Consider the following 49,445-nt stretch of genomic DNA (forward strand, 5'->3'; position numbering starts at 1 on the left):
CTACACGTTTCTGTCGCAGGCCGGTGACCATGCCAGCGGGTTCCAGATCTACTACTCCAAGGCGTACGACAAGTGGGTCTTCAACCGTCACGCCGCCGACACGGACGACACCAAAATCGTCCGCGCCATGAGCAATACCGCAGCCAGGGCCGGCGAATGGACACACCTGACAGGTACGTACGACGCTTCCCAGCAGACGGTTTCGCTGGCTGTGAACGGCCAGCTTCAGCAGACAGCGAAGTTCACGACCCCGTGGCAGGCCAAGGGCGGTCTGCAGATCGGCCGGCTCTTCTACAAGAGCTCCTGGCAGGAGTACGCCGCCGGCACCATCGATGACATCAGTATCTCGGCAGAAGGCCCCACAGCCCACTGCTCTCCGACACAAACGGTCGGGCACCGCGGCGCTCCCCAGCTCGCGCCGGAGAACACCGTTGCCTCCCTGGATGCGGCGATCGATCACGGCGCGGACTGGGTGGAAACCGATGTGCAGTTCACCAAGGACGGCCAGCCCGTCATCATGCACGACGACACCGTGGAGAGAATGACCGACGGCACGGGGCGCGTCGATCACCTCACGTCTGCGGAAATCGCCAAGTTGAACGTGAAGGGCGGCGGACGTGTTCCCACGCTCGAACAGGTACTGGCCTCGCCCAAGGTCAAGTCCGCACGACTCCTCCTGGAATTCAAGGGGCCCCAGCCCTCGGCGGACATTGACCGGGCACTCGGTCTCGTAGCCGAAGCCGGCATGGCCGGGCGCACCATGGTGCAGTCGTTCGACGAGGGCATCGTGCGCCACGCAGCCGCCTCTCCCCACCAATTCAAGGTCGCACTGCTGCGCTCCAAGCTCGACGCGGATCCCGTGGCGACCGCCCGCGCGTTCAACCTCAGCGCGTACGCGGTGGGCTTCAAGGGACTCTCGGCCCGGCCGGGCGTGGTGAACCAGCTCAGGGCGGCCGGTGTCGAGACATTCGTCTGGACGGTCGACCGTGAAAACGACTGGAAGACGGCCACGTCGTGGGGGATCGACGGAATGATCACCAACCGTCCGGACGAGTTCCTCAAGTGGCGGCAGGGCTACTGCGCCGCCAAGTGATCCCTCGGCACATTCTCCGGCAGGCAGGAATCCTTGGTCGGCCTGCCGGGACCAGAAGGCATTTCAGCCCTCCCATGGGATGAAGGAGAAGACATTGGCAACCAGATACAGACGCGCGTCCAGATGGCGTGGCGTCGTGGCCGCGGTCATGGGCCTGACCCTGGCCGCCGGAGTGGACGCACCGGCCGCCGCAGCCGAGGACACACCGGTGTACGGCCGGTCGGACGTCCTGGAGGCATGGAGAGTCGGCGGGCCCGGCGTGCGCCAGGCCGCCGAAACCGCATTGCAGGGCTCGGACGAAGACATCCGTACCTTCATGACCAAGGACCTCCCGGCCCTTGAGGAACAGGATCTGCGCGTCCAGGTCGCACAGATCATGGTCATCGGCGGCCCGGGCGTGAGCGAAGCGGCCAACGTCGCACTGGACGGCGGGGTAAAGGAGCTCCAGGATTTCCTGGACGACGGACTCGTCAAGCCGTACGACGATGATCTGCGCGTCCGCGTCTCGCAGATCATGGCCGCCGGCGGGCCGGGCGTGCAGGAGGCGGCGGGCAAGTCGCTGGACGGCACCCCCGACGACTGGCTCAAGTTCATCAACCAGGGGCAGCTCAAGCCGGCCGAGGATGACAACCGCGTCCAGGTCTCCCAGCTGATGGTCGCGGGCGGCCCGAATGTGCAGAAGCTCGCCCAGCAGGCCCTGGACGGCTCTGCCGAAGACATCCAGGAGTTCCTGGATCACGGATGGCAGGTGGCTGCCGCACGTGACCAGGAGAAGCTGTCCGTATCCCAGCTGGCGCAGCTTGCCGACAAGGCCCAGAAGCGGGCCAAGCAGCTGACCGAGAAGGCCAAGGAGGAAGCGGCCAAGGCCGAGAAGGCCACGGCCCGGGCCAAGGCGGCAGCGGAAGAAGCAGCCCGTCAGGCCAAGGAGGCCCAGTCCTCGGCCCAGGAGGCCGCCGCCGCTGCCCGCAGAGCGGCCGCCGCGGCCGACCGGGCGGCGCAGTCGGCTCGTACCGCGGTGTCTGCGGCCGCGGGTGCCAACCAGGCAGCACGGGTGGCTTCCAGCGCAGCGGCCCAGGCGGCCTATGCCGCCAGCCGGGCCGGCAACGCAGCGGCTTCGGCCAGATCGGCCGCTGCGGCGGCCGCCGGCGATGCCAACCGCGCCAAGGAGGCTCGTAAAGCCGCGGAGGTCTCCCGAGAAGCAGCGGCGGGAGCCAAGAAGGCAGCCGTTGCCGCAGATAATGCCGGCGAAGCGGCGGAGCACGCCGCGGTTGCGGCGGGGGCCGCGGCCCGGTCGGGCGTCAATGCCGCTGCGGCCGCTGCTGCCGCGGCCGAGGCAGGCCAGTGGGCCGGCCAGGCCGGCGGCAAGGCTGAGGAGGCAAGGGCCGCGGCAGCCAGGGCCAAGCGGCTGGCCGACAAAGCCACGCGTGCGGCCAACGCCGCGCAGGCCAACGCCCGTGACGCCGCGAAGGCCGCACGGCAGTCACGGGACGCCGCCAACGACGCCGCGCAGCATGCCGAGGCCGCGGCCAAGGCAGCGGAGAAAGCCGCGGACGAGGCCGGCAAAGCGGTGAACGCGGCCAAGCAGTCCAAGGAAGCAGCCGACGCCGCGACGACGGCGGCCAACAACGCGCAGATTGCCGCGAAGCAGGCGAAGACCGTGGCCGCGCTGGCGCGCAAGGCCGACGCCGAGCGGCTGGCCGAACAAGAGGACGAGAACGTCCTCGCGGCCGAAGAAGCCAAGAAGGCCCATGACGCCGAGGTCGCCGCTGCCGAATGGGAGGCCGGGCGGATCCACCGGCTCAATGCCGAGACGCAAGAGCTGCGCAAGGAGGCCGAAGCCGCCACCGACCCGAAGGCTGCCGCGGCCAAGGGACGGCACCTCGCGGTCAACCTCCTCAACTCCGGCGGGAACTGGGTCCGCAGCAATGCCGAGATGGCGCTGGAGGGCACCGACGCGGATGTGTCCGAGTTCGTACGCACCGGGTTGACGATCGCCCTGGATCAGGACGACCGCGCCAGCGTGGCGCACATCGCGGCCACCGCCGAGAAGCCCGAGCAACGGCAGGCTGCCGTGGCCGTGGTGGACAAGCCGATCGACCAGGTGCGGGAGTTCCTGCGCACCCGGGCCTACCCGGGCAAGGAACACGACGACCGCATCGCGGTCTCACAGATCATGACCACGGGTGGCCCGGGCGTGAAGGACGCCGCCAACAAGGCCTTGGACGGCACTGCCGGCGACCTGCACCAGTTCCTGGTGGCCGGGCAGTACCAGGCCCGCGAAGCGGACGACCGCGTCGCCGCCGCGCAGGCCGCGGCCAACGGCGGGCCCGAGGTCAAGTCGGCGGCCCAAGCGGCCTTGTCGGGGCCTGCGTCGGGACTGCGGTCCTTCCTGCAGGTCGGCCTGTACAAGGCGCAGCAGCGGGATGCCAACGCGGCCGCTCACATCGCCGAGATCGACACGCTGCTGGCGGCTGCCGACCGGTCAGCGGCCCTCGCGCACAAGGACGCGGCCGAGGCTCAGCGGGTGGCCGCACATGCCCGCAATGAGGCCGCCGAGGCCGTCAAGTGGAAGAACGCCGCGAAGAAGTCCTCCGACGACGCGGCCATGTACGCACAGCAGGCCGACAAGTCGGCCGACCAGGCGGAGGAATCGTCCGAGCGGGCGGCCGCGTCCGCCAAGACGGCCCGCAACGCCGCCGCGGCCGCACAGAAGGACGCACGGGCTGCGGACCTCTCCGCACAGCAGGCCCAGCATTCCGCGGTGCGCGCCTCGCATTACTCATCGCAAGCACACACCTCCGCCTATCAGGCACGCAATTCCGCTGCGGCCGCCGACCAGGACGCTCTCGCGGCTGCCAAGGCGTCCACCGAGGCACTGAAAATCGCGGCTGACAAATTGGTCGAGGAGCTCAAGGCCCAGATACGGGAAGAGGCACTCAAGCCCAGTAAGCCGATCTCGGACAAGGAACTTCGCGCTTCCCTGGAAAAGCGGCTGTTCACATGGCGCCGCGAAGCCTGGGGGGACGGTGAACTGAAGCCGGGTGAGACGGTCTTGGTCTGCGGTGGTGACGGGGCCGGTGGCATGGGCTGCATCACGACCACCTATCTGGACCGTTTGATCGCCTGGTACATAGGTGCCGACGAAATCGAGCACTGCCTCCAGACGAAGTCCGCCAAGTGCCTTCCCGGCCTCGCGATGAGCGCTCTCAAGGTGAAGGCGCTGAAGGGGCTCAAGAAGAGATGCCGGCCCAACAGCTTTGTCCCGGGCACCCGCGTCCTGATGGCCGATCACCGGACCAAGCCGATTGAAGACGTCCGCATCGGCGACCAGGTGATCGCGACAGACCCGCAGACCGGCCGCACCGAAGCGAAAGCCGTCCGGGACACCATCACCGGCGGCGGCAAGAAGAACCTCGTCAGCATCACTGTCCCCCGTTCCGGCGCGCAGTCCGGCGGCACCGTCGTCGCCACCGACAAGCACCGCTTCTGGGAGACCGGCAGCAACGGCGCATGGCTCGACGCCGCAGCGCTCAAGCCCGGAATGAAACTGCTCAGCAGCTCCGGTGCACCGGTGCCGATCAACGCCACCAAGACGTGGACTGTGCCCGGCCAGCGGGTCCACAACCTGACAGTCGCCGATCTGCACACCTACTACGTGGTCGCCGGCGACCAGCCTGTTCTCGTCCACAACGACAACAACTGGTGCGACGAAGACCTCAAGGCGATGGGAGAGTGGGACAAGGGGCGAAGCGGTAGCGTGGAAGAGAGCGCCAAGTACCACATTGACAAGCACGGCAAGGGGCGGACCTTCGCCGAATACACGAAGGAAGCCAAGGCTCTCTGGGACAAGACACCGGCCAAGGACCGTATTCGCGTCACGGTGGGCCATGGCAAGCCGGGCTGGAAGATCAAGGGCGACTGGAGAAGTGGTGAAGGAATCTACACCGACGACGGGAAGATCGTGACATGGTGGGACTGACAGGCAGCTCCGACTTCCGGAACGCCTACAATGACTTCCGTGCGATGCCCTACCCTGACCGCCCTAATCCCGGGAAGCTGCAGGACCTGGGGTCCGATCTGCTCGACATCGACTACCAAATCGCAGGATATGCGGGCCAGGTCGTCAACGGTGACCTGAACGCTTCGGACATCCCGGATTTGGACGAGCACGCCCGCGAAGTCAAGTACCTCCTGAGCGCATTCGCTTCGGTGAGCACCGCAACGGATCAAGAATTGCAACTCAAGGAGAAGTTTCATGCCTACGTCGCTACGCTGGATCGAATGATGGTCGAACTCCAGCGGCTGGCCGCCGGCTGACGGGTTATAACCTCGAGGGCAGCGTAGGCCGACGGGCTTATGCATCGCCAGGCCAGCACTTTTCCAGTGAGGTTCTTGGTAAGGGCTGGACGTTCTCAGCGGGTGGTCACAGGTGATCCTGTGGCCACCCGCTGTCGTGGTTTCCAGCGCAAATGGGCTGAGGTCTTGCTCTCGAAGTGGCCCCCGGAACCGTCGCCGAGTAGTAGTCGCAGCGGCGAGTGCTGAGTGGCAGCGCCTGCAGAAGGGCGGTCGCCGTGCGTCAAACGAAGCACATGCGCGTGCGCGATCGCGAGCTGCGCCGCGATCATGGCGGTGTCCAGGCGCTGCCGCAGGTGCTCGGTGTCGGCTGGGAAGGCCGCAGAGCGAGTGGCGCTGCCTCACCAAGGGCCCGGTCGAACCGCTCGCACAGGTATTCTGGATCACCTCGTCATCGCGGCCCGCCGGGCTTCCGCTCCATCTCGATGGAGACTCACGGACACGCCCCCACCCGCACGAGTGTCTTCGTGCTGCCTGGGAGCTTGCCTTGTTGTTCCGTGCGTCCGCCGAAACAGTCGCCGCTATGGCGCTCGACGATTCGCTCTTCGTCCATCTGCACGAGCAATTTGCCCACCGGCACGGCCATCGCCCTGGCCCGTCCGAGGCGCGTTCCTGGGAGCGGAGTCTTCCCATGCTCGCAGCCGCACTCAACGAGGCGGGGCTGGGGGCTGTCGAAGTCATGATCGAGTACGAGCTGCCTTTGAACAGCAAACGCGCCGACGTTGTCCTCGCCGGATCGCATCCGGCCACTGGCGCGCCGTCCTACGTCGTCGTGGAGCTCAAGCAGTGGAGTCAGGCTGCCCCTGACGAGGACGACCCGGAATGGCCGTATGCAGCTGCACATCGTCGAAAGTCCGGAGGAACAGGAGAGTCATCTCGAGGGGCGCCGAGCCCAGGGCTACGGCGCCCGGATGTCGGCAGGCTACTGCTGGCCCTGGTCGAAGGAGCCGAAACCGGGTGAGCCGCTCGCCGCGGCACCCTCAAATGATCAACGCACCACCCACGGATGATCATGTGATCGTGGAGGCACAGGTGCGTGACTACGGGTTTTCGCCAGCTCAGCAGGATGAAATCTGGAGGCGCTGGCGTGAGGGACAGTCGTTCAGCTTGATCGGGCGGGCGCTCGGGGATCCGATGCAGCACGCCCGTCGGTTCCTGTACCAGAGCGGCGGCGTCCGCCTCGTGCCGCAGGCGCGTTCGGAGCGGCATCTGAGTGGCAGCGAGCGTGAGGAGATATCCCGCGGTATCGCTGCGGGGGAATCGGCCCGGCAGCTCGCCAAGAGGCTGGGCCGATCTCCTTCGACCGTCTCCCGCGAGATCGCCCGCAACGGCGGCCGGGACCGCTACCGAGCTGCCTCGGCCGATACATCCGCCTACCAGCGCGGGCGCCGCCCCAAGCAGGCCAAGCTCGCCCAACGGCATGCTCTCCGGGCTCTGGTGGAAGCCAAGTTGGCTCTGTGCTGGCCGCCCGAGCAGATCGCAGGATGGCTGCGACGGCAGTTCCCTGGTGACGCCACCATGCAGATCTCGCACGAAGCGATCTACCTCTCGCTCTACGACCCCCGCCGACGCCAGGCCATCGACCGTAGCCTCACCCAGCGGCTGCGGTCAGGCAGGCCCATGCGCCGCCCGAAGCTCGCTCGCCGGCCCACCGGGCGGGGCATCATCCGAGGCATGGTGTCCATCACCGCCCGCCCCGCCGAGGTCGAGGACCGTAAGGTCCCCGGCCACTGGGAGGGCGACCTTGTGATGGGCACCCGGCCCTCCGCAGTGGCCACGCTGGTCGAGCGCACCAGCCGCTACACGGCCGTCGTCGCGCTGCCCGACGGCATCAAGGCGAGCAGGTCACTCCCCACCTCATCAGCAGTCTCCTCAGCATCCCGCCCCAGCTACGACGGACGCTCACCTGGGACCGGGGTCGGGAGATCGCTGAGCACCAGGCCATCACCGCCGAGACCGGGATGCCGATCTACCTCTGCAAGCCACGGAGCCCATGGCAGCGCGGCATCAACGAGAACACCAACCGGCTGCTACGGCAGTACCTCCCCAAGGGAGCGGACCTCCGCACGTTCAGCCAAGCCGACCTGGGCGCCATCGCCCACGAACTCAACCACCGGCCTCGCAAGACCCACGGGTACCGCACTCCGGCAGAGGTCTACGCTGACCTCCTGAACAGCAGTGATGCGCTGACCGCTTGAGGTCGCCGAGTGGCGGCTGCGGCGCAAGCTCAGTCAGCTTGAGCTGGCTCTGCGCGCGGACACCTCGTCGCGGCACCTGTCCTGCGTGGAGACCGGGCGCGCCCGGCCCAGCCAGAAAATGGTGCTGCGCCTGGCCTGCCATCTGGACGTACCGCTGCGCGAACGCAACAGCCTGCTGATGGCCGCGGGCTACGCGCCCGTCTACCGCGAACGCCCGCTGGACAGTGAGGACATGCGCGCGGTGCGGTCGGCGGTGGACATGCTGCTGGAGGGGCACGATCCGTACCCGGCGGTCGTCGTCGACCGGCTGTGGAACGTGGTGCGCGCCAACCGGGCGATGGGCGTCATGCTCGACGTCGCCCCGCCGGAACTGCTGGCGCCCGCGCCGAACGTGATGCGGCTGGCCCTGCACCCCGAGGGCCTTCCGGCCCACGCGGTCGACTATGGGGAGGTGCGCGCGTACCTGCTCGGCGGGCTGGCACAGCAGGCGCACACCACCGGCGATCCCGCCCTGAGGGCTCTGTACGACGAGGTCAGCGCCTACGAGGTGCCTGTGCACGAGGCCCCGGCGCCGCCCCAGGAGCGCGGGCCACGCGAAGCGGTGGTGCCGATGCGGTTCCGGACCCCGTACGGGGAACTGGCGATGTTCAGCAGCATCGCCACCTTCGGCGCGCCGGCCGACGTCACGCTCTCGGAGCTGGCGATCGAGCTGTTCTTTCCCATGGATCAGCACACTGAGCGGGTGCTGCGGGGGCGTGCTGGTGGTCCGGGGCTGTCCGGTACGCCGGCTGCTTCGGTTGCGCTCGGGGCCGGGGAGCTGCTGGCGGATGCGGCGGCGAGAGGGGCCGGGCGATGAGGGGCGTACGTGCGGGGTTCTCGCGCGCACGGCCTCGCGGCGGATCTGCGATCCCTCGCCGGGCGGGTGAGAGGCGAAACCTTCCGCCCCGAGGGTGACGGGTATGACGGGCACGACAGGTACGACGAGGAGCGCACCGGGTTCCAGCGCGCCGCCCGCCACCGGCCCGCCATCATTGTCGGCGCGCGCTGCCCCGGGGGCGTACGCCTGGCCGTGGAGTTCGCCGCCGTCCACGGTCTGCCGGTGACGGTCAAGGCCACCGGTCACGGGCCGGCCGTCCTCGCCGACGGCGGCGTGCTGGTCACCACTTGCCGCATGGACGGCGTGCGGATCGACGCGGCCACGGCCACCACCCACCCGGAGGCGGGCGCGCGGTGGGAGCAGGTCGTACCCGAGGCGAGTCGGAGCGGCCTGGCGCCGTTGAACGGCTCCGCGCCGCATGTCGCCGCCGTCCCCTACACCCTCGGCGGCGGCCTCAGGCTGCTGTCCTCTGCCTACGGCTACGCCGCCGACCACGTACGGGCGATGGACGTCGTCACCGCCGACACTCGCCTGCGCCACGTCACCCCGGACAGCGACCCGGACCTCTTCTGGGCCCTGCTGGGCGGGCCGCGACAACTTCGGCATCGCCGCCGGGCTGGAGATCGGCCTGCTGCCGGTCGAGCGGATCTACGGCAGCGGTCTCGGGTTGAGGAACATCGGAACGAAAACCGGCGCCAAGCTCTCGTCGGGCCCTGGTGGGCGGCTGACGGCCCATCGGTTGCCGGTCCCGCCTGAAGTCGTCCCATGGATAACGCCCTGTTACCTGCGGGAGCTTGATTCGTCACCTGCGGTGACGCTCTCCCGGCCGTACATGAAGCAGCCCTGTTATCCGTGGCAGGGGAAGCGATGCCCGCCGTCGTGCAACTGCCGGCCGGGAAGGTGTTGACCGTCCGCGCGGCGGCCGACGCCTTCCTCGACTCGCTCCGCAACCCGGACACCGTCCGCAGCTACTCGACCGGGGTCGGCAAGACCGCCGAGCGGATCAGGGGGCCCGTCCGCCGGCGTCGGTCGCGGACGACGGGATCGGCGAGGCCCTGGAGTTGCTGTGGGGGGCGGAGGCCGTCAGCACTTGGAATGCCCGCCGGGCGGGGGGCTGTCGTGGCTGGGCTGGTGCGCGCGGTACGGCTACGACGGCCCGGCGGTCCCGGATTGGACGAAGCGGCCGGCGGCGCCGGACTCCGAGACCCCGGCCCGCTCGAAGACGGCCGTGGACCGGCTCATCACCCGGCGCGAGGTCCACTTGAGGGAGAAGACCCGTGGCGGATGCTGTACGGGACCGCCAGGCGGTCGGAGGAGAGCCTCGGCGTGAACAATCGAGGACCTGGACCTCGCCGCGCGCCGCTGCCCCGTGAAGGCCAAGGACGCCCGTAGCAAGCCCCGCCACCGGGGACAGGCACGCTAGGACTTCGTCCCGGAGACGGTTTATCGGGGCGCTGGAACCGCCCGGCTCCTGCCCCGCCTGCTGCGCGGCCGTACTCGCTCCGGTGTTCGTCAGCCGTCGCCGTCCCGGTCCGGGGAAGGTGGCCAGCCCGCGGGGTGTGTGCCCGGGCACCGGGCCGGCCCCCTCTCCTGCGGCCGGGCCCGCGCCCTGCTCGATCTCGATGAGCACACCGCCGTACGCGGACCGGGGGCCGGCTGGGACTTGCACGAGTACCGCCGTTCTGCCCTCACCCACCTCGGAGAGCAGGGTGCCTCCCTGCTGATGCCGATGGCCAAGTCCCGGCACGAGAAGCCGGAGAACGTACGCCGCTACTTCAAGCCGTCCCCGCGGCGATCTCTGAGCTGACCAGCCTCCTCGCGCCCGGCGAGGCTCGGCGCCGCGTCACCTGTTCGGGCCGGACGCGTGCCCCGGCCCCCGGCAGCCGCTTCGTCCCGTGAACGGCGGCGATGATCCGGACAGAGAGCTCTGCCGTCGTGGCGCCGGACCTGCCGGTGATGGGAGGGCTTCACCGTTCGCCGGGGGCACCCGTGTCCCGGTCGCCGTCCGCGTGCGTCAGTACAGCGCTGGTGACGAGGTCGAAGAGGTGGTTGGCGCGGGGTGCGAGTGCGGGTTGATCGCCGAGCCACGCGAGCATGGCTATCAGGGCGAAGAGGTCGTCGCCGTCGATGTCGTTCCGGGCCGCGCCTGTGGCCTGAGCCCGGGCGAGGAGCCGGGCACCGGCTGCGCGCAGGGTGACGCACGAGGCATGCAGGGCGGATTCGGGGTCCTCGATGGCCGCCGCCATCAGTACGGTCACCCCTCGGTACTCGGTTGTCCAGGCGACGCAGTCGCGCACCCATGAGACGAGAGCGTCCTCGGCCGTGTGCGCTGTCTCCAGCTCGCTCGCTCTGGCCGTCAGGTCGCCGAAGCTCGCGTGGAGCAGGCCCTCCAGGAGCGCCTCGCGCGTCGGGAAGTGCCGCAGCAGCGTCGCGAGGCCGACATCGGCTCTGCGCGCGATGTCGCGCATCGACACGTCGATGCCCTGCTCGGCTATGACGGGGCCCGCCACGGTGAGCAGGTGGTCGCGGTTTCTCTGCGCGTCGACTCGCATCGGTCTCCTCACTTGACCAAGTGGTTCACTGATCCATATATTCGGACCACTGAACCGCTTATGTGGTCCACTGAACCGAATAAGCGTATACCGTGCCGTAGCCAGGAGGAACACGATGCCGACCCGCATGATGAAAGCGATCCGGCTGCACGAGTTCGGCGGTCCCGAGGTGCTCCGGCACGAGGAGGTCGCAGTTCCCGAACCGGCCTCGGGCGAGGTGCTCGTCCGCGTGAGGGCGGTCGGTCTCAACCCGCCCGACTGGTACGTACGCGAGGGCATGCCCGGCATCCCTCCCGAGTTCCGGCCCCCGTTCGACCTGCCCCTGATCCCGGGGACCGACATCTCGGGTGTCGTGGAAGCCGTCGCCGCCGATGTCCCCGGCTTCACGGTCGGGGACGAGGTGGTGGGGCTGCTGCGCTTTCCCGTCGTGATGCAGAGCGGCGCGTACGCCGAGTACGTCACCGCACCCGCTTCCGACCTCGCGCCCAAGCCGGCCACCGTGGACCACACGCACGCTGCCGCGCTGTCCATGTCGGGGCTGACAGCGTGGCAATACCTGATCGACGTCGGGCACGGTCACCCCTCCCCGTTCCAGGAGGCAAGGCACCGCCCCATGGAGCTGGGCAGCGACACCACGGTGCTCGTCAACGGAGCCGGCGGCGGCGTCGGCCACCTCGCTCTGCAACTGGCCAAGTGGAAGGGGGCCCGCGTCATCGCCGTGGCCTCCGGAGCCCACGAGACCTTCCTTCGCGGCCTCGGTGCCGACGAATACATCGACTACACCAAGCAGCGCCCCGAGGGCATCGTCCGCGACGTCGACCTCGTCCTGGACACCGTCGGGGGTCCCGACAGCCGGCGCTTCCTGTCCACTCTCAAGCGCGGCGGCGCACTGTACCCGGTGTACTTCGGAGAGTTCGACGACGAGGAGAACGCGAGGCTGGGCATCACCGTGTCCGGCACGCAGGTACGGGCGAACGGTGCTCAGCTCGCGGAATTGGGACGCCTGGTGGACGCGGGCGCGGTCCGCGTCGCCATCGACAGCACGTTCGCGCTCGCAGACGCCCGGGCGGCACACAAGCGCGCCGCCCAGGGGCACATCCAAGGCAAGATCGTGCTCACGGTCCCTTAAGGCTGGCCGGTGGGCCGGGGGTGAGGAATATCCGGTGCGGCTCTCTCGCCCCCCCCGGCTGCCCGAGGTTCACCCGTCGTCGGTGGCGTGTCTGTCGCGCAGGGGCCGCCGACCGCCGGGCAGGTCGGGGAGCTGGAAGGAGTACCGGCCCAGCGCGTTGATGTGATGGCACACGAGCGGGGAGAGCCGGGCGGCGTCCTCGTCGCGGGCAGCGAAGCCGTCGGCGCGGAGCTGGGTGAGGGCGGTGTCCATGTGGCGGGTGTTGAACGGCGCGAGGGCGTTGAGGACCGGGCTCAGCGCCCCGATCTGGCCTCCATGTCCTCCAGGTGGCGCTGGCGGAGCTGCCCGTGCCTGCCGTGGCAGATCTTCCGGGCGAGAGAACGGCGGTCCTCCTGGAGGTTGGCCTGGTCCTTGATCTGCCGTCGGCAGCCGGGAGCGGGGTGGGGCGACCGTCGCGGGAGAGTATCCGGATGACGTCGTAGGCGCGGACGGCTCCGGTGGCGATGGAGTCGATGAGGCGAAGAGTGTCCTCGCCCATGGCGTTCGGTACGGGCGAGGTCGGCCCGGCCGCGGGTGGCGCCTTCGGGGCGAGGGTCTGACGGGCACACAGGGTGAGGGAAGTGTGGTGGGTGCGCAGGGGACGGGAGGTGTGGTGGTCCGGTGTGTGCCGTAGACCGTAGTGGGGAAAGTGCCGGTTTTGCCGGTAGTTCTGGCGCTTTGCCCGCGACTCTCCCTTTATGGTGTTGCCGCTGGTCAGTGACGTGCCGCGGGGTGGCGGTCCGATGAGGCGGCCGTGCGGCGTCCGGTCTGCTCCACTCGTGCCCGTGCGGCTGCTCCCGGTTCCATCGGCGAAGCACCGTTATGAGGAATTAGTTATCTTAATTCTCATTCGCCCGTATGCCGCAGTCACCCGCTGTGAGGCGCATTCGTTGACGACGTATGACTGACACGATCGTTTCCCCCACGCGCCAGCTCGGCTCCTGGCAGCTGAGCTCGACCGTGCCCCGCAGCGCGCCCGACGTCCGTCCCGACGTCCATCTGCTGCGCCCCGGGCAGCGCGTGCGGCTGGAGTACACCGGCGACCTGCTGGAACAACTGCTGGCCGCCCTCGACGGCATCAAGGACGGCCGGTAGCGGCTCCCCCGGCGCCCGCCGCCCCCGCCGGGCGGCGCGTCGGCCGGCCCCTTCCCCACCGGCCACCACCGATTCCTGTGAGAGCTGTTGTGAACGACACCCCGCGGGCCCCCGTGCCTCCCGGTACCGGCCGGCACCGGCTGCCGCGCCAGAGCACGGAGGTGCCCGACGCCTTCCCCGGCTTCCCCGGCGGCATCCCGTACCCGCACCACCCGCACGACGGTTACCTGAGGCAGGAGGTGGGCGACGACGGGTGGGACGCCGCTGTCGTGGAGGAACTGGGCCACGAGCTGGCGGAGCTGTGGGACACCGCCGAACAGCCCCCCGTGGCAGGTGGTCCGGCGGCCGTTTTCCCGGTCGGCGAGACCGTGTTCCCCGCCGGCGGCGCGGTGTTCCCGGCCGCTGATCCCGTCTTCCCGGTTGCCGAGGGCATCTTCCCGGTAAGCGACTCCGTGTTCCCGGCCGCCGAGGGCGTCTTCCCGGTGGGCGACTCCGTGTTCCCGGCCGCCGAGGGCGTCTTCCACCCCGGAACCTCTTTCCAGTACCCCGAAGAGTCGTTCCGCCCTCCCGGGACCGGCTTCCGCACCGACGACTTCGCGTATCAGGCGGATCACTCGGACGACGACATCGGGTACCGCTCGGACGACGACTTCGCGTATCGCCCGGACGACGGCGTCGGGTACCGCTCGGACGGCCGCGTCGCGCACCACCTCGACGGCGTCGTGTACCACCCCGGAAAGGCCGTCTTCCACGCCTCCGCGGCCGAATTCCCCGCGGACGAGGCCGGGTTCTGCCCGACGGGTACCGCCGGTCGCGCCGCACCGGTCTCCGGCCTCCTCGCGGACAGCGACGCGGAACCCGCCGGCTGGTCCTGGAGGCGCCTGCTGAGCGCCTCGTCCGTCCTGATGACGGCGGTGATCGCGATCGCCGTCGCCGCGCTGGGGGCGGTGGCCTCGTACCCGTCGCTGCGCGGGATCGCGGACGGCGTCGCTCCGGCGGACATCGCGGGGCTGTGGCCACTGCTGATCTACGGCCCCTGGGTCGTGGCCACCCTGTCCATCCTGCGCGCCCGCGCCTACCGGCGCCGTACGCTGCACTCCTGGGCCGTCGTGATCTTCTTCGCCGCCGTGGCCACGCTGCTCTGCGTCGCCCGGGTGCACCCGTCCCCGGCGGGCATCGCCGTGGCGGGCCTCCCGCCGCTGACCGTCCTGCTCTGCTTCCACCAGTTCGTACGCCAGCTCGACCTCGCCACCGCACCGCCGCCCGCCGCCCGGCACGCGCAGAACAACCGGGGCCAGCACCGCCATCGTTCCGCGGGGTGAAGTGAGGCGAGGTGGGCGGGCATGAGGCTGGGGGCTTGAGCCGGACAAGTGGGGCTGGGGCCAGAGGCGGGGGACTCGCCGTGCGGCGTCAGGCCGTCGCCGTGTCCACGAGGTCGGTGACGAACTTGCGTACCCGGCCGCGGAGCACCGGTGTGACGCCGTGGATGACCTGCGCGCCGTACGCGACGGCCACCCCCGGCCCGGCGTCGGTCAGCCACCGGCTCTTGCGCGGTGTGCTCAGCCACTGCGGTGTGTCCTCGTGGACGGCGGGGCCGTGCGGCAGGCTGCGGCTCAGCGGGGTGCCCGGTTCGTACCCGTCGGCCGCGCCCAGCAGCGTGTCGGTCCAGGGAGCGGAGTCCGACGTCGTCTCGATGTAGAACCGGCCGCCTTCCGCCGCGTCCGCGATCGTCACGCCGATCCGGCCGATGCGCCGGGGCGGCGTCCGCGGGCTGCTGATCCCGTCGAGGTGGGTGGGCACGCTCTCACCCACGGCGAGTTCGGTGTAACCCCAGGAGCCGGACCCGGCGATGGACGGCATACTGCGCCGGATCGCGGGCAGCGCCCGCTGGGTGGCGTCGGCCAGCACCTCCTGGGCGGTGGCCGGGGCCTTGAGGACCTCTGCCTGGTGGCGGGGCTGCCAGCCGGCCGCCTCGCTGTCCATGATCTTGACCAGCCGGGAGATCTCCTCCGCGGTGAGGAACTCCTCGACCGTCTGCAGCATGAGCGTCTCGCTGATGTGGATCACTTCGCTCTCCTCGTCGGAGTCCGGGGTACCGGTTCTGTACTCCACGGTGCCGTCGGGGTGAGGGGGCGGGCAGGCGCAGACGGGGGCGCACATGCGCGCAGCGGCTCGTACGCGTGTGCGCCCTTGGGGTGGCTGTCCCGCAGAGATCACTTCCCGGTGAGCGAGGCACCCTTCTCCATGTTCAGCGGTCGCGCGGCCGTCTCGGCGAGGCCCAGGACCGCCGCGACGTTGGACTCGCTCAGCGGAATGCGCAGCAGCCCGACGACCTCGGACTCGGTGAGGGAGGAGATCGTCGGGCTCGACGCCGAGTTCGCGGCGGCGGACTGCGGGGCGAGGGCGGCCGCGCCGGCCGCGGCGAGCACTGTGACGACTGCGGAACGGATACGCATCAGGGTGAGGGCTTCCATAGGAGTCGGGGGAAGTGGTGCGGGTCGGTGGCGCTACGCCGAAAAGCGCGCATCCAGTCAAGGCGGGCACGGACGGTTACGAAGCGCCGCGGTCCGTGCGACCACCCCTACGGGTGCCCGGGATCACCCGTGCGGCAGACGGAACGGCAGGGGTGTTCGAAGGCGGCGCGGTGGCCCGGCGGCATCCGGACTCCGGCCGCTGCTCCGGCTCCGGCTCCGGCCGCTGTTCCGGCACCCCGCGATACTCCGGCTCCGGCCGCTGTTCCGGCTCCGTAACGGTCCGTACGTCCGCGCCGGCCTGCGCCGGGTGGCCGCGGGTGGGCGCCGTCGCGACTAGCCCGGACGATCATGGGTACCCAGCGCGCCGGGCCACCGATGACCACGGCGGACCGGACCCGCACGGGAAAGTGAGCCGGGAGGCGGAGTTGGCGGAGGCTAGGGGTACGGCCGGGTGGCGGTGGGTGTGGTGGGAAGTGGCCGCGGTCGGCCGCACGGTGCGGGGCGCGGTGCGGGGGTCCGGGCCGGAGCGGGACACCGTCGTCCAGTCCTTGAAAGCGGCCGGTGCCGCGGTCACGGCCTGGGCGCTGACCGGCTGGTGGCTGAACGCGCCGCTGGCCCTGATGGCCCCCTGGACCGCGCTGGCGCTGGTCGACGCCACCGTCTACCGCTCGCTGCGGTCCGGACTCCAGCAGCTCGTGGTGATCGTGCTCGGCGCCCTGCTGGCCTCCGCGGCGATGGCCGTGACCGACGGCAGCACGCTGGGCGCCATGCTCATCGTGCTGCCGGTGATGACGCTGGTCGGCACCCACCGCAGACTGGGCGCCCAGGGCATCTACGGGGCGACCACCGCCTTGTTCGTCATCACCTACGGCGCCTACTCGCTGACCGAGGTCGGGCACCGGCTCATGGAGACCGCGATCGGGGCGGTCATCGGCATCACGGTCAACGCGCTGATCCTCCCGCCGGTGCACCTGCGCAATGTCCACGACCAACTGCGGCGGCTGCCCCGGGAGAGCGCCGAACTGTTGCAGATCATGGCCCAGGGGCTGCGGGACGAGGAGTGGAGCGCCACGGACGCGGCGGGCTGGCACGACCGCGCGCGCCGCCTCGGCCAGGTGCTGCGGGCGCTGGCCAGCGCCCGTGAGTGGACCGCCGAGAGCTCCCGCTTCAACCCCGGCTTCCGGCTGCGCCGTACCGGACCGCCTCCGCCACCGCCGGAGAAGGCCGACGCGGTGTGGGAGCGGGCGGTCGCCCACCTCTCGGCCATCGCCCGCACGCTGGCCGGCACGGCAGGGGAGAAGGCCCGGCTGACCGCGCCCGGCGCCGCGTTCCTGCGGCGCTACGCCGACCTCGCGGACGAGGCCGCGACGCTGTGCCGGGCCGAGGAGGACCTGATCGCGGACAGTGACCGGGCGGAGGCGGGGGAGCGCTACCGCCGGGCGCGTGCGCGGGCGCAGGAGCTGTACGACGGGCTCGCGGACGACTTCCGTGAGCAGCGCGACCCGCCGGCCGCCGCGGCGAGCGGTGAGCTGCTGGTGGAGATGAAGCAGTTGCTGCACGAGCTGACCCACTTCGCGGAACCGGACACACCGAAGAACACCGGGGGCACGGGAAACACGGGACAGACGGGAAATGCGCGCAACGCGGGGGACACGGGGAAGCCGTACGGCCGGAGGAAACCGTGGAAGCAGGGGAAGCCGGGGCGGGAGGTGCAGTCGGGCGGGAGGTGAAGCCCGGCGGCCGAAACCAGGAGAGCCGCGGGGTCCAGTCCGTATCGCAGGCGCCGCCGAAGCCGGGAGAGCGGCGGGGTCCAGTCCGTATCGCAGGCGCCGCCGAAGCCGGGAGAGCGGCGGGGTCCAGTCCGTACCGCAGGCGTTGCCGACGCCCCCCGCCCGTCCGTCGGGCCCCGGCCGACGGGCGCCCGCCCGGATCCCGCGGCCCCCCGCCCGTCCGTCGGGCCCCGGCCGACGGGCGCCCGCCCGGATCCCGCCCGGCCCCCACCCGACCCCGTACCGGCAGGCCACGACGTTTCCCCTGGGGTGTCGTGGGCACTCGTGAGCCACACGGCACACCGTCCCCCGGACGGGTGAGACGGGTGAAGGGAAGGACCGCGACGTGAAACGCCCCCCGGCTCGCGGAGACCTGTCGGCGGCGGTCGTCTCCGCACTGGAGCAGCCGCCCGGCACCGTGCGCCTGCCGGACAGCCGTACGGCGGCGGCGTCGGACCCGTACGGTGACGACCTGCAACTCGCCCTCGCCCTCTGTTACGAGCTGCACTACCGCGGCTTCGACGCCGTACCCGACACCTGGGAGTGGGACCCGGAACTGCTGCGTTTCCGTGCCGCCCTGGAGCACGCCTTCCTCGGCGCGCTGCGTGCCGAGGTCCCCGAGCGTGAGGACGTGGACGCGCTGCTCGACGACTTGCTGGTGGAACCGGCGGACGGCGACGGCGTCTCGCACTTCCTGCGTGACAAGGGCGAGTACTGGCACCTGCGGGAGTACGCGGCCCAGCGGTCCCTCTACCACCTCAAGGAGGCCGACCCCCACCTGTGGGTGGTGCCGCGCCTGTGGGGCCAGGCCAAGGCCGGGATGATGGCGGTGGAGTACGACGAGTTCGGGGCGGGCCGCGCCGAGCGGGTGCACTCGCGGCTCTTCGCCGACCTGATGGACGACCTCGGCCTGGACCGTACGTACGGCCGTTACCTGGGTGTCTGCGCACGGCAGATGCTCGCCGTCAACAACCTGATGTCGCTCTTCGGGCTGCACCGCGCGCACCGGGGCGCCCTCGTCGGCCACTTCGCCTGGGTCGAGATCACCTCGTCACCCGGTTCCCGCCGCCTCGCGCAGGCGCTGGAGCGGCTGGAGGCCGGACCGGCGGCCGTGCACTTCTACGCCGAGCACGTCGAGGCGGACGCCGTGCACGAACAGGTGGTGCGCCACCAGGTCGTGAAGGGACTGCTGCGGGAGGAGCCCGCGCTCGCCCCGGACGTCGCGTTCGGCATCGGGGCCACCGAACTGCTGGAGGACCGGCTGGGCGAGCACCTGCTCAGCGCCTGGCAGGCGGACGAGTCCTCACTGTTCGCCGCGCTCTGACGCGCCGTCGGCCGTACGCGCGGCCGGGGGGCGCCTGCGTCCGCGGTGACTGGTGTCGCACCACGGGTAGGCCCGGCTGCGGCGGCACATGCACAGCGCCACGAACGGACGGTCCGAACGGACCGTGGTCCCGTCGTCCGACTCCACTTCGACCGGGCCTTCGACGAGCACCGGGCCACCGGGGTCCTGGACGACCCGGCGCGCCTCCTTGTGCGCCCGCTCCGGTACGGATTCACGTTTCTGCTCACTCGGCTCGCTGCGCACGGACCACCACCAGCTCTTCCTTCTCCTGGCCCGGGGCGATCAGCCCCTGGGCCTCCAGCCACGGGGCGCGCTGCTGCATCACGGGCCCGAACGGGATGAACCTCCGGTCGGTGACCGAGGTCTCCAGCCCGGCGTCCGTCAGCAGGTCCACGGTCCGGTCGGGATCGCAGAGCTGCGAGTGCACGAGCAGCAGCACACCGCCCGGGGCGAGCAGCCCCGGTACCTGCGCGCACAGCCGGTCCAGCAGGGCCCGGCCGTCCGGCCCGGCGTCCCACGCCCGCGCCCGGCCGCCGCGCGGCAGTACGGGGGCCGGACAGGGCACGTACGGCGGGTTCGCCATGACCAGGTCGAAGCGGCGCCCGGCCACGGGGCGCAGCAGATCGCCCCGGTGTGCGCGCACCCGGCTCGCGTGCCCGGCGAACCAGGCGTTCAACCGGGTGGTGAGCACGGCGGCGAACGCCGCGTCCGTCGCGGTGACCCGTCCTGCTCCGTGCCGGGCCGCGGCGACCGCCAGGGCACCGCTGCCCGCGCCCACGTCCAGTACCTCGGCACCCGGCCTCAGGGTCTCGCGCCGGAGGGCCGCGGCCAGCATTCCGGTGTCTTCCTGGGGCGCGTACACGCCGGGGGGTCTGATGAAGAACACCTGCCACGGGTACCCCGGAAGCCCCGTTCATCTCACGCCGGACGAAAGACGCTGTGACAGGACACCGAACGGCCCACCGGATGTCACCGCACGGCGGTGAGCGTGGTGACCAGCACGTCGCGGTACGCCGGCCGCGACCGGTCCATCGGCCGGATCGGCGAGACACAGTGCAGCGAGTCCCGGTCGTCCGACAGCAGCAGACTGCCCGGCCGGTACAGGGTGGTGGACAGTAGCTCCCGCCCGTCGTGGGTGTAGACGCTGCTCTGGCCGCCGGTGGCGTTGTCGCGGCAGACGAGCAGGGACGACACCAGCGTGACGCCGTCCTTGTGGCGGCCCTCCGGGGTGGGGTCGCCCGCGTCGTCGGCCGTCGCGACGACCCGGAAGGGGTGCACCTTGACGATCCACCGCCCGGCGTCGTCCAGGGCGGCCGCCGCCTGCCCCAGCAGGGTGAACAGCGGCCGCAGCAGCGGGTCGGCGACGAACGCGTCGGTCAGCGGCTCGAAGTGCCGGTCCACCGTCTCGTACAGCGGATTGGTGTCCTTCGGCTGCACGAACGGCGTATGGGAGAGCTGGACGAGTTCCCCGGTGGCCGGGGTGAGGGAGAACTGGCCGTACCGGCGCAGCCTGCGGGTGCCCTGCTCGGCCGCGTACCGGTCCTCGCCCAGCTCGTCCCAGTGCGCCGCGAAGCGCGCCCACGCCGTGTCGTCCGCGCCCATCAGGGCCCGGACCGAGTCCGGGGACATCAGGCAGACGGCGGAGTGGGTCAGGCACGAGCGTGCGGCCTCGACCGGGGAGCCGGCCCCGGCCGCGCCGCCGGTGCCGGAGGGTGCCGAGCGGTCCTCGATGTGCTCCACGTCGGTTGTCCGCCTTTCTGCCGGGCGTGCGCCGCAGCGCCTGCGTGGTCCCATCGTGTGGCGGCCGACCGCTGATCGCATCTTGCGCGCACCCGGTGCCCGGCAGCGGGAGCGCCGCGGCGGATCATGGGCCGGGCACTGCCCGCTCGGCGGCCTGTTCATGCCGGTTGACTCAATGTCGTCGTAAGTCGTCACCTTTCTTTGACACCTCTTTTCGGCGCTTCTTACGGTGATCGCACCGCCTCCGCCAGAGAACGCCCAGAGAAGAGGAACCCATGCGCGTCCTGTGCACCGCGACCGGCTCTCCGTCGCACGGCAGAGCCCTGCTCCCGCTGGCCCGCGCGCTGGCCGGGGCCGGCCACGACGTCACGGTGGTCACGACGCCCGAAGTGGCCCCCGTCTTCGCCGCCGACCCGGTCACGGTGGAACCCTCCCTGCCGCGGATCGACTTCGGGTCCGACTGGCAGGAGGAGGCCGAGGAGCCGGCAGACGCGGACGGCGTCTCCGACGAGGACCGGCACCTGCGCATGCTGCTCGACCGGCTCGTCGGCGACATGGCCGTCGAGAGCCACGACGTGCTGGCCGAACTGGCCCGCACCGTACGCCCGGACGTCATCATCCGGGACGGCATGGACTTCGGCGCGTGCCTGCTCGCCGAGCGGCTGGGCATCCCGCAGCTGCCCATCCCCGCGGGCACGGTCAACATACTCGACCCGGAACTCCTGCTGCCGGGGATCAACAAGCTGCGCGAGCGACTGGAACTGCCCCTACAGGAGAAGGCCGGATCGCTCTACCCGTACGGCCGCTTCGACTACCTGCCCGCCGCGTTCTCCTTCGCCCGCTTCCCCGCGACGGTTCTGGCCTACCGCCAGAGCACCGTCGTGGACCGCACCGCCGGACTGCCCGGCTGGGTGGCCGAACTGCCCACCGACCGGCCCCTGGTGTTCGCCGCGGTGGGCACGGCGCTGCCGATGTTCCGCGAGGTGCTGCCGGAGGGCGCACCGCTGCCGGTGGGAATGACCGACCCGTCCGAGCAACTGGGCACCATCGTCGCGGCCCTGTCCCAACTGGACTGCACGGCCGTGGTGGCGACGGGCGGCATCACTCCGGCCGGAGCGGAGCCCGCGTCGCACGTGCACCTGACGGACCGTCTCGCGCAGCCGCTGCTGCTGGAGTGCGCCGATCTGTTCGTCACCCACGGCGGTTACAACAGCGTCAGGGAAGCGGTGCGCACGGGCACGCCCATGGCGGTGCTGCCGAACTTCGGCGACCAGTTGCCCAACGCCCAGCGGGTACAGGAACTGGGCCTCGGCCGGCACCTGACCGACACCGCGCCGGAGGCCGTCGCCGCCGTGTGCCGAGAGATCCTGGACAACCGCGGCATCGCCGCCCGGATCCGGCAGGCGCAGCTCGCCAGCCTCGCGCTGCCGGACGTCGGGCAGGTCGTGGACGACCTGGAGAAGCTCATCGCCTGAGGCGGCGCGGGTCGTCCGGGGCACCGGTCGCCTGGAACCGCACAGGCCGGGAGCGCGGCGGGCCCGTCGTGGGACGGGGCGCCGCACTTCTGCGTTGCGTTCCCGGGAGCATTTCCGGGGCGCTCCCGGGGGCGTTCCTGGTGGTGGGGGCGGGGCTTTCAGGCGCGCACGGACGGCGCCGCCGCGCGGGCCGTCGGGACGACCACCGGTGAGCCGTCGGACGGGGCGGCGAGGATCTCCGCGTCGACGCCGTACAGCTCCTTCACCAGCGGCGCGTCGATGATCTCGCGCGGCGGGCCGGCGGCGACCACCCGGCCCGCCCGCATGGCGACGACCGTGTCGGCGTAGCGGGCCGCCGCCGCGAGGTCGTGGACGACCATGACGATGGTCCGCCCGGCCGCCGCGACCTCGCGGACCAGGTCCAGCACCTCCACGGCGTGGCCGATGTCGAGGGCGCTGGTCGGTTCGTCGAGCAGGACGACCGGGGTCTCCTGGGCGAGCGCCATGGCCAGCCAGCAGCGCTGGCGTTGGCCGCCGGAGAGCTGGTCGAGGCGGCGGTCGGCCAGGCCGGTGGTGCCGGTCGCCTCCAGGGCGCGGGTCACGGCCCGTTCGTCCTCGCGGGACCACTGGCGGAACAGGCCCTGGTGCGGGTGGCGTCCGTACCGGACGAGGCCCGCCACGGTGACCGCCTCGGGTGCCTGCGGGGACTGGGGGAGCAGGGCGATGCGGTGGGCCGCCTCCCGCTGCTTGAGCCGCCACACGTCGGCGTCGCCCGCGAACACCCGGCCGGACGCGGGTTCGTGCAGCCGCGCCATGCAGCGCAGCAGGGTGGACTTGCCGCAGCCGTTGGGTCCGACCACCGCCACCACCTGACCCGACTCCACCGTCAGGTCGACCCGGTCGACGACCGGGTGCCCGGCGTATCCGGCGGTGAGCTGCTCGACGCGGAGTTCCACTGTGGCCGGCCTTTCCCCGGGGCGAGAGGTCACACCTCTTGCCTATTTGTCATAAGGTAAGGCTAACCTTAACGCTAAGTGGCGGACGTGCGGCTGCCGCGGCCGCCGTACGCACGCCTCGTCACGTCGTGCTTATTGAAACCCGGAGTCCCCGATGACCGTGTCCCGCCGCTCACTTCTCACCGCCCGACGCCGTACCGCCTCGGCCGTCGCCGCCCTCGGCGCCGCGGCGCTGCTGCTGACCGGCTGCGGCTCGGACTCCGGCGCGGACGCCAAGGACAAGGGCGGCAAGGACGCGGCGGCGTCCGGCACCCGTACGGTCAAGGACGCCACCGGCAAGGTCGTCGAGGTGCCCGCGAACCCCAAGCGGATCGTCACGCTGACCCAGGAGGACCTGGACGCGGTCCTCGCGCTGAAGATCAAGCCGGTGGGCATCACCAACGGACAGGGCCTGGACGAGCCGCCCGCCTACCTGAAGGACAAGGTCAAGGGCATCGACATCGTCGGCGGCCTGCTCAAGCCGGTCATGGACAAGGTGGTCGCGGCCAAGCCCGACCTGATCCTCGCCGGTGACATGCAGGACGAGCAGGTGCTCAAGCAACTGCGCGAGATCACCCCCGCCACCCTGGTGACGATGGCGCCCACCGACGACTGGAAGGTGTCCTTCCGCGGCATCGGCAACGCCGTCAACAAGCTGAACGACGCCAACAAGGTCATCGCCGACCACGAGGCCGCCGCCAAGGCGGCCGGCGAGAAGCTGGGCGCGAACAAGGGCGCCGCCGTCTCCATCGTGCGCTGGAACCCGGACGGGCCGAGCTGGATGGAGAAGAAGCAGTTCGCCAGCGGCGTCGCCCTGGAGATGGGCCTGCAGCGCCCCGCCAACCAGAACAAGGACGGCAACGCGCACGCCCCGTCGCTCAGCCTGGAGAAGATCGACGAGATCGACGGCGACTGGCTGTTCCTGTCCACCCTCACCTCCGACGGCGAGAAGGCCCTCAAGGACGTCCAGACCAAGCCCGCCTACAAGGAGCTGGGCGCGGTGAAGAAGGGGCACGTGGTGACGGTCAACGGCTCCGTCTGGTCCACCCGCGGCGGCCCGCTGGCCAGCGATGTCGTCATGAACGACATCAGCAAGGCGCTGTCCAAGTCCTGAGCCGGGGCGGCCGGGAGGCCACTGCGGTGCCGGTGGCACCCCTCGGGGTGCCACCGGCACTCCGTCATGCCCCGGCCGCGCCGCCGTTCCTGGCGTACGCGAAGTCCGCCGCCGTCCAGGCCAGGCCCACCGCCCCGTCGAGCAGGGCCTGCATGGCCCGGGGTGACACCGCAGCCTCCGCGAACTCCGGCTCGTGCGGCCCGCAGACGCCCCCGCTGATGTCCAGCACGGGGTGGATGGCGGGCACCACATGGGACACATTGCCCATGTCCGTACAGGCGAAGGGCCCGCGCTCGACCGGCTCGGGGCGGCCCAGGGCGCGCGCGTTGGCGCCCCACAGGGCGATCAGTCCGGGGTCGCCGCGGAAGTCCAGGTAGTCGGGCTCCGGGCGCTCCAGGGTCACCTCGCAGCCGGTCGCCAGCGCACCGGCCCGGAAGCACGCCTCGACGCGCTCCCGCAGCTCGCGCAGGTCCTCGGCGGCCTCGGCGCGGATCTCGTACTCGGCCGTCGCGCGGTCGGGTATCGCGTTCGGCGCCGAGCCGGCCGAGGTCGTGACACCGTGCACCCGCCACTGCGGCGGCAGTTGCTGGCGCAGCAGGCCCAGGGCGACCTGGGCCACGGTCAGCGCGTCGGCCGCGTTGCGGCCCTCGTGCGGGTTCAGGCTGGGGTGGGCGGTGCGGCCGGTGTACGTGACGGACAGTGTGCCGAGCGCGAAGGACCGGAAGTCGGACATTTCGAACGGGCACGGGTGCACCATCATCGCCGCGTCCACCCCCTCGAACGCGCCCGCCTCCAGCAGTAGCGCCTTGCCCGCGCCGCGCTCCTCGGCCGGTGTGCCCACGACCCGGACCGTCAGGCCCAGTTCCGCCGCGTACGGAGCCAGGCCCAGCGCCGCGCCGATCCCGGCCGCGGCGATCAGGTTGTGGCCGCAGGCGTGGCCGAGGTCCGGCAGGGCGTCGTACTCGCAGGCGATGGCCACCGTGACCGGGCCGGTCCCGGTGGTGGCCGTGAACGCGGTGTCCAGGCCGTGGGCGGGCGCGGTCACCTCGAAGCCGTGCTCGCGCAGCAGCCCGGCGCACCAGGACGCTGCCCGGTGCTCGGTAAAGGCTGTCTCCGGACAGCCGTGGATACGGCGGCTGAGGTCGGTCAGGACGGTGTCTTTACCTTTGATGTGCCGGCGCACGGCGTCCTTGACGGCGGTGAGCGCGGCGGGACCGGGGATGGGGGCGGGGGCGGACGTCATCGTCTCCTCTTCGGGCTCGGTGACCGGTGCCGATGGCGGTCGGCGGCACCGCAGAAGAGTAAAAATAACTTAGGCTTCCCTAAGTTTGTGCGCGGGCTGCCGGCCGGCCCGCGAAGCTCGGTTTCCTCCCTGGGAGTTGTCACACACATGCATCAGCGTCCGGTCGACCAGGCAGTCCCCGCGGCACTGTCGCGCCCCAGCGCTCCCGCGCCGGGAACATCCCGTCCCGCCGGGCCCGCGGAATTCCCTCTGCTCACCGCGCAGGCCGGCATTCATTACGCGAGTCAAATCAATCCCAAGAGCCCGGCACTCAACACGGCGGACGTCGTCGAGATCCAGGGGCCCCTGGACGAGACGCTGTTCGAGCGCGCCCTGCTGCGTACGGTCACGGAGGCCGAGACGCTCCGCGTGTGTGTGAGCGAGACGGACGGCGAGCCGAGGCAGCACGTCGTACCGCCGGACCCGGAACGGCTGCTGCACCGCATCGACCTGCGCGACGCCGCCCGGCCCGCTGAAGAGGCGGCCCGCGACTGGATGCACGCCGACCTCACCCGCGCCGCCGACCTGGGCGAGGCCGGACAGCTCACCACCCAGGCCCTCTTCCGTGTCGCCGACGACCGGTACTGGTGGTACCAGCGGGTGCACCACATCGCGGTCGACGCCTACGCCCTGCAACTCGTCGGCAGCCGCGTCGCCGAGCTCTACACCGCCCTCGCCACCGGGCAGGAGCCCGCGGCCACCCGGTTCGCGCCGCTGCGCGACCTGGTCGAGGAGGAGGCGCGGTACCTGGAGAGCGAGCAGTACACCGCCGACCGGGAATTCTGGACCGCGCGGATGGCCGGGCGGCCGGAACCGGTGACTCCGGCGCGGGGGGCGGGGGACCGGGAGGAGCGGGGTGCTGGGGCTGCGGGGGGCCTCGGTGCTGCTGGTTCTGCTGGTTCTGCTGGTGACGAGGATGCTGCTGGGGACGCGGACGTCGCTGGTGCCGCCGGTTCCTCAGGTGTCACCGGTGGCGCTGGTGCCGCCGTGACCGGTACGGCCCTCTCCGCCGCGACGCTCGCCGACGCCATCGCCGCCGGTGACGTCCTCCGCACCCGTACCGATCTGCCCGCCGCCACCCTGGACCGGCTCACCCGGGCCGCCGAAGCCGTCAAGGCGACCTGGGCGGAACTGGTCATCGCCGCGACCGCCGGCCACCTGCACCGTCTCACCGGCACCGAGGACGTCGTGCTCGGCCTGCCGCTGACCAACCGCCGCGGCCCCGCCGCCCTGCGCACCCCGGCCATGACCGTCAACGTCCTGCCCCTGCGCATCGCCGTACACCCCCAGGACACCGGCGCCGTACTGCTGCGCCGCATCGTCCTGGAAATGCGCGCGGTACGCCGCCACCAGCGCTACCCGCAGGCCGACATCCGCCGTGACCTCGCACTCTCCTCGGCCGCCGTGCCGCTGACCGGGCCCATGGTCAACATCAAGCCGTTCGACGGCGACCTCGACTTCGCGGGTCTGCCCGGCACGGTCCACAACCTCGCCGCGGGCCCCGTCGAGGACCTCGCCGTCACCGCCTCGCCCGACGCGGACGGCGGGCTGCGCATCAGCCTCGACGCGCACACCGGACGGTACGCCGGGGACGAACTCGACCGGCACCGGGAATCGTTCCTGCGCTACCTCGACGGGCTCGCCGAACTCCTGCTGACCGACCCGCACCGCCCCGTCGGCACCATCGACCTGCTGGACGCCGACGCCGTACGCCGGGCCACCACCGGACGCGACGAACCGCCCGCCGACCGCACCCTGCCCGCATACTTCGCCGAGCAGGCCGCCCGCACCCCGCACGCCGTGGCCGTCCGCACCGGCGCCACCGCGCTCACCTTCGCCGAACTGGACGCCGCCGCCAACCGCCTGGCCCACCTGCTGGCCGACCGCGGCGCGGGCCCGGAACGCCCCGTCGCCCTCGCCCTGCCGCGCGGCACCGGCATGATGACGTCGCTGCTCGCCGTCCTGAAGGCAGGCGGCGTCTGCCAGCCCCTCGACCTCGGCCACCCGGCCGCCCGGACCCTGGCCGTCCTCGAAGACGCCCGCCCGGTGTGCGTCGTCGGCACCACCGCGACGCTGGCCGCGCTCCCCGCACACGGACTGCCCGTCCTCGCGCTGGACGCCCCCGCCGTCACCGACGCGCTCGCCGCGCAGCCCGAGAGCGCGCCCGCCGTGCCGATCGCGCCCGGCCAGGCCGCCTACGTCATCCACACCTCCGGCTCCACCGGGCGCCCCAAGGGCGTCGTCGTCAGCCACGCCTCGCTCGCCAACCTGTACGCCGGGCACGGCAGCGACCACGTCGCCCCCGCCGTCGCCCGCACCGGCCGGGAACGGCTGCGCGTCGCGCACAGCGCCTCGTTCGCCTTCGACGCGTCCTGGGACCCGGTGCTGTGGATGGTCCACGGACACGAACTGCACCTCCTCGACGACACCGCCTACCGCGACCCCGCCGCCCTCGCCCGGTACGTGGACGAGCACCGCGTCGACTACCTCGACGTCACCCCGTCCTACGCCGAAGCCCTCCTCGCCGAGGGGCTCCTGGAGGACGGACGGCACCGCCCGGCCGTGATCGTCGTCGGCGGCGAGGCCGTACCCGTACCGCTGTGGGAACGGCTGACCACGACCGGAGGGCTGCACGCGGTCAACCTCTACGGGCCGACGGAGACCACCGTCGACGCGTACTACTGGACGGCGCCCGTGGCAGGTGGCAGCGCGACCGGCACCGCGGCCTCCGAAGGGCGGCCCGTGCGCGGCTCCCGGGCCTACGTCCTCGACGCCTGCCTGCGGCCCACGCCGGACGGCGCGACCGGCGAACTGTACGTGGCGGGCGCCTGCCTGGCCCGCGGTTACCTCGGACGGCCCGACCTGAGCGCCGAACGCTTCGTCGCCGACCCGTACGGCGCCCTGCACGGCGCGCCCGGCAGCCGGATGTACCGCACCGGCGACCTCGTACGGCGCCGGGCGGACGGCACGGTCGAGTTCCTGGGCCGCAGCGACGACCAGGTCAAGATCCGCGGCTTCCGCATCGAACTCGGCGAGATCCAGGCCACCCTGGCCCAGCACCCCGCCGTCGCCCAGGCCGCGGTGATCGCCCGCGACACCCCGCACGGCAAGCGCCTGCTGGCGTACGCGGTGCCGCGGACGGACGACGGGGAGGCCGTACAAGCCGTTCCCCCCGGGGCCCCCACCCCACCCACCCCCGCCGCCCTCCGCGCACACCTCGCCGCCGTCCTGCCCGCGCACATGGTCCCGGCCACCGTGACGCTGCTCGCCGCGCTGCCGCGCACCGCCAACGACAAGCTGGACCACCGCGCCCTGCCGGACCCCGAGCCGGGCGTCCCCGGCTCCGGTGACGGCGGAGCCGACGGCACCGGCGCGGGTACGGGCCGTACCGGAACCGGTTCCGGCACCGGGCCCGGCGGTACGGACGCCGCCGGCACCGGCAGCCCGCACACCGACATCATCCGTGGCCTGCTGGCCGACCTCCTCTCCCTGGACACCAGCCCCCCGGCGGACGCCGGGTTCTTCGACCTGGGCGGTCACTCGCTGCTGGCCGCCCGGCTGGCCGCGCGTATGCGGGAGATCTTCCAGACGCCCGTGAGCACCGCGGACGTCTTCCGCAACCCCACCCCGGCCGCGCTCGCCGCACTCGTCCACTCCGCCGCACCGACCGACGGCACCTCGTCCGCGGCCCTGCCCGCGTCTCCCGTACCCCGCACCGGACACCTCCCCCTCTCGCCCGCCCAGCAGCGGCTCTGGTTCCTCCACCGGCTCGAAGGCCCCAGCCCCACCTACAACATCCCGCTCGTGCTGCGCATCGACGGACCGGTCGACCGTGGCGCGCTCCAGCTCGCCCTGCGCGACCTGACCGCCCGCCACGAGACACTCAGAACGGTATATCCGACCACTGACAACGGCGGGGAGGAACAGCCCTACCAGCGGATTCTCCCCGTCGATCACCCGCTGGCGCGGCCGGAGGTGCATCTCGCCGAGCCCGGTGGTGACGACCTCGCCGAGGCCGTACGCCACTGCTTCGACCTGGCCACCGAACCCCCGCTCCGCGCCACGCTGTTCAGCGACGGCACGGACCGCCACACCCTGCTCCTGCTGCTGCACCACATAGCCGGTGACGGCGCCTCCACCACACCCCTGGCCCGCGACCTCGCCACCGCCTACACCGCCAGACACGCGGGCCGGTCGCCGGAGTTCGCGCCGCTGCCCTTCCAGTACGCCGACCACGCCGCCCGGCAGCAGCAGCTCCTCGGCACGCCCGCCGAGCCCACCCCGCTCGCCGCCGCCCAGCTCGCACACTGGAAGCAGGCCCTCGCCGGGCTGCCCGACCAGCTCGACCTGCCCACCGACCGGCCGCGCCCGGCCGTCGCCGCGCACGCCGGCGACACCGTCCCCTTCACCCTCGACGCCGCGGCCCACGCCGCCCTCCAGCGCCTCGCCCGGACCACCGGCACCAGCGTGTTCATGACCGTGCAGGCGGGCCTCGCCGCCCTCCTGACCCGGCACGGCTGCGGCACCGACATCCCCCTCGGCACCCCCGTCGCCGGCCGCGCCGACGACGCCACCGCCGCCCTCGTCGGCTTCTTCACCAACACCGTCGTGCTGCGCACCGACACCTCCGGCGACCCCGCCTTCCGTACGCTCCTGGAACGGGTACGGGCCACCACCCTCGCCGCGTTCGAGCACGACACGCTGCCCTTCGACCACCTCGTCGAGGAGCTGAACCCCCGGCGCTCGCTCGCCCGGCACCCCCTGTTCCAGACGATGCTGGCCTGGCAGTCCGTACCGGACGCCGCGTTCGCGCTGGGCCCGCAGGCCACCGCCCGGATGACGGCCGTGCCGTCCGGTACGGCCAAGTTCGACCTCACCCTCAACGCGGGCGAGCAGCCCGGCGGCGGCATCGGCGGCTTCTTCGAGTTCCGTACCGACCTCTTCGACCGCGCGACCGTACAGGGCCTCGCCGACCGGCTGACCCGGCTGCTCACCGCGGCTGCCGACGCCCCGGACACCCCCCTCGGCCTGCTGCCGCTGCTCGGCGACGAGGAACGCCACCGCGCCCTCGTCGCGTGGAACACCCCCGCCGAGCCCCTCGCCGCCCGCCCCGCGGCCACGCTCCCCGAGGTCTACGAGGCCGCGGCGGTCCGCCACCCCGGGCGTACGGCGGTCAGTGACGAAGGGCAGTCCCTCACCTACGCCGAACTCTCCGGCCGTGCCCACCGCCTGGCCCGGCTGCTCGCCGCTCGCGGCATCGGCCCCGGCTCCATCGTCGCGCTCGCCCTGCCGCGCTCCGTCGACCTGGTCACCGGCCTGCTCGCGGTCTCCCTCGCCGGAGCCGCCTACCTGCCGCTCGACCCGGACTACCCGGCCGACCGCCTCGCCTACATGCTCGACGACGCCGCCCCGGCCGCCCTGATCACCGACACCGCGACCGCACCCCGGCTGCCCGGCCACACCCTGCCGCTGATCACCGTGGACGGCGGCGCGGCCGACGGACACGACGCCGGTCCGCTGACCCAGGTCGACCGCACCCGGCCGCTGCGCCCCGACGACGCCGCGTACGTCATCTACACCTCGGGCTCCACCGGCCGCCCCAAGGGCGTCGTCGTCACCCACCACAACGTGACCCGCCTGTTCACCGCCACCGACCACTGGTTCGGCTTCGGCCCCGACGACGTCTGGACGCTCTTCCACTCCTACGCCTTCGACTTCTCCGTCTGGGAACTGTGGGGCGCGCTGCTGTACGGCGGCAAGGTCGTCGTCGTACCGCACCTGACCAGCCGCGACCCGCACGCCTTCCGGCAGTTGCTGGCCACCGAGCAGGTCACCGTCCTCAACCAGACCCCGTCCGCCTTCTACCAGCTCGCCGCCGCCGACCGCGAGAGCGACGGCTCCGAACTGGCCCTGCGGTACGTGGTGTTCGGCGGCGAGGCGTTGGAGCTGGGCCGCCTCGGCGACTGGTACGAGCGGCACGCCGACGACGCGCCGGTCCTGGTCAACATGTACGGCATCACCGAGACCACCGTGCACGTCTCGTACTTCCCGCTCGACCGCGCCACCGCCGCCGGCGCCACCTCCAGCACCATCGGCGTCAACATCCCCGACCTGCGCGTCTACGTCCTCGACGACCGGCTCCAGCCCGTACCGCCCGGTGTCACCGGCGAGATGTACGTCGCGGGCGAGGGCCTGGCCCGCGGCTACCTGGGACGTGAGGAACTGACCGCCACCCGCTTCGTCGCCGACCCGTACGCCCACCTCTTCGGCGAGCGGGGCAGCCGCATGTACCGCTCCGGCGACCTCGCCCGGCGCCGCACCGACGGCGCCCTGGAGTACTTCGGCCGCGCCGACCAGCAGGTCAAACTGCGCGGCTTCCGCATCGAGCTGGGCGAGATCGAGGCGGTGCTCGCCGCGCACCCCGCCGTCGCGGACACGGCCGTCGTCGTACGGGAGGACACCCCGGGCGACAAGCGGCTCGTCGGCTACGCGGTGCCCGCCGCGGGCCAGTCGCCCGTCCCCGCCGCCCTGCGCGACCACGCCGCCGCCGAACTGCCCGTCCACATGGTCCCGTCCGCCGTCGTCCTCCTCGACCGGCTGCCGCTGACCGGCAACGGCAAACTGGACCGCAAGGCGCTGCCGGCGCCCGACCGCCCGGCCGCCACCGGCCGCCCGCCCCGTACCCCCCGCGAGGAACTGCTCTGCTCGGTCTTCGCCGAGGTGCTGGGCCTGGACCGGGTCGGCGTCGAGGACAACTTCTTCGACCTCGGCGGGCACTCGCTGCTCGCGGTCCGGCTGGCCGGCCGCGTCAAGGCCGTACTCGGCACCGAGGTGTCCATCGGCACGGTCTTCCAGTCGCCGACCGTCGCGGCGCTCGACGCCGCCCTGGACGCCGTACGCCACGACGACCCGCTCGACGTGCTGCTGCCACTGCGCCCCGCTCCCCGGAGCGCGGAGAGCAGCCGTGCCCCCGTCCACTGCGTCCACCCGGCAGGCGGCCTGAGCTGGTGCTACGCCGGACTCATCCGCCACCTGCCCGCCGACGTGCCGATCTACGGACTCCAGGCCCAGGGCGTCGGCGCCGCCACCGCGGACCAACCGCTGCCCGCCACCCTGGAAGAGCTGGCCGCCCACTACGCAGCGCGCATCCGCGAGGTGCAGCCCGAAGGCCCGTACCGGCTGCTCGGCTGGTCCACCGGCGGCATCATCGCGCACGCCATGGCCACCCACCTCCAGGACGAGGGCCACGAGGTCGAACTCCTCGCCATCCTCGACGCCTACCCGGCCGAGGGCTTCCGCGGCCTGCCCGTACCCGACGAGGCCGAAGCGCTCGAATCGCTGCTCACCATGGGCGGCTACGGGCCCGACAGCCTGGAGGGCAAGCCGCTGACCACCGCCAACGTGGTGGAGGTCCTGCAACGCGAGGGCAGCCCGCTGTCCGCCCTGTCCACCGGCACCATCAAGGCGCTCGGTGCCATCTACCTCAACACCAACGACCTCGTACGCGCCTACGACCACCGCGTCTTCCGGGGCGACGTGCTCTTCTTCCGGGCCGTCGTGGACACCATCGACGACACCCTCACCCCCGACACCTGGACGCCCTACGTCACCGGCCGCATCGACAACACCAACATCGAGTGCTCCCACAAGGACATGACCCTGCCCGAACCGATCGCGCACATCGCCCGCGTGGTGGCCGCCCGCCTCACCGAACTGGAGGGGTGACCCGATGACCACCGCACCCCCCGCCGCACGGCCCCGGCTGAACCCGAGGACCGCCGTCGTCCTCGTCTACACGGCCGCCATGTGCATGAACGGCCTCGACTCGACCATCGTCAACCCCGCCCTGTTCACCATTGCGGGCGACTTCGGACAGCCCGTCTCCGCGGCCAACACCGTCGAGACGGCCTTCCTCGTCGCCCTCGCACTGGCCCTGCCGGCCGCCGGCTGGCTCGGCGACCGCTACGGCACCAAACGCGTCTTCCTCGGCGCGCTCGCCGTCTTCACCGCCGCCTCGGCCGCCTGCGGTCTGGCTCCCGGCCTGTCCACGCTGGTCGTCGCGCGGGCGGTGCAGGGACTGGCGGGCGGCCTGCTCACCCCGGTCGGCATGACCCTGCTGTTCCGCGCGTTCCCGCCGCACGAACGGGCCAAGCTGTCCAAGGTCCTGATCGTGCCGACGGCCCTGATGCCCGCGCTGGGCCCGCCGCTGGGCGGCTTCCTCACCCAGCACCTGTCCTGGCACTGGCTGTTCTTCGTGAACGTGCCGATCGGCGTCGCCGCCGTCCTGCTCGGCGTCCTCGGGCTGCGCGAGCACGTCGAGGGCGTACCGGGGCCGTTCGACCGGGCCGGGTTCTGGCTCGCCACCCCGGGGCTCGGACTGCTCACGTACGCGCTCGGGTTCGGGCCCTCGCACGGCTGGGCGCAGCCCGCCGTCGCGGCCGCCGCCGTACTCGGCGCGGTGCTGGCGGTGGCCGCCGTGGTCCACCAGCTCCGCACCCCGGAGCCGCTGCTGAAACTCCGGCTGCTGGCCGGACGGGCATACGGCACGGCCTCCGCGCTCGGCGTGCTCACCGCCGCCGGCCTGATGGGCGTGCTGTTCGTCTTCCCGCTGCTCTACCAGGCGGCGCTGGGCGCCTCGGCGCTGGACGCGGGCCTGAGCGTCTTCCCGGAAGCGGTCGGCCTGATGCTCGCCTCCCAGGTCGTCGACCGGCTGCTGCCGCGCATCGGCCCGCGGCGCCTCGCGGTGCCCGCGCTGCTGCTCGCCGCGGTGGTCTTCGCGGCCCTCGCCGTACCGGGCGCCGCGGACAACGCCTGGCTGGTACGCGGCCTGATGTTCACCATCGGCCTGGTCCTCGGCACGGCCGTGCTCACCGTCCAGCTCGCCGGCTTCGAGGACGTCGCGCCGCCCGACATGGGCCGCGCGATGGGCCTCTTCCAGATCGTGCGCACCCTGGGCGGCGCCCTCGGCATCGCCGTCTGCGCGGGCGTGATCGGCGGACACGGCACCGGCGGCACCGGACCGGGCCCGTACCGGGTCGCGGTGTGGGTGACGGCCGCGCTGGTCGCCGTGGGCGCGCTGATCGCCGTACGGCTGCCCAAGGACCCGCCGCAGCCGCCGCCGTTCGACGACGACCCCGACGAGGAAGCGGGGGAGGAGACCCGGGCTCCGGCGGCCGGCTGAGCCGCGCCGCACCGGATACGACCGCGCCCCGGACCCGCACTCGGGTCCGGGGCGCGGTGTGTCGACCGGGCTCAGGCGCCGGACAGCAACGCCCCCAGCCCCGTCGCCAGCCCGCCGCGCCAGCACGCGTAGTCGTGCCCGCCGTTGAACTCCTCGTACGTCACGTCGTAGCCGCGCGCCCGCAGGACGTCGTGCAGGCGGCGGTTCTCCGCGAGCAGCATCCACTCCTGGAGGCCGACCTCCAGCCGTATCCGTACCGGGCGGCGTTCGGTGGTGGCGTACTGGCCGGTCAGCCACTCGGTGCCGCGCTCGTCGTCCGGCCACCAGAAGGAGCCGGACTGCGAGAGCGCCAAGCCGAACCGGTCCGGCCGCCGGAAGGCGGCGAACACCGCGGTCAGGCCGCCCGCGCTCTGCCCGGCCACGACCGTGCGCTCCGGGCGCGGATCGGTCCCGTACGCGGTGTCCGCCCACGGCAGCAGCGTGTCCGCCAGCCAGTCGACGAACTCCCCGTTGCAGCTCAGGTCTTCCATCCGCCGCCCCATCGTGTCCACGAGCAGGGCGACCGTGGGCGGTACGGAGGCGTCGGCGTGCAGGTTGTCGAGCAGGTCGCCGACGCCGAGAACCGGCCCCCACATCTCGCCGTCCAGCAGTACCGCGACCGCGTACGGGCCGCCGTCGGCGCGGTGCCCGGGCGGCAGGTGCACCGTGACGTTCCTGCCGCCCACCTCGGCCTGTACGGACGTGCCGCGCGCCGCGCCGGGCCTGCGCCCGGTGCACGGCTGCGCCGGAGCGCCGGGCAGCTCCAGGACGGAGGCCGGGTTGCGGCCGTCCCGCGACGGCAGGACGGGCGACGTGTTCAACGGGTCGGGCACGGCGCTGTCCAGGACCTTCAGCCACGCCTCGCGGTCCGTACGCAGCAGGTCCTCGCGCGCGCCGGTGCCGGGGTGGAACTGGTACGAGGCGCGGTGGTCGGAGCGCAGCCGGTGGCTGAGCGCCCAGACCGCGGTGCCCTCGACGCGCGTCATCAGGTTCGGCGTCAGGTCGCCCGCGTGCCGGTCCCGGTCGGTGACGGTGTGCAGGAGCGCCAGCACGTCCGTGGCCGGGGACGCCGGGTCGTCCCGCCACAGGAACGTGACGAGGACGTGCCCGGGATCGCCGTCCGGGTCCGGTTCCACGAGCGGCGTCCCGGCCGCCGCGGCGCGGCGCCAGAACTCCTCCTCGGCGCCGGGCCGCCCGGCCCGCACATCGGCGGCGAGTCCTCGCAGCAGCGGGCTGCGGACAGCAGCGGTCACTTGCTTACCCCTCTCAGGAGCGTCGTCAGCACGGAGTGTCGGTCGCGTTCGCCGGAGCCGTCGTGTTCGTCAGACACGGGTCGCCGCCGAACGGCCCAGCAGTACCCACAGCAGGAAGGGCCCGCCCAGCACCGTCGTCACGACACCCACCGGCACCTCCGTACCCGCGAAAACGATCCTGCCGATCGTGTCCGCCGCCACCACCAGGAGCGCGCCCGTCAGCATCGTGCCGACCAGCGGCACCCGCAGGGGTCCCGCCAGCCGCGACGCGATGACCGGCGACGCCAGCGCCACGAACCCGACCGGCCCGCAGATCCCGACGGCCAGCCCCGCCAGCGCCACCGCCAGCAGCAGGCACACCGCGCGGGTACGGCCCGGAGCGGCGCCCAGCGAGGAGGCCGTGGCGTCGTCGAAGCGCAGTACGCCCAGGTGACGGGCGACCGCGAGGCTCAGCGGGACCAGCACGGCCAGACCGATGAGGACGGGCACGGCGACCGCGTAGCTGCGCCCGTTGAGGCTGCCCGAGGTCCACACGTACAGCGAACTCGCCGAGCTGAGCGAGCGCCGGGACAGTGCCACCTGGGTGGCGGCGGAGGCCAGCGCGGACATCGCCAGACCCACGACCAGTACGCGGTAACCGCGCTGCCCGAGGCCCCCGGAGACGACCGTGACCACGACCGCCGCGACCAGCGCGCCCAGCGGGCCCGCCCACCAGGCGCCGAACGTGCCGGTCGCGCTGAGCGTGACGGACAGCAGGACGGCGGCGGTCGCGCCGTCGTTCACGCCGAGCAGTTCGGGAGTGGCGAGACGGTTGCGGGCCAGCGTCTGGGTGAGGCAGCCGGCCAGCCCCAGCGCGGCACCCGCCGCCAGCCCCGCCACGATCCGCCCGAGCCGGAACTTCTGCACCAGCAGGACGTCGAACCGGTCGCCCTGACCGAAGATCGCCTGGAAGGTGCGGGTCACGCTCATGTCGCTCTGCCCGGCGTACGCGGACAGCACCACCGCCAGCAGGAGCAGCACGGCCAGCAGCAGCCCCGCGAGCGTGGCGCGCCGGGCGACGAGGAAGGAGAGCGGGCCGCGGCGCAGCACGAACGTCTCGGCGGGGCGCACCCGGCCGGACCCCGCGGCACGGCGCTTCGGGACACGGCGCGTCAGGCGCTCCCGCAGCGCGTGCAGTACGCCGCGCGCCGCCTTGCCCGGCGTGCGCTCCTCGGTCGCCGGTTCGGTCATGCCCATCGCGGTGAGCTGCCGGGACCGGACGATGCCGATGAGGACGGGCGCGCCGATCAGCGCCACGATGACGGAGACCGGCGCCTCGAACGGGCGGGAGACCACCCGGGCCGCCACGTCCGCCAGGACGAGGACGGCGGCGCCGATCAGCCCGGCCAGCAGCAGCCGGGCGGCGAGCCGGGTACCGGCGACCGCCCGGGCCAGGAAGCCGGCCAGCAGCCCGAGGAACGAGATCGGACCGGCCAACGCCACCGCGGCCGCGGTCAGCAGCGTCACCCCGACGGCGACCACGGTACGGATCACCGGCGGCCGGTGGCCGAGACTGCGGGCCAGGTCGTCGCCGAGCGCCAGCGCCGACAGCGGCCGGGCGACCAGCAGCGCCACCAGGAACCCGACGACGAGCACGGGCGCGAGCCGGCCGAGTTCGCCGAAGCCCTCGACCCCGGCCAGCGAACCGAGCACCCAGAATCGGAACCGGTCGTAGGTCTCCGCCGAGTTCACCACGATCACGCTGGTCAGCCCGCCGAAGGTGGCGCCCAGCGCGGACCCGGCCAGCACCAGCCGCATCGGTGAACCGCCGCCCCTGCGCCCCGCGATGAGCAGCACCAGGCCACTGGCGACCACCGCGCCGGCGAACGCGCACACCAGGTAGGCGTAACCGCTGTCCAGGCCCAGCAGCGCGATGCCCGCGACGACACCGAACGAGGCCCCGGCGTTGACGCCGAGCAGGCCGGTCTCGGCGAGCGGGTTGCGGGTGACGGCCTGGAGCAGGCACCCGGCGACGCCGAGCGCGCCGCCGACGAGCAGGGCGGTGAGCGTACGGGGCAGCCGCAGGTCGCCGACGACGAGAGCCAGCCGCGGGTCGCTGCGCGCGCCGCCGCGGTCGAGCAGGTAGTCCAGGACGCCGCTCGCGCCGACCTCGCCGGCGCCGACGCACAGGGACACGACGGCCAGGACGAGGACGGCGGCGGTGAAGCCCGCCACGGCGAGTGCGACCGTGCGGCGCGTGGTGCCGGCGGGACGCTCGCCGCCGGGGTCCACAGCGGGCTCCCCGGAGGCAAAGTGCGGGTCATCGGCAGGGGGTCGGGCATTCTTTTGCGCCACCACGCCCGGCAACGCGACGCCTTCGGCGCCGTGTTCGGGGGGCGGGGCGGCTATACCCGTACGCTGCTTTTGCATAAGGTGAGGCTAGCCTAACCATTTATGCAGCGTGCGGGCGGAATGGCGGAGTGGCTGGGCACCTGTCCTATATTAGGTTAGGCTTGCCTAACAAATGGGGAGGTTGCTCATGCCTGAGCACATACCGGGCCGTGCCGAATTCACCGGCCGTATCGCGCTGGTGACCGGCGCCGGGCAGGGCATCGGCGCCGCGGTCGCCGCCGCCCTGGCGCGACAGGGCGCCCACGTCGTGGCCACCGACCGCACCGCACCCGCGGCACCGCCGGCCGAGGACGGCGCCGCGGGAACGGTCACCACCGAAGCCATGGACGTCACCGACCGCACCGCCGTCGACGCCACCGTCGCCCGCGTCGAGCGCGAACTCGGCCCGATCGCCGTCCTGGTGAACGTGGCCGGCATCCTGCGCCCCGGCGCCGCCGCCGAGCTGTCCGACGCGGACTGGGCCGACACCTTCGCCGTGAACACCACCGGCGTCTTCCACACGTCCCGCGCCGTCGCCCCGCACATGGTCGAACGCGGCTCCGGGAGCATCGTCACCGTCGGCTCCAACGCCGCCGGCGTGCCCCGTACCGGAATGGCCGCGTACGCCGCCTCCAAGGCCGCGGCGGCCATGTACACCAAATGTCTGGGGCTCGAACTCGCCCGCAGCGGCGTGCGCTGCAACATCGTCGCGCCCGGCTCCACCGACACCGCCATGCAACGCGCGCTGTGGACCGACGACGACGCACCCCGCCGCGTGATCGCCGGCGACCCGCAGACGTACCGCACCGGCATCCCCCTCGGCCGGATCGCCGACCCGTCCGACATCGCCGACGCGGTCGTCTTCCTCGCCTCCGACCGCGCCCGGCACATCACCATGCAGGAGCTGTACGTCGACGGCGGCGCCACCCTGCGGTGACCCGCGCCGCGCCCCGCCGCCCGCACGGGACGCACGCACCACCGCACCCCCGCTCACCGCACGCCCCTCCGCACCACCACCCGTATCAGCCATCCCCCGGAACCTCGCAGCCTTCCGAGAATTGGAGCTCCCGTGCCGACGGCACCCGAAGTCGCCACGCACGTCCCCCTCGCCGAGACGGCCCACCCCGCCGTAGGAGCCGCGACCTCGCTCCTGGGCGCCTACACCCCCGGCGCCCGCTTCCTCGGCACGCCCACGCGCACCATCCTCGCGCAGGGCACCCACAGCGAAGTCCCGCACGACGAACGCCCCCTGCCCCAGCGGGTCGCCGCCACCCTCGACGCCGCACAGGCGGCGGGGCACAGCGCCCCCTTGGTCATCGGCGCCGTGCCCTTCGACCAGACGGCCCCGTCCGCGCTCACCGTGCCCGCCACCGTCCGGACCGCGCCGCCGCTCACCGCCGACCCGCTGATCGCGCTGCCCGCCGACCCGCCCGCCGCGGCCCGCTGGGACATCAGACCCGTACCGGCCCCCGAGGTCTACGGCGCCGGTGTGGCCGCCGTGGTCGAGCGCATGTGGCGCGGCGAGTTCAGCAAGGTCGTCCTCGCCCGCACCCTCGAACTGACCACCCCGGACGCGCTCGACATCCCCGCGCTGCTCCAGCGCCTGGCCCGCCGCGACCCCTCCGGCTACACCTTCGCGCTGCCCACCACGCCCCGGCGCACCCTCCTGGGCGCCAGCCCCGAACTGCTGGTCACCCGGCGCGGCCGGCGGATCGTCGCCAACCCGCTGGCCGGGTCCATCCCGCGCAGCGACGACCTCGCCGAGGACGTCCGCCGGGCCGCCGCCCTGCTGGAGTCCGCCAAGGACCTGCACGAGCACGCCGTCGTCGTGGACGCCGTCCACCGGGCCCTCGCCCCGTACTGCACCGACCTCGACGTCCCCGTCCGGCCCACCCTGCTGCGCACCGCCGCCATGTGGCACCTGTCCACCACCGTCACCGCCACCCTCGCCGCGCCGGAAACCTCCGCCCTGGAGCTGGCCTGCGCCCTGCACCCCACCCCGGCGGTCTGCGGCACCCCCACCGACACCGCCCGGCAGGTGATAGCCGACACCGAACCGTTCGACCGCGGCTTCTTCACCGGTATGGTCGGCTGGGGCGACGCGTCCGGCGACGGCGAGTGGGTGGTGACCATCCGCTGCGCCGAGGCCGAGGAGCGCGCCCTGCGCCTGTACGCCGGAGCGGGCATCGTCGCCGCCTCCGACCCCGGCGCCGAGACCGCCGAGACCGGCGCCAAGTTCCGTACCTTCCTGAGCGCCGTCGGAGCCGAACTGTGACCGATCAGTACGCCTACGCCCACTCGCACGCGCCCACCTGGCCCGCGGAGTTCGCCGAGCGCTACCGCGAAGCGGGCTGGTGGCGCGGCGAGACCTTCGGGCAGATGCTGCGCGACCGGGCCGCCGCCCACCCGGACCGGGTCGCCGTCGTCGACCCGGCCGGCGAGGGCCGCCGCTGGACGTACGCGGAGCTGGACCGCCGCGCCACCCGGCTCGCCGCCGGGTTCCACGCCCGCGGCATCGTCCGCGGCGACCGCGTCGTGGTCCAGCTCCCGAACGTCGCCGAGTTCTTCGAGGTGATCTTCGCGCTCTTCCGCCTCGGCGCCCTCCCGGTCTTCGCGCTGCCCGCGCACCGCGAGACCGAGATCCGCTACTTCTGCGAGTTCACCGAGGCCGCCGCCTACGTCATCGCCGCCGAACACGGCGGCTACGACTACCGCGCCCTCGCCGCAGCCGTACGGGCCGACGTTCCCGGCCTGCGCCACGTCTTCGTCACCGGCGGCGACCCGGGCCCCTTCGAGGCCCTCGCGGACGTACCGGCCGACCCGGCCTCCGACACGGTGCCCTGGGAGGAGCCCGCACCGGACGACCTCGCCTTCCTCCAGCTCTCCGGCGGCAGCACCGGCGTCCCCAAGCTCATCCCGCGCACCCACGACGACTACATCTACTCGCTGTGGGGCTCCAACGAGCTGTGCGGCGTGAACGAGCAGAGCGTCTACCTGTGCGTTCTGCCCGCCGCCCACAACTTCCCGCTCTCCTCGCCCGGTTCGCTCGGCGCCCTGTACGCGGGCGCCCGCGTCGTACTGTGCCCGCAGCCCAACCCCGACGTGGCGTTCCCCCTCATCGAGCGGGAACGCGTCACCCTCACCGGCCTCGTCCCGCCGCTCGCCCTCGTCTGGACCGAGGCCGCGCCGGCCACCTCGTCCGACCTGAGCAGCCTCGACGTCCTGCTGGTCGGCGGCGCCAAGTTCAGCGAGGAAGCCGCCCGGCGCGTACGGCCCGCCCTCGGCTGCACCCTCCAGCAGGTCTTCGGCATGGCCGAGGGCCTGGTGAACTACACCCGGCTGGACGACCCCGAGGAGATCATCGTCACCACCCAGGGGCGGCCCATCTCCCCGGACGACGAGATCCGCGTCGTGGACGACGAGGACAACGACCTGCCCGTGGGGGAGACCGGCCACCTGCTCACCCGCGGCCCGTACACCATCCGCGGCTACTGGAAGGCGCCCGAGCACAACGCCCGCTCCTTCACCGCGGACGGTTTCTACCGCACCGGCGACGTCGTCCGGCTCACCCCCACCGGCCATCTCGTGGTCGAGGGCCGCGCCAAGGACCAGATCAACCGCGGCGGCGAGAAGATCGCCGCCGAGGAGGTCGAGAACCACCTGCTCGCGCACCCCGCGGTGCACGACGCCAACGTGGTCGCCGAACCCGACCCGTACCTGGGCGAACGCACTCTCGCCTACGTGATCCTGCGCTCCGGCGCCGAAGCGCCGACCCCCGTCGCCGTGAAGAAGTTCGTCCGGGCCCGCGGCCTCGCCGCCTACAAGGTGCCCGACCGCGTGGTGTTCGTGGACGCCTTCCCGCAGACCGGCGTCGGCAAGATCTCCAAGAAGGACCTCAGGTCCGCCGCCACCGGCACGACGTCCTGACCGCCCCACCCCGACCCGTCCTGAAGGGACCGCACCGCACCATGGCCCTGCCCGCCATCGCCCCCTACCCCATGCCGTCCGCCGGCGACCTGCCCGCGAACCGCGTGGACTGGAAGGCCGACCCGTCGCGCGCCGTCCTGCTCGTCCACGACCTGCAGAACTACTTCCTGTCGGCCTTCGACACCCAGGCGTCCCCCGCCACCGACCTGCTGCGCAACGTGGCGGCGCTGAAGGAGGAGGCAGCCCGCCTCGGCATCCCGGTCCTCTACACCGCCCAGCCCGGCGGCCAGACGCCCGAGGAACGCGGCCTCCAGCAGGACTTCTGGGGCCCCGGCCTGCCCGCCGACGAGCACGCGGCGGCCATCGCCGACGCGGTCGCCCCCGGCCCCGGCGACACCGTGCTGACCAAGTGGAAGTACAGCGGCTTCGTCCGCACCGACCTCGAAGAGCGGCTGCGCGACCTCGGCCGCGACCAGCTCGTCATCACCGGTGTCTACGCCCACATCGGCGTCCTGATGACCGCCTGCGACGCGTGGATGCGCGACCTCCAGGCGTTCCTCGTCGCCGACGCGGTGGCCGACTTCTCCGCGGACGACCACGCCATGGCGCTGCGCTGGGCGGCCGCCAAGTGCGCCGTGGTCACCACCACCGCCACCGTCTTCGAAGGGAAGTGACCCCCATGGCACTGACGCTGGAGCAACTGCGCAAGGACGTCGCCGACGTCCTCGGCGAGGACCCCGCCGACATCCCCGACGACGAGAACCTCGTCGACTACGGCCTCGACTCGGTCCGCCTGATGGCCCTGGCCGGCCGCTGGAACCGCGACCACGGCATCGAGGCCGCCGTCGCCGACCTGTCGGAGGAGCCCGCCCTGGAGAAGTGGGCGGTGCTGCTCGGCGTCACCGGCTGAGCTTCCGTCCGTACGGCAGCGGGGCGGTACGCGGAACACTCCGCGCACCGCCCCGCTCCGTATGCCGTGTGTGCCGCGTGGTGCCGTCAGACGCCCGGCGGCACCCGCGACGGGCGGCCGCTGCCGCGCGTCATCGCGTACCCGCCGATCCCGGCGAGCGCCGCCAGCAGACCGCCCACCGCCGTCCACACCCACCGGTCGGACCACCGGCCCGAGGACCAGCCGCCGTCCGGCTCGGACGCGGCGACGGACCGCTTGCCCGCCGCCGAAGCCGACGCCGACGGCTCCGGGGAAGCACTCTCCCCGTCCTTCGGACCAGCGGCGGCGGCCCCCGGCACGAGCGGGGCGGCCAGCTTGCCGTCCACCGCGTACGCGCCGCCCGTCCCGGCCACCGTCGGCTCGAACTCCGCGTGCACCGGCAGCCCCAGGTCCTCCTGCGGCAGATCCGTGACCGTCAGACGCACGAAGTACGTGCCCGGCAGCGGATCGTTGGACGACTGCTCGGCCCAGGAACGGACCGTCCGCAGCGTGCAGGACAGCTCCACCGAAGCCGCGTCCGCGGCCGCCGCCCTGGTCTGCGCGCCGTACGTGCACGCCTGACGGCGCCGCAGCCCGTCGTACACGTCGAGCTGCCAGGTCGCCGCGCCGTGCCGGGCCGCCTTGGGCAGCGTCACCTTCGCCTTCATCGTGGCGCGCTGCCCGGCGTCCACCGGCACCGCCCAGTACAGGTAGTCACCGGTGGACGCCCCGGCCGTCGCCCGCTGCCCCGGCTGGACCGGCGTCGCGGTACGGAACGACGTCCCCGCCTCCGTCGGCCCCGCGGCACCGCCGCTCGCGGACGGCGACGGGCTGTCCGCCACGGCACCGCCCGCCGTACCGAACAGCGCGGCACCCGCCAGCAGCGCGGCGGTCACGAACGTACGCGTACGCATCAGTTGGTCCTCCAGACGGCGACACGCCAGCGCGACAGCCAGCCCCACAGCAGACCGGCCACCAGGCCGACCAGCACCAGCGCGCCCAGGAACCACCAGCCGCGGCCCAGACCGAAGGACGCCACGTCCGAGGCGTCCGACGGGCCGTCCACGACATCGATGGCCAGCTCCACCGGCAGACCCGGCTCGGTCTTGACCCCGGCCGGCGCAGCGAAGGAGTTGCTCAGCCGGAGGCAGACCGTCTCCGGCGCGTCCTTCGCGGCGCCGTCGGCGTTCTTCAGCGGCGCCTTCGGGTAGCGCAGCCCGGACGAGATGACGTCGGTACGCCCGTCGCCCGCCTCCGAGCCGCGCACGATCTCCCGGCCGTGCACCGTCGAGGCGCGCAGCAGCATGCCGTAGTCGTTGTTGACGGCACGGTCGGCGCCGATGCTCGCCGACGCGCGCAGCTCCTGGCCGGGCCGTACGTCCACCCGGTACCAGCGGTGCTCGGCGAACTTCTCCCGGTCGGTGTACAGGCCCGGCTTGAGCACCGGTGCCTTGGCACACTGGTCCGCGCCCTGCGTCGCCACCGGCGTCACCACCGGATCGGCCGCCCGGTCCACCAACTGGTGCACCCGGTCCCGCAGTTCACTGGTGTGCTGGACGGAGGTGTACGTGCCGCCGGTCGCCTCCGCGATGCAGCTCAGCTGCTTGCGGGTCTTGGCGTCCGGCAGCAGCCCCAGCGTGTCCACGGTCAGATGGATGCCCTTGGCGGCGATCTCCCGCGCCACCTCGCACGGGTCGAGCGGGGCACAGGTGTCCTCGCCGTCGGTGATCAGCACGATCCGGCGGGTCGCGTCACCGCCCTTGAGGTCGTCGGCGGCCCCCAGCAGGGCCGGGCCGATCGGCGTCCAGCCGGTGGGGGCGAGCGTCGCCACCGCGGTCTTCGCCTCGGTCCGGTCGAGCGGCCCGACCGGGTAGAGCTGCTTGGTGTCCTTGCACCCGGTCTGCCGGTCCGGGCCCGGATAGTTCGCGCCCAGGGTACGGATGCCGAGCTGGACCTCGCCCGGCACCGCGTCCAGTACCTCGTTGAACGCCTGCTTCGCCGCCGACATCCGGCTCTGCCCGTCGATGTCCCGCGCCCGCATCGAGCCGCTGACGTCGAGTACCAGCTCGACCTTGGGGGAGGGCTTCTTCGTGTCCGGTTCGTCGGCGGCTGCGGCGGAGGTGGGCAGCAGCCCCACGGCCAGGGTGGCGAGCAGGCCGCAGACCCCACCCGCCAGCCGTTTTCTTGTGATCATCGCCGGATCGTATGGACGATCGGGCTCGGTGATCAAAACGGGCGGGCGACGCTGACGGGAAATCAGTGCCCGGAGTGTGCGCGGCCGCCCCGGTGGACCGTGCGGTCACCGGGGCGGCCGGGAGACGTGCCGGTGCGGCTAGCCCCAGGTCACGACCAGCCTGGCGGTGGACGGGGTGAAGGTCTTGTACGCGTCCGAGCTCCGCTCGTTCGTCGCCTTCAGCCCCAGGGTCATGCTCGGCCACCTGTTCTGCTGGGCCGCCCGGGCGCTCGCCGTGACGTCGAAGGACAGGGTGCGGTTCTGGCAGGGCCGCTGCGGGGGCGAGACCCAGCCCAGCATCCGGTACCACCGCGGCTGCTTGTTCCACGTCGTGGACGGATAGATCCGGCCGGTGTCCCAGGCCTCGACGTTGTAGGGGGCGCACGACTGGGACGTGGCGTTCCGGATGCGGAGTTCGGCCTTCCGGATCGTTCCGGGCCGGTGCAGGTCCTGGCTGCCCATCGTGATGAACGAGCGCCACACGCCGTTCAGCTCACGGTTGTTCCTGAGGTCCCTCTTGCCGACGCGCGCGACGTCGTCCGTCTGACCGTGGTAGGTCCTGTTCGGGTGCGCCTGGTTGACGCTCGTCCACAGGCCCACGCGGCCCCTGGGCGCGGCCGGTCCGGGCTGGCGCTGCTCGCTGACGGACGCGCCGGCCTGCCCGGCCTGCGTGCCGGGGCTCGCGGCGACGGCGGCCGGGGCGGCGAGGCCGCCGACGAGACCGCAGGCCAGCAGGGCGTACGACGACCGGGCTCGCCTCCGGCCGGTGAGTGAACGGGATGTGGGCATGGTCTGCCTCCTGTGCGGGGAACGGCTGAACGGTTTCCAGCCTTTCCCCACCGTCCGCGCACCGCGCTCCCACCGCGTCCGACCGTGAGAGCGGCGGCCGCGTATTCACTCGACCGACGGAAGGCGATGAACGGAGGGTGACGGCCGCCGGGAGACTCAGCCCTTGGACCAGGTGACGGCCAGCTTGGCCGTGCTCGGGGCGAACTTCTTCCACGCGTGGGTGTCGTTCTCGTTCGCGGCCCGCAGTCCCAGGGTCATGTCCGGCCACTTGTTGGACTTCGCCGCCTTGGCGTTGTCCGTGACATCGAACGTCAGCACGCCGGCCGGGCACTCCTTGGCGCTGTGGCCCTTGGCGTCGGTGACGGTGGCCAGCAGCTTGTACCACTTCGGCTGCTGGTTCCACGTCGTGCTCTTGTAGGCGCGGCCGGTGTCCCAGAGCTGGACGGGCCGCTTGGCGCACGACCAGGAGTAGGTGTTCCTGATCACGAACGAGGCGCGCTTGATCGTCCCGGTCCGCTGCAGGTCCCTGGTGCCCATGGTGATGAACGAGCGCCAGGTCCCGCCCGTCTCGTCCTCATGGCCGACGCGCGCGACGTCCCCGGTCTTCGCCCAGTAGGAGGCATCGGGGTACTTCTTGTTGACGCTGGTCCACAGGCCCACCGGCCCCCTGGGAGCGCGCGCCTTGGGCAGGCTCTGCTCGGTGGTGTACGTGCCGGACGGGTCGGCGTACACGCGCACGGTGTCGGTGCGCTGCGACTGCACCTCCACCCGCCGGCCGGAGGAGGCGGCCTGCTCGGAGGCCCGCTGGAACTCGGCCTGCTGAGCCGCGGACTGCCGCGACTTCGTGTCGTGAGCGTCGGAACCCGCAGCCCAGGCGGTGGGGACGGCCAGACCGCCGACGACGCCGCAGACCAGTACGGGATACCACGGGCCGGACGGCTTCCAGCCGGTGAGGGAACGGGATGTGGGCATTGCGCACCTCTCATTGCCGGGAGCGGTGAACGTACAAGGGCCCGCCACCGCCGCCCGCACGCCGCGCCGCCCCTGCGGCCGTCCGGGGGAAGCCACCCGCCCCGCGATTCACTCGTCCGTCGGAATGATGAGGACAGAGGGTGACGGCAGTCGGGTGGCACCTGCGGCCTTCGGACGGCACACCGCGCCACCATCGCCCGCTGCCCGCTGCCCGCTGCCCGCTGCCCGCTGCCCCGCGCCGACATCGACGTTCCGGCACAGTGCCCCTCGTCGACGCCCCTACGCCGCCCCACCCGCCCCCTGCGCCCGGCCCACCTGCCTGTCCCGGTCCCGTGCCGCCGCGGCGATGTTGCGGGCCATCCCGCCGAACACCACCGAGTGGAACGGCGCGACACTCCACCAGTACGCATGGCCCGCCAGCCCGTGCGGATGGAACACCGCCCGCTGGAGATAGACCGTACGGCCCGCCCGGTCCCGCCCGACCCGCAGTTCCAGCCACGCCAGCCCGGGCAGCCGCATCTCGGCTCGCAGCCGCAGCAGCCGCCCCCGCTCGATCTCCTCGACCCGCCAGAAGTCCAGCGAGTCACCGGCCCGCAGCCGCTGCGCGTCCCGCCGCCCCCGGCGCAGCCCGACGCCGCCCGCCAGCCGGTCCAGCCACCCCCGCAACGCCCACGCCAGCGGGAAGGAGTACCAGCCGTTCTCCCCGCCGATGCCCTCGATGACGTCCCACAGCGCCTCGGGCGAGGCGTCCACCCGGCGCGCCCTGCGATCGGTGTAGAGACTGCCGCCCGCCCAGTCCGGGTCGGTCGGCAACGGGTCGCTGGGGGCCCCGGGCACCGAGGCCGACGACCAGCGGGTGGCGACCCGTGCCTCCCGCACCCGCCGCAGCGCCAGCTCCACCGCGCGGTCGAAGCCGGTCAGCCCGCCGGGCGGGTCCGGCACGTACCGCGCGATGTCGTGCTCCTCGGCCACGGCCTCGTGGCGCAGCGACTCTGCCAGCGGACGCGCGATACCCGCCGGTACGGGCGTCACCAGCCCCACCCAGTGACTGGAGAGCCCCGGCGTCAGCACCGGTACCGGCACGATCAGACGACGGGGGAGCGCCGCGACCCGCGCATAGCGCTGCATCATCTGCCGGTAGGTCAGTACGTCGGGTCCGCCGACGTCGAACCCCCGGTTCACCGACTCCGGCAGCGCGGCGCAGCCCACCAGGTAGTGCAGCACGTCCCGTACCGCCAGCGGCTGGATACGGGTACGCACCCAGCTCGGCGTCACCATGACCGGCAGCCGCTCGGTCAGGTACCGCAGCATCTCGAAGGACGCCGAGCCCGACCCCATGATCACGGCCGCCCGCAGCACCACGGTCGGCACCCCGGACTCCAGCAGGATGCGCCCCACCTCGTCCCGCGACCGCAGGTGCGGGGAGAGTCTTCGCCGGTCGACGCCCTTCGGCACCGGACCGCCCAGATAGACGATCCGCCGCACGCCGGCCTTCCGCGCGCACTCCGCGAACGTACGGGCCGCCCGGCGGTCGGTGTCCTCGAAGTCCTTCCCCGAGCCCAGCGCGTGCACCAGGTAATAGGCGACCCCGACGCCCTCCAGCGCCGCCGTGAGCGACTCCGCGTCCGTGACGTCGCCCCGTACCGTCTCCACCTGCCCCGACCAGGGGTGATCCCGCAGTTTCCCCGGCGTGCGCGCCAGACACCGCACCGGGTACCCCGCGGCCAGCAGCTCCGGCACCAGCCGCCCGCCGACGTACCCGCTCGCCCCGGTCACCAGACACCGTTCCACGCCGCGCCTCCCGCTAGCCGTTCGGTCCCGCAGGCCACTCAGGCCCGTACCTTCTGTCACCTACTACCCCGCACGGCACGTGCCCGCGAATGCAGCGCAGCAGGAGAGGGGGGTGCCTTCGGGGCCTTCGGCCCGTCGTGTAGTGTTCTCCGAGTTGCCACGGAGCCGTCAGGCGCCGAGACAGCCTTCACGCCACACCGGCAAGCACCATCACCACTGCACGGCTCCTCAACGGGATGAATTTCGGCCTGCCGAAATTCGGAACAACAGCGACTCGATTATGAGTCGCCGGGGAAAACCGCTAAAGTGGTGAACACGCCGGAAGGCGCGAACAAAACCCGCTCCAGCAGGGGCCGGAAACGGAAAGCGGAAACGCCGAACGGATCTGGTAAGGTTGGAACCGCGAAGAAGCCGAAAGGCCGAAACGCACCG

Annotated in this window: 36 protein-coding genes and 4 pseudogenes; 24 read left to right on the forward strand and 16 right to left on the reverse strand. The window is 72.4% G+C overall.

Features of this window, described 5'->3' with window-relative positions; all coding sequences use genetic code 11:
- From AB0A97_RS30660 to AB0A97_RS30705, 10 genes and pseudogenes are all read left to right on the forward strand, one after another.
- On the forward strand, positions 1 to 1,093 hold a 1,093-nt coding region (locus tag AB0A97_RS30660; protein ID WP_361155827.1), incomplete at its 5' end, for a glycerophosphodiester phosphodiesterase family protein.
- 136 nt (positions 1,094 to 1,229) lie between these two features.
- Positions 1,230 to 5,072, forward strand: a complete 3,843-nt coding sequence (locus tag AB0A97_RS30665) for a polymorphic toxin-type HINT domain-containing protein (RefSeq protein ID WP_361155828.1) — start codon at positions 1,230 to 1,232, stop codon at positions 5,070 to 5,072.
- Positions 5,060 to 5,410, forward strand: coding sequence for a hypothetical protein (locus AB0A97_RS30670; RefSeq protein WP_361155829.1), 351 nt, complete (start codon positions 5,060 to 5,062; stop codon positions 5,408 to 5,410). The genes AB0A97_RS30665 and AB0A97_RS30670 overlap by 13 nt, the downstream gene beginning before the upstream one ends.
- Before the next feature lie 523 nt (positions 5,411 to 5,933).
- Positions 5,934 to 6,266, forward strand: a pseudogene (locus AB0A97_RS30675) (ATP-binding protein); the annotation flags it as partial.
- A gap of 10 nt (positions 6,267 to 6,276) precedes the next feature.
- Positions 6,277 to 6,456, forward strand: a complete 180-nt coding sequence (locus AB0A97_RS30680) for a DNA/RNA helicase domain-containing protein (protein WP_361155831.1) — start codon at positions 6,277 to 6,279, stop codon at positions 6,454 to 6,456.
- Between the two features lie 124 nt (positions 6,457 to 6,580).
- A pseudogene (locus AB0A97_RS30685) lies at positions 6,581 to 7,210 on the forward strand (IS30 family transposase); the annotation flags it as partial.
- 113 nt (positions 7,211 to 7,323) lie between these two features.
- Positions 7,324 to 7,644: an IS30 family transposase gene (locus tag AB0A97_RS30690; protein WP_361155912.1), complete on the forward strand. Its 321-nt coding sequence runs from the start codon at positions 7,324 to 7,326 to the stop codon at positions 7,642 to 7,644.
- Between the two features lie 16 nt (positions 7,645 to 7,660).
- Complete coding sequence (locus AB0A97_RS30695) at positions 7,661 to 8,500, forward strand: helix-turn-helix transcriptional regulator (RefSeq protein WP_361155915.1); 840 nt, start codon at positions 7,661 to 7,663, stop codon at positions 8,498 to 8,500.
- Positions 8,501 to 8,566: 66 nt separating this feature from the next.
- Positions 8,567 to 9,277 (forward strand): FAD-dependent oxidoreductase, encoded by a 711-nt coding sequence (locus AB0A97_RS30700; RefSeq protein ID WP_361155832.1) that lies wholly within the window; start codon positions 8,567 to 8,569, stop codon positions 9,275 to 9,277.
- A gap of 111 nt (positions 9,278 to 9,388) precedes the next feature.
- Positions 9,389 to 10,360 (forward strand): annotated as a pseudogene (locus tag AB0A97_RS30705) (hypothetical protein); the annotation flags it as partial.
- Between the two features lie 128 nt (positions 10,361 to 10,488).
- On the opposite strand, the gene AB0A97_RS30710 reads toward AB0A97_RS30705, so the two are convergent.
- Positions 10,489 to 11,073, reverse strand: coding sequence for a helix-turn-helix domain-containing protein (locus AB0A97_RS30710; protein WP_361155833.1), 585 nt, complete (start codon positions 11,071 to 11,073; stop codon positions 10,489 to 10,491).
- A 115-nt stretch (positions 11,074 to 11,188) separates the two neighbouring features.
- On the opposite strand from AB0A97_RS30710, the gene AB0A97_RS30715 reads away from it, so the two are divergent.
- Positions 11,189 to 12,202, forward strand: a complete 1,014-nt coding sequence (locus AB0A97_RS30715) for an NADP-dependent oxidoreductase (protein ID WP_361155834.1) — start codon at positions 11,189 to 11,191, stop codon at positions 12,200 to 12,202.
- A gap of 69 nt (positions 12,203 to 12,271) precedes the next feature.
- On the opposite strand, the pseudogene AB0A97_RS30720 reads toward AB0A97_RS30715, so the two are convergent.
- A pseudogene (locus AB0A97_RS30720) lies at positions 12,272 to 12,786 on the reverse strand (Tn3 family transposase); the annotation flags it as partial.
- Positions 12,787 to 13,141: 355 nt separating this feature from the next.
- Between AB0A97_RS30720 and AB0A97_RS30725 the strand changes: the two are divergent.
- Together AB0A97_RS30725 and AB0A97_RS30730 are read left to right on the forward strand one after the other, a co-directional pair.
- A complete protein-coding gene (locus AB0A97_RS30725) occupies positions 13,142 to 13,336 on the forward strand; it encodes a hypothetical protein (protein WP_030024513.1) in 195 nt (64 codons plus the stop codon).
- 89 nt (positions 13,337 to 13,425) lie between these two features.
- Complete coding sequence (locus tag AB0A97_RS30730) at positions 13,426 to 14,658, forward strand: DUF2637 domain-containing protein (RefSeq protein WP_361155835.1); 1,233 nt, start codon at positions 13,426 to 13,428, stop codon at positions 14,656 to 14,658.
- Between the two features lie 88 nt (positions 14,659 to 14,746).
- Here AB0A97_RS30730 and AB0A97_RS30735 read toward each other — a convergent pair whose 3' ends face one another.
- Together AB0A97_RS30735 and AB0A97_RS30740 are read right to left on the reverse strand one after the other, a co-directional pair.
- Positions 14,747 to 15,403 carry a hypothetical protein gene (locus tag AB0A97_RS30735; protein ID WP_361155837.1) on the reverse strand — a complete coding sequence of 219 codons (657 nt, stop codon included), beginning with the start codon at positions 15,401 to 15,403 and terminating at the stop codon, positions 14,747 to 14,749.
- Positions 15,404 to 15,549: 146 nt separating this feature from the next.
- The gene (locus AB0A97_RS30740; protein WP_361155838.1) at positions 15,550 to 15,792 is read right to left on the reverse strand and encodes a hypothetical protein; all 243 of its coding nucleotides are present in this window, start codon (positions 15,790 to 15,792) and stop codon (positions 15,550 to 15,552) included.
- 443 nt (positions 15,793 to 16,235) lie between these two features.
- Between AB0A97_RS30740 and AB0A97_RS30745 the strand changes: the two genes are divergently transcribed.
- Positions 16,236 to 17,540, forward strand: coding sequence for an aromatic acid exporter family protein (locus AB0A97_RS30745; protein WP_361155839.1), 1,305 nt, complete (start codon positions 16,236 to 16,238; stop codon positions 17,538 to 17,540).
- 385 nt (positions 17,541 to 17,925) lie between these two features.
- Positions 17,926 to 18,903 (forward strand): iron-containing redox enzyme family protein, encoded by a 978-nt coding sequence (locus AB0A97_RS30750; protein WP_361155841.1) that lies wholly within the window; start codon positions 17,926 to 17,928, stop codon positions 18,901 to 18,903.
- Here AB0A97_RS30750 and AB0A97_RS30755 read toward each other — a convergent pair.
- From AB0A97_RS30755 to AB0A97_RS30765, 3 genes are all read right to left on the reverse strand, one after another.
- A complete protein-coding gene (locus AB0A97_RS30755) occupies positions 18,883 to 19,167 on the reverse strand; it encodes a CDGSH iron-sulfur domain-containing protein (RefSeq protein WP_361155843.1) in 285 nt (94 codons plus the stop codon). The genes AB0A97_RS30750 and AB0A97_RS30755 overlap by 21 nt on opposite strands.
- Positions 19,148 to 19,810, reverse strand: coding sequence for a HemK2/MTQ2 family protein methyltransferase (locus AB0A97_RS30760; protein WP_361155844.1), 663 nt, complete (start codon positions 19,808 to 19,810; stop codon positions 19,148 to 19,150). Before AB0A97_RS30760 ends, AB0A97_RS30755 begins: the two co-directional genes overlap by 20 nt.
- Positions 19,811 to 19,893: 83 nt before the next feature.
- Positions 19,894 to 20,664: a 2OG-Fe dioxygenase family protein gene (locus AB0A97_RS30765; RefSeq protein WP_361155846.1), complete on the reverse strand. Its 771-nt coding sequence runs from the start codon at positions 20,662 to 20,664 to the stop codon at positions 19,894 to 19,896.
- Between the two features lie 275 nt (positions 20,665 to 20,939).
- On the opposite strand from AB0A97_RS30765, the gene AB0A97_RS30770 reads away from it, so the two are divergent.
- Positions 20,940 to 22,139, forward strand: coding sequence for a glycosyltransferase (locus tag AB0A97_RS30770; RefSeq protein ID WP_361155848.1), 1,200 nt, complete (start codon positions 20,940 to 20,942; stop codon positions 22,137 to 22,139).
- Between the two features lie 158 nt (positions 22,140 to 22,297).
- On the opposite strand, the gene AB0A97_RS30775 is transcribed toward AB0A97_RS30770, so the two are convergent.
- Positions 22,298 to 23,095: an ABC transporter ATP-binding protein gene (locus AB0A97_RS30775; RefSeq protein WP_361155849.1), complete on the reverse strand. Its 798-nt coding sequence runs from the start codon at positions 23,093 to 23,095 to the stop codon at positions 22,298 to 22,300.
- 154 nt (positions 23,096 to 23,249) lie between these two features.
- Here AB0A97_RS30775 and AB0A97_RS30780 point away from each other — a divergent pair, with 154 nt between their 5' ends.
- On the forward strand, positions 23,250 to 24,248 hold the full coding sequence (locus AB0A97_RS30780; RefSeq protein WP_361155850.1) for an ABC transporter substrate-binding protein: 999 nt from the start codon (positions 23,250 to 23,252) through the stop codon (positions 24,246 to 24,248).
- Positions 24,249 to 24,312: 64 nt separating this feature from the next.
- Here the strand turns inward: AB0A97_RS30780 and AB0A97_RS30785 are convergent, their stop codons facing one another.
- Complete coding sequence (locus AB0A97_RS30785) at positions 24,313 to 25,491, reverse strand: amidohydrolase (protein WP_361155852.1); 1,179 nt, start codon at positions 25,489 to 25,491, stop codon at positions 24,313 to 24,315.
- 147 nt (positions 25,492 to 25,638) lie between these two features.
- On the opposite strand from AB0A97_RS30785, the gene AB0A97_RS30790 reads away from it, so the two are divergent.
- Together AB0A97_RS30790 and AB0A97_RS30795 are read left to right on the forward strand one after the other, a co-directional pair.
- Entirely contained in the window at positions 25,639 to 33,255 is a 7,617-nt protein-coding gene (locus tag AB0A97_RS30790; RefSeq protein WP_361155853.1) for an amino acid adenylation domain-containing protein, read from the forward strand.
- A 4-nt stretch (positions 33,256 to 33,259) separates the two neighbouring features.
- On the forward strand, positions 33,260 to 34,711 hold the full coding sequence (locus tag AB0A97_RS30795) for a DHA2 family efflux MFS transporter permease subunit (protein ID WP_361155854.1): 1,452 nt from the start codon (positions 33,260 to 33,262) through the stop codon (positions 34,709 to 34,711).
- A gap of 71 nt (positions 34,712 to 34,782) precedes the next feature.
- Here the strand turns inward: AB0A97_RS30795 and fes are convergent, their stop codons facing one another.
- Both fes and fhuB read right to left on the reverse strand, forming a co-directional pair.
- Complete coding sequence (gene fes, locus AB0A97_RS30800; RefSeq protein WP_361155855.1) at positions 34,783 to 36,003, reverse strand: enterochelin esterase; 1,221 nt, start codon at positions 36,001 to 36,003, stop codon at positions 34,783 to 34,785.
- 69 nt (positions 36,004 to 36,072) lie between these two features.
- Positions 36,073 to 38,412, reverse strand: coding sequence for a Fe(3+)-hydroxamate ABC transporter permease FhuB (fhuB, locus tag AB0A97_RS30805; RefSeq protein ID WP_361155857.1), 2,340 nt, complete (start codon positions 38,410 to 38,412; stop codon positions 36,073 to 36,075).
- Positions 38,413 to 38,521: 109 nt separating this feature from the next.
- Here fhuB and AB0A97_RS30810 point away from each other — a divergent pair, with 109 nt between their 5' ends.
- The 5 genes from AB0A97_RS30810 (at position 38,522) to AB0A97_RS30830 (ending at position 43,210) form a co-directional block, all read left to right on the forward strand.
- On the forward strand, positions 38,522 to 39,310 hold the full coding sequence (locus AB0A97_RS30810; protein ID WP_361155858.1) for a 2,3-dihydro-2,3-dihydroxybenzoate dehydrogenase: 789 nt from the start codon (positions 38,522 to 38,524) through the stop codon (positions 39,308 to 39,310).
- A gap of 132 nt (positions 39,311 to 39,442) precedes the next feature.
- On the forward strand, positions 39,443 to 40,648 hold the full coding sequence (gene dhbC, locus AB0A97_RS30815; RefSeq protein ID WP_361155860.1) for an isochorismate synthase DhbC: 1,206 nt from the start codon (positions 39,443 to 39,445) through the stop codon (positions 40,646 to 40,648).
- The gene (locus AB0A97_RS30820; protein ID WP_361155861.1) at positions 40,645 to 42,300 is read left to right on the forward strand and encodes a (2,3-dihydroxybenzoyl)adenylate synthase; all 1,656 of its coding nucleotides are present in this window, start codon (positions 40,645 to 40,647) and stop codon (positions 42,298 to 42,300) included. The genes dhbC and AB0A97_RS30820 overlap by 4 nt, the downstream gene beginning before the upstream one ends.
- A 41-nt stretch (positions 42,301 to 42,341) precedes the next feature.
- Positions 42,342 to 42,974 carry an isochorismatase family protein gene (locus tag AB0A97_RS30825; RefSeq protein ID WP_361155862.1) on the forward strand — a complete coding sequence of 211 codons (633 nt, stop codon included), beginning with the start codon at positions 42,342 to 42,344 and terminating at the stop codon, positions 42,972 to 42,974.
- Between the two features lie 5 nt (positions 42,975 to 42,979).
- A complete protein-coding gene (locus tag AB0A97_RS30830; RefSeq protein ID WP_361155865.1) occupies positions 42,980 to 43,210 on the forward strand; it encodes a phosphopantetheine-binding protein in 231 nt (76 codons plus the stop codon).
- A gap of 86 nt (positions 43,211 to 43,296) precedes the next feature.
- Here the strand turns inward: AB0A97_RS30830 and AB0A97_RS30835 are convergent, their stop codons facing one another.
- From AB0A97_RS30835 to AB0A97_RS30855, 5 genes are all read right to left on the reverse strand, one after another.
- A complete protein-coding gene (locus tag AB0A97_RS30835; RefSeq protein WP_361155867.1) occupies positions 43,297 to 44,142 on the reverse strand; it encodes a hypothetical protein in 846 nt (281 codons plus the stop codon).
- Positions 44,142 to 45,422: a VWA domain-containing protein gene (locus tag AB0A97_RS30840; RefSeq protein ID WP_361155869.1), complete on the reverse strand. Its 1,281-nt coding sequence runs from the start codon at positions 45,420 to 45,422 to the stop codon at positions 44,142 to 44,144. The genes AB0A97_RS30835 and AB0A97_RS30840 overlap by 1 nt, the downstream gene beginning before the upstream one ends.
- Positions 45,423 to 45,560: 138 nt before the next feature.
- The gene (locus AB0A97_RS30845) at positions 45,561 to 46,250 is read right to left on the reverse strand and encodes a DNRLRE domain-containing protein (protein ID WP_361155872.1); all 690 of its coding nucleotides are present in this window, start codon (positions 46,248 to 46,250) and stop codon (positions 45,561 to 45,563) included.
- 156 nt (positions 46,251 to 46,406) lie between these two features.
- Complete coding sequence (locus AB0A97_RS30850; RefSeq protein WP_361155874.1) at positions 46,407 to 47,222, reverse strand: DNRLRE domain-containing protein; 816 nt, start codon at positions 47,220 to 47,222, stop codon at positions 46,407 to 46,409.
- Positions 47,223 to 47,501: 279 nt separating this feature from the next.
- The gene (locus AB0A97_RS30855) at positions 47,502 to 49,013 is read right to left on the reverse strand and encodes an SDR family oxidoreductase (RefSeq protein WP_361155876.1); all 1,512 of its coding nucleotides are present in this window, start codon (positions 49,011 to 49,013) and stop codon (positions 47,502 to 47,504) included.
- Positions 49,014 to 49,445 lie beyond the last annotated feature (432 nt).

This window comes from Streptomyces sp. NPDC045470, assembly GCF_040646595.1.
Classification (GTDB): Bacteria; Actinomycetota; Actinomycetes; order Streptomycetales; family Streptomycetaceae; genus Streptomyces.

Excerpts from the sequence above, each read along its gene's own strand:
- AB0A97_RS30770 (WP_361155848.1), top strand. The coding sequence starts at position 20,940 with ATGCGCGTCCTGTGCACCGCGACCGGCTCTCCGTCGCACGGCAGAGCC.
- AB0A97_RS30680 (WP_361155831.1), top strand. The coding sequence starts at position 6,277 with ATGCAGCTGCACATCGTCGAAAGTCCGGAGGAACAGGAGAGTCATCTC.
- AB0A97_RS30825 (WP_361155862.1), top strand. The coding sequence starts at position 42,342 with ATGGCCCTGCCCGCCATCGCCCCCTACCCCATGCCGTCCGCCGGCGAC.
- AB0A97_RS30850 (WP_361155874.1), bottom strand. The coding sequence starts at position 47,222 with ATGCCCACATCCCGTTCCCTCACCGGCTGGAAGCCGTCCGGCCCGTGG.
- AB0A97_RS30740 (WP_361155838.1), bottom strand. The coding sequence starts at position 15,792 with ATGCGTATCCGTTCCGCAGTCGTCACAGTGCTCGCCGCGGCCGGCGCG.
- AB0A97_RS30795 (WP_361155854.1), top strand. The coding sequence starts at position 33,260 with ATGACCACCGCACCCCCCGCCGCACGGCCCCGGCTGAACCCGAGGACC.
- fhuB (WP_361155857.1), bottom strand. The coding sequence starts at position 38,412 with ATGCAAAAGCAGCGTACGGGTATAGCCGCCCCGCCCCCCGAACACGGC.
- AB0A97_RS30845 (WP_361155872.1), bottom strand. The coding sequence starts at position 46,250 with ATGCCCACATCCCGTTCACTCACCGGCCGGAGGCGAGCCCGGTCGTCG.
- AB0A97_RS30715 (WP_361155834.1), top strand. The coding sequence starts at position 11,189 with ATGCCGACCCGCATGATGAAAGCGATCCGGCTGCACGAGTTCGGCGGT.
- AB0A97_RS30810 (WP_361155858.1), top strand. The coding sequence starts at position 38,522 with ATGCCTGAGCACATACCGGGCCGTGCCGAATTCACCGGCCGTATCGCG.
- AB0A97_RS30835 (WP_361155867.1), bottom strand. The coding sequence starts at position 44,142 with ATGCGTACGCGTACGTTCGTGACCGCCGCGCTGCTGGCGGGTGCCGCG.
- AB0A97_RS30710 (WP_361155833.1), bottom strand. The coding sequence starts at position 11,073 with ATGCGAGTCGACGCGCAGAGAAACCGCGACCACCTGCTCACCGTGGCG.
- AB0A97_RS30840 (WP_361155869.1), bottom strand. The coding sequence starts at position 45,422 with ATGATCACAAGAAAACGGCTGGCGGGTGGGGTCTGCGGCCTGCTCGCC.
- AB0A97_RS30780 (WP_361155850.1), top strand. The coding sequence starts at position 23,250 with ATGACCGTGTCCCGCCGCTCACTTCTCACCGCCCGACGCCGTACCGCC.
- AB0A97_RS30670 (WP_361155829.1), top strand. The coding sequence starts at position 5,060 with ATGGTGGGACTGACAGGCAGCTCCGACTTCCGGAACGCCTACAATGAC.
- AB0A97_RS30785 (WP_361155852.1), bottom strand. The coding sequence starts at position 25,491 with ATGACGTCCGCCCCCGCCCCCATCCCCGGTCCCGCCGCGCTCACCGCC.
- AB0A97_RS30830 (WP_361155865.1), top strand. The coding sequence starts at position 42,980 with ATGGCACTGACGCTGGAGCAACTGCGCAAGGACGTCGCCGACGTCCTC.
- AB0A97_RS30790 (WP_361155853.1), top strand. The coding sequence starts at position 25,639 with ATGCATCAGCGTCCGGTCGACCAGGCAGTCCCCGCGGCACTGTCGCGC.
- AB0A97_RS30725 (WP_030024513.1), top strand. The coding sequence starts at position 13,142 with ATGACTGACACGATCGTTTCCCCCACGCGCCAGCTCGGCTCCTGGCAG.